Here is a 56,688-nt window from a genome sequence, read left to right on the forward strand (position 1 = left end):
TGGGGTCGTCGATGATCGACTGAATGGCAGCCTGCACCGCGGGGGTCAGCGGCGAATCCTTCTTCAGCGCGACGGTCGCGGGCTTGGTGGCCACCAGAGGCTTGAGGACGTCGAACGTCTCGGGCTGCTGCGCGGCCGCCCACTCGAGCGAGATGAAGTCGTACATCACCGCGTCGATCCGCTTGGAGACCAGCTGGGTCAGAGCGTCGTTCACACTGGGCAGGCTCACCGACTTGATGGCCGGCTTGCTCTTGCTCGTACAGTCCTGCTTGGACAACTGGGGCAGCCACTGGAGCTCCGCGGTGCTGCCGGAGGGGACGGCGACGCGGTGCCCGCACAGCGTGTGGGTGCTCAGCTTCTGCGGGTTGCCGTAAGGGACGGACACCCCGGTCCCGGAGTTGACGTAGTCGACCATGTCGAGCACCTTCAGCCGGTCGCTGGTGGCGCCCATGGTGGAGGCGGTGAAGTCGTACCGATCGGCCTGCAGTCCGGTGATGATGGTGTCGAACTTGACGTTGTTGATCCGGAGTTTCAGGCCGAGCTTGGCGGCGATCAGCCGGGCCATGTCCGGGTTGAACCCGATCGGGGTCTTGTTGTCCGATGCCATGAACGTGGTGGGCGGGTACGACAGGTCCATGGCCACGGAGAGCGTGTCCTTGGCCTTCACCGCCGCGGGCAGCAGCTTCACCGCGTTCCGGTCCGGCTTCACGCCCACCGAGATGTCGTCGGTGTGCTCGGCCGACGAGCCGGCTCCCCCGCCCTGCGCCGTGCCCTTCGCCCCCGCGTTCTGCGCGGTGCCGGTCGCCCCGCACGCGGCGAGCGTGAGGGCCAGGGCGGTGGTCACGATCGGGATGCTCAGGTGTCTGTTGACCTGCATCGCGGCGCCAACGGCGCCTGCGGTGCGGAGTACGTTTCTGCGGCCTGTCCGGTTGGTTTCCATGGCGGTGCCTCCTGGGGATACGGGGAATCCGTGATGCGGGGACGACGTGCTGATCGGAGGGGGGCGGGTGCGCGCCGCGCGTCAGATGCCCAGCATCTGGTTGAGCTCGTCCAGGGACTTGACGGTCACGTAGTCGTAGCCGTGGGTGACCGGGTCGCAGCCGCGGTCCAGCAGGACGAGGTTGCGGAAGCCCATGTCGTGCATCGGCATCAGGTCGTAGCGGGTGTGCGAGGAGACGTGGACGAAGTCCTCGGGGGACGCGTCGAGCTGGTCGAGCATGTACTCGAACGCGGCGTAGCGGGGCTTGTAGTAGCCGGCCTGCTCCGCGGTGAAGACCGCGTGGAAGTCCGCCCCGAGCCGGGGCACGCTCTCGGCGAGGAAGGAGTCGTCGGCGTTGGAGAGGATCACCAGCTTGTGGTTCTCGCCCATCTTCTTCAGGGGTTCCGGCACGTCGGCGTGCGGGCCCCAGCTGCGCACGCCGTCGGCGAGCCGCTTGCCCGCGTCCGGGGCCGCCTTGATGCCCCACTTGCGGCAGACCCGCTCGAAGGCGGCCTGCAGCGTCTGCTCATAGGGGTAGTACTTGTCGAGGACCGAGTCGTAGCGGTAGCCGCGGAACTCCTTGACGAACTGGTCCCAGTGCTCGGCCGGGATCTGGTCGCCGACGAGTTCACGCGTGATGGGGGTCATCGGCCACTCGATCAACGTGCCGTAGCAGTCGAACGAGACGTACTTCGGGCGGAACTGGAACGAGGGAATGGGCATGGAGGTGCTCACTTTCTTGCGTCGGGGGCCGGTCAGGGCCGGCGCGGACTCTCTTGGACATGCCCATGACAGAGCTGTCGGGAGTGGGGAGCAGGGGGCGATGACGTCGACCATCGCCGGGGATCAGGCGGCGCCGACTCCTGCCGCAGCAAGGAAGTCGACAGGGTGCTCCGTGGTGCCGTCGAGCGCCAGGTCGGCGGCGATCTCTCCCATCGCGGGCGAGAACTTGAAACCGCTGCCGGAGAACCCGGCCATGACGACGATGTCGTCCTCGCCGGGGAGATGGCCGACGATCGGGTTTCCGGACTCCGTGTAGCCCTCCATGTAGGCCGACGTCCTGATGGGGTCGGGGTTCAGGTCGGGCATGAGTTCACCGATGAGCTCGCGGAAGACACCGAGCTCTTCGGGGCGGACGGTACGGTCGAGCCGATCGGGCTCGGGCACCGGCGCATGGTATTTGAAGGAGAGACCGAGCTTGACGGAGATGCCGTCGGGCGACGGGATCCCGAAGCAGTCGTGGGGTGCGGCGCGCACGAAGGGAGGGGCACCGCCCGCGAACCAGTCGTGGCGGGTGGGCAGGTGCCAGGAGCAGACCACCCGGCGGACGTCGACGGTCCGGGGGAGGTACGGGAGCAGGGTGTTGATCCAGGGGCCCACGGTCACCACGGCGGCGTCCACGTGGTCCGTGCCCAGGTCGGTGACGACCCGTACCCCGCCGCCCGCCGCGGGGACGACCTCGCGCACCGTGGTGTAGCGGTGCAGCCGGGCGCCCAGGTGCTCGGCACGGGCGGCGGCGGCCTGGATCGACGCCTCCGGCCTGATGACGGCGCCCAACCGGTCGAGGACGGCGGTGTGTCCGTCCGGGAGCCGGTACTGCGGATAGCGGCGGGCAAGTTCCTCCCGGTCCAGGACCTCGTGATCCAGCCCGTGCGCGGCGCTGGTGGACAGGAGGAGGCGCATGGACGGTGAGGAGGCCTCCCCCATCACCAGGCTGCCGCTGCGACGTCGCAGCGACCGGCCGGTCTCCGCCTGGAGCTGCTCCCACATCCGGTCCGCCAGCCGCAGCAGCGGAATGTACGCGGGCTCACCAAGGTGGGCGGCTCGATAGATGCGGCTCTCGCCCCCGGCCGCGCCTCGGTCGTGACCCGGTGCGTAGCGGTCGTAGCCGATGACCTCGGCTCCGCGGGCGGCCAGTCGCCACATGGCCTGGCTGCCCATGCTGCCGGCACCGATCACGGCGACGCGCTTCGGAATGCGCATGAGATCGCTCCACTCGATGGTGTGGTCTGGGTGGAAGTGGCCCCAGCACGCTGCGGATACCGCGCGGACCTTCGCAGTCGGGATCCTGCTGGGGATGGCGTTCACTTTCCGCCCCGCGGAACCAGCAGGTCAACCCACACTGTGTTCCGCTTCGGGGCCTTCTCGAGACGGTCTGTCACTGCGGACGACCGGACTGCCGAAATGACGGCCCGCCTCTTGTCACGATGAGTGGCCGGTGCGAAGGTGAGCCCGATTGCCTCGGACGAAAGACCCACTATGCCGCCCAGACACCATGCAACCGGGCACTTCCCCACCCTTGGGGAGGTATTGGGCCTCCCCGTGCTCGCCGAAGGAATGCCGCGCGTGCTGGCCGGCGAGTCGCAACTGGACAGCCCGGTGCGCTGGGTGCATGTCACCGAGCTGCTCAACCCCGCAGACTTCCTGGAGGGCGGCGAGCTGATCCTGACGACCGGCGTGCCGCATCCAGAGGACGCCTCCGAGCTGCGCGGATACGTCGACCAGCTCGCGGACGTCGGCGCGGCCGGCCTGATCGTGGAGCTCGGTTACCGGTACCAGAAGGTGCCCCCGGAGCTGGTGGCGGCGTGCCGCGCTCGTGACGTGCCGCTGGTCGAGCTGGCCCGGGGCGTCCGGTTCGTCGACGTCACGCAGACGGTGCACGCGCTCATCCTGGACGCCCAGGGGGCCCTCCTGCGCCGCGGACGGGACATCCAGGACATCTTCACCGCTCTGACGCTGCGGGGCGCGGACCCCGAGGAACTGGTGCACACCACCGCGGAGCTCACCGGAGCCCCCGTGGTGCTTGAGGATCTCACCCACCGGGTCCTGATGTGCGAGCTGCTCGGCCGGCCGTACGAGCCGGTGGTGTCGGCTTGGTCGCGGCGTTCCCGGGCCGCCCCGACGCCGCAGAGGATCACGCCGAGCGGCCCGGAGGGGTGGCTGATCGCGCCGGTGCAGGACCACCACGGCCCGTGGGGGCGGCTGGTCCTGCTGGAGGACCGGCTGAGCGCCGAGCCTGACCCGGAGCACGTCCTGGTGCTGGAGCGCGCGGCGGTCGCGCTGACCATGGCGCGTCTGGCGGGGCAGGCCTGGTGGGAGCGCCGGGCCCACCGCTCCGTGCTGCGGGACCTGTCCGAACGGCGTTTCCGCTCCCCCGCGGACGCCCGCGCCCGCGCCGAGGCACTGGGACTGCCCACCCTCGGGCACCGCCTCTTCGCCGTGGTCATCCGCCACCCGTACACCGGCGCCGAGGGGGAGCACCTCGACGAACGGATCGCGAAGGCGCTGACGCACACCGGTGTCCGCGCCCTGGTCGGCGAGACGGCCCCGGGCCGCATCGGTGTCCTCATGGCTCTGGCACAGGCGAGCGCCTGGCAGCCGGTCGCCGAGCGGATCGGCCGCCTGACCCGGGAAGAGCTCGGACCGCGGGCAGTCGTCGCCGTCGGCCCCGGGGTGACCGACCTCGGCGGGATCGCCCGCTCGTGGCAGGAGGCGGAGCAGACGGCCGAGGCCATCACACCGGCCTCCCCGGAGCGGTGGTTCTACGTCCCCGCCGACGTCCGGCTGCCGGAGTTGCTGGGCGTCCTGCGGGAGGACACCCGTCTTCAGCGGTACGCGGAACGGCAACTGACCCGCCTCATCGAGCACGACGACCGCAACGGCGGCGATCTGCTCCCGGCACTGCGCGCCTATCTGGCGGCGGCCGGGAACAAGTCGGTCGCGGCGAAACGCGCCGGCATGTCCCGGCAGGCGTACTACCAGCGCCTGCACACCATCGAGCGGATCCTCGGCTGCGACCTGGAATCAGGTCTGGAGCGCACGTCCCTGCACGTCGCGGTGCTGGTTCTGGACGCGGGAGAAGCAGTTGTTCCCGGCGTGTGAGAAGAACGCAGACCGCAACCCGCGTCGCCCTGCGGCGACCGGTGTCCGGGGAGACGGTCGTGCACCGGGGCGGCTCAGCAAGGGCGGAGGGCGCGCGGTAGTCGACCGGTGGGCGGCGCGTCGTCCCTGCCGCCCACCGGGGAAGAACACGGCTCAGAGGAGCTCGATCAGCCTGTCGGTGAACTCGGCGGTGGTCGCGGATCCGCCCAGGTCGCGGGTGCGGGTGTCGGTCTTGGCCAGCACCGAGGCGATCGCGTCCGTGATGTCCCTGGCCGCGGCTGCATGGCCGAGGTGGTCGAGCATCATGGCCGCGGACCAGATCGCACCCAGCGGGTTGGCGATGCCCTGGCCCGCGATGTCGGGCGCGGAGCCGTGTACCGGCTCGAACATCGAGGGGAACTCACCCTCGGGGTTGAGATTGGCCGCCGGGGCGACGCCGATCGATCCGGCGACCGCGGCCGCGAGGTCGCTGAGAATGTCGCCGAAGAGGTTGGAGGCGACGACGACGTCGAAGCGGGCGGGGTCCAGGACGAACTTGGCCGCCAGCGCATCGATGTGCTCCTGGTCCCAGGTGACGCCGGGGTGTTCGGCGGCCCGCTCGGCGATCAGCTCGTCCCAGAACGGCATGGTGTGAATGATGCCGTTGGACTTGGTGGCGGAGGTGAGCTTCCCTCGGCGGCGGGCGGCGAGCGAGAACGCGTAGTCGGCGACACGGGTGACCCCGGCCCGGGTGAACACCGATTCCTGGACGGCCAGCTCCTCGGCCGTGCCCTGGTTCAGCCGTCCGCCGATCTCGCTGTACTCGCCCTCGACGTTCTCCCGCACGACGACGAGATCGACCTCGCCCGGCTGCGCGCCGCGCACCGGACTGTCGATGCCCGCGAAGACACGGACGGGCCGGAGGTTGACGTACTGGCGGAAGCTGCGCCGTATCGGGATCAGCAACCCCCACAGCGAGACATGGTCCGGGACCCCCGGGTAGCCGACGGCGCCCAGCAGGATCGCGTCCTTGTCGCGCAGCTGGTCGATCCCGTCGGCGGGCATCATCGCGCCCTCCCGCAGGTACCGCTCGCACGACCAGTCGTACGACGTGTAGGACAGGCTGAAACCGTGGCGGCGGCCGAGAACATCGAGCACCCGCTGTGCTGGGGGCAGTACCTCGGCGCCGATGCCGTCGCCGGGGATCAGGGCAATGCGGTGGTTCGTCGTCATGCCGTCAATTGCAGCAAGGCGGTCCGCGGGGCGTCCAAGACGCAAAGCGGATATCCCTTATAAGCGGCGCCTATCAGCTGTCGGCGGCCGTGAGGAACGCGGCGGCTGCCGGCGACAGGCTGCCGCGTCGGCTGACGAGAGCGATGTCCAAGGTGGTCTCCGGCTCGATGTCCAGGACGCGGGCGCCCAGCCGCCGGGCGAGGTCCCGCCAGGAATCCATGACCACGGCGAGGCCGACACCGGCCAGTACCAGGGGCATGAGCGACACCCGGTGCTCGGTCTCGGCGGCGACGGTGAACTCGATGCCCTGGTCCCGCAGCGCGTCGACGTAGGCGCGCATCCCGGTACCCGGCTGCCCGACGATCAGCCGCCGTCCTGCGAGTTCCTGGCACTCCACCGCCGTCCGACCAGCGAACGGGCCGTCGGCCGGCACCATCAGAACGAAGCGCTGCCGCCCCAGCGCATGGGAGACGACCTCCTTGTCGGAGAGCGGCCCGGCGGACGCCAACAGGCCCAGTTCCACGGCACCCGTGCGCACCATGTCGATCACATCACGCGCGGTGAACGCCGCTTTGATGGCCACGGAGACGCCCGGATACCGGTGGCTGAAGGCGCTCACCAGACTCGTCAGCGGCTCCACCGCCTGCGACGGCACGGATGCCACGTCCAGGCGCCCCTCTCGAAGCTCGTGCACCGCCGCGACACTCGCCCGCGCCGTCTCCAGACTCCGCACGGCCTCCCGGGCAGGCTCGATCAGAGCCCTTCCGGCCTCCGTCAGCACTGCCCTACGCCCGATGCGATGGAACAACTCGGAACCGAGATCACGCTCCAGTGCCCGCACGGCCTGCGAAAGCGACGGCTGCGACACGTACAGAGCCGAGGCCGCACGGTTGAACCCCCCACGATCAACGATCGCAAGGAAGTACTCCAGCTGCCGAATGTCCATGACGCACCCTCTGCCCTCAACAAAGCAGCCGACGACTCGATGGTCCCGACCATGGTTGCGTGAAGGACAGCCTCGACGAAGCACGGACCCCCGATGCAGTGACCGTTTCTGTCCCGGGCCGCGACGGGTCCGCATGGGGGACGACGAGCACCTCAATCAGCTGTGACCGTGCTTCGGCGGCAGGCCGGTGCGGCTGGAAAGGACGGCGCCCCGGCCCGACCACGTCATCGCCGCGCCGCTCCCGACGTGCCGGCCTCCACCGCGGCCGCCCATGCCTGGAGTCCCTGGTCCACCGCCGTCTCGTCGATCACCAGGGCCGGGATCATCCGCACAACCTGGTTCCAGGCGCCGCACAGAAGCAGGAGCAGGCCCTGGTCGACAGCGGCACGCTGCACGCGGGCGGCAGTCTCGGGGTCCGGACCGCCGTCCTCGGTGACGAACTCGGTGGCGAGCATGAGCCCGAGGCCGCGTACGTCGCCGATGCCCGCGGTCCGGTCGGCCACCGCCTCCAGGCCCTGGCGAAGGCGCTTGCCCATCGCCTCGGCGTTCTCGACGAGCTTCTCGTCGCGGACGATGTCGAGGGTGGCGCAGGCCGCGGCGCAGGCGACGGCGTTGGCGCCGTAGGTACCGCCCTGCGATCCCGGCCACGCCTTGGCCATCAGCGCCTCGGAGGCGGCGATACCCGCCAGCGGGAAGCCGCTGGCCAGGCCCTTCGCGGTGACGAGGATGTCGGGTGTGACGCCGAAGTGCTCGTGTCCCCAGAACCGGCCGGTGCGGCCCACTCCGGTCTGCACCTCGTCGAGGACCAGCAGGAAGCCGTGCCGGTCGGCTCGTTCCCGCAGCCCCTCCAGGAAGGCGCGGGTCGCGGGCACGTACCCGCCCTCGCCGAGCACCGGCTCGACGATGACGGCGGCCGTGTCAGCAGGCGAGGAGATCGTCTGGAGTGTGTAGTCCAGCTCCTGCAGGGCGAATCGTGTCGCGGTCTCCTCGTCCCAGCCGTAGCGGAAGGCCGAAGGGAAGGGAGTGACGACGACACCGCTCATCAACGGGGAGAAGCCGGACCGGAAGCGGGTGCCGGAGGTCGTCATCGAGGCGGCGGCCACCGTACGGCCGTGGAAGCCACCGTGACAGACCAGGATGTTCGGCCGACCGGTGGCCTGCCGGGCCAGCCGCAGCGCCGCCTCCACCGCCTCGCTGCCGGAGTTGGTGAAGAACAGGCTGTCGAGTCCCTCGGGCAGGACCTCGCCCAGCTTGCCGACAAGGCGCTGCAGGGGCTGGTGCATGACTGTCGTGTACTGGCCGTGGACGAGGGTGCCCACCTGTTCCCGGGCTGCCGCCACGACCTCGGGGTGGCAGTGCCCGGTGCTGGTCACGCCGATACCGGCGGTGAAGTCGAGGTAGCGGCGGCCGTCATCACCGTAGAGGTGGACGCCCTCTCCCCGTACCGCCACCACGGGCGTGGCCTGGCGAAGGTGCGGCGACAGTGCAGTCATGTTCGTCTCCCGGCGGGTCGTCGGTCTGGCTCCGGTCCGGTCGAGCATCTCCACGTTCCTCGACGACGCCAACGCCCGATCTGTCCGACCGCGCCGCGGCATCTGGACGTTGTGTCAGCCGCACCGGGCACCATGCCCCGCTCATCCTGCTCACAGCGGCCCTTTCAGAGCTCTTGCGCAGGTCAGTGAGGCTTGTCAAGGTGACGGAGCACCAAGGGAGAGCCCCATGCGCGAGAAGCACCACACGGCCCATAGGCCCGTCACCGACGGTCTTGACACCTCCCTGGCAGGCCCGGACACGGCCACCGCCGGCCATCCGCTCACCGTGGCCGACGTTCTGACCCTTCCCGTCCTGTCCGCCGGGCAGCCGCAGGTCGTCACCGGAGCAGACCTGCTCGACCGCCCCGTCCGATGGGTTCACATGACCGAGCTGACCGATCCTGCCTCTTTCCTCAAGGGCGGCGAGCTCGTACTGACCACCGGTATGCCCCTGCCCGAGGAGCCGGCCGGTGTACGCCGCTATGTGAACGAACTCGCCGACGTCGGGGCGGCGGCCTTGGTCATCGAACTGGTCCGCCGTTACCACCGCCCGCCGGACGCCCTGGTTCATGCCTGCCAGGCCCGCGGGCTCCCCCTCGTGACCCTGGCCAAGGACGTCAACTTCCTTGAGGTCACACAGGTCGTCCACGCTCTCATCCTCGGCAACCAGGCCGAGGAGATGCGCCGGACCCAGCGCATTCACGAGGCGTTCACCGCCCTCACCCTGCGCGGCGCCGCGCCCGAGGAGGTCGTACGTGCCGCCGCCGAGATGAGCGGCCACACCGTCGTACTGGAGAACCTGGCCCACCAGGCACTGATCTGCGCGCCCTCCGCAGGCACGGTCGAGGCAGCGCTCAGCGACTGGGAAAAGCGCTCACGAGCGACACCTCCCGCCGGTCACGCATCCGTGTCCGGACCGGACGGCTGGCTCGTGACAACCGTGGAGTACCAGGGCGAAAGCTGGGGCCGGGTGGTCATGCTGCCCGCCCCGTCACGCGTGGTCATGCCGCCCGCCCCCTCACGCCCACCCACCTCGACATTCGACCCCACGGCTGTGACGGTCCTGGAGAGAGCTGCGATGGCCCTCACCATCGCCCGCGTCATCCAGCCCGTGCCCTGGGAACGCACCGCACACCGCAATCTCCTGCGCGACCTCGTCGGACGACGTCACCACTCTCCTACGGACGCCGATGCCCGGGTCGCCGCACTGGGTCTGTCCACCAAGGACTGCAGCTTCGCGGCCGTGCTCGCGGACCTCCCTCAGGAGACCGACGCGACGAAATGCGAGGCACTCCTCTGCGAAGAGCTGAGGAAGCAGGGGACACAGGCCCTCGTCGGCGCCCTCGGCCCCACGCGCCTCGGCATCCTGCTGCCCCTGCGCCCCGGCCGGCCCTGCCCACCCGTGGTCGAGCACCTGAGCCGCACCGTACTCGAGTTGGCGCCGGGGGCCACCGTCAGCGCAGGCAGCGAGGCGACGAACCTCTTCGATGTCGCCCGATCCTTCCGCGAGGCGACCCGCGTCACCGAGGCCACCGAGCCCGGCCAGCCGCTCCCGCCGGGACGCTCCTACCACAAGCCGTCCGACATCGGCCTGCGCCGCCTGCTCTTCGCGCTCCGGGAGGACACCCGGATCCAGGACTTCACCGAGCGCCGGCTCAGCCGGCTCCTCGACCATGACGCCCGCCACGGGACGGACTTGCTGACGACCTTGCGCCACTACCTTGACGCGGCAGGCAACAAGACCCTGGCAGCCCGCTCCGGCTGTCTGTCCCGCGAGACCGTCTACCAACGTCTGCGCAGCATCGAGCGGATACTCGACTGCGATCTCGAGTCCGGCGAACACCGCACCGAACTGCACGTGGCACTCACAGCGCTCGACGTCCTACGGGCCAGGTGAGCCGGAAGGCGAAGCGGTCCCCGCACATGACGCGTGGACCGCGGTCTCTTCGGTCGGCCTCAAGCGCCCTCGACAGGGTCGAGCGGACCGGTCCGCGACATCGCGCGCAAGGACATCGTTGCTGGTCCCGGGTCGGGCTGCCGTGGTGGCGACCCCGCGATCATGTCGGCACGACCCGCCCGCACCTTGGGAAATCAGAAGAGCAGCAAGTCAGGCACCCTTGCCCGCGGGCTCCAGGATCGCCACGCACTCCACGTGATGCGTCATCGCCAAGATGTCGGCTTGAACGGGTCTCGGAAAAGGCCAGGTCAGAGCACTTTTATCCGCTCGCTGTGCCGCCTGCGGGAGCCCAGAGCGGCAAGCGAGCGTCACGAGGTACAGCACGTCCCTCCTCTCCGGGACGGAACAGGCCGCCACGACCGACTGCCCCGGCACGACCCGTCGGCACGGCAGGCATGCCTCCGGTGAAGCCGTAACCCCTGCGCTCCGTCGAGAACGCCTGGGCCTCGGTTCTTCCAGGCCGACGGCTGCTTGCAGAGGGACGGTGAGCCCTTGTCGGTTCGTGAGGCCGGCCTACCGGTGGTCCGCAGACTCCGACGGCCGGTGGATCGGGCCGGTGATCTGGGTCAGTGGCCGACCCGTGCCGTGGTTGGACTGGGCGATGATCTCCGCGGTGATGGAGACGGCCGTCTCCTCGGGTGTGGAGGCTCCAAGATCGAGGCCGATGGGGGAACGCAGCCGGGTCAACTGGTCCTCCGTGACGCCCTGCTCGCGCAGGAGGCGCAGGCGCTCGTCGTGACTGCGTCGGGAGCCCATGGCCCCGACGTAGGCGACGGGCAGGTCGAGGGCCAGGCGAAGCAGCGGGATGTCGAACTTGGCGTCGTGGGTGAGGACGCATACGGCGGTGCGCTCGTCCACGCCGGTGCGTTCCAGGTAGCGGTGGGGCCAGTCGACGACCACTTCGTCCGCGTGCGGGAAGCGGGCGGGAGTGGCGAAGACGGGGCGGGCGTCGCAGACGGTGACGTGGTAGCCGAGGAAGCGGCCGGCCCGGCTGAGGGCTGCGGCGAAGTCGACGGCACCGAAGACCAGCAGGCGCGGCCGGGACGCATGGACGTGGACCAGGACGGACAGCCGTTCGGGGCATTCGTCTGCCTGCCCGCCGGTGTCGATGCGGACGGTGCGGCCCGCCCGCAGCAGGGCCCTGGCCCGGTCGGCCACAGCCCGGTCCGCCGGACCGCCGTCGACGCGCCCGTATGCGGCATGGCCGCCGCCGAGCACGCTCAGCGTGGAGCCGAGGAGGCGCTCCGGGCCGTCCACGACCTGTGCCACGGCGACCGGTCGCCCTTGAGCGATCTCGGAGAGGGCCGTGGACACGTGCGGCTGGGCTGCGGGATCGATGCGCTGGAGGAAGACGTCGAGTTCGCCGCCACAGGTCAGACCGACGGCGAAGGCGTCGTCGTCGGAGTAGCCGAACCGGGCCCGCTGCGGAGTGCCCCGGTCACGGAGCACCTGCCGACACAGCTCGTAGACCGCTCCCTCGACGCAGCCACCGGAGACGCTGCCCACGGCGTTGCCGTCCTCGTCCACCGCTACCGACGTACCGACCGGCAGAGGGGCGCTGCCGTGCACGCCGACGACGGTGGCCAGGGCGAAGGGGCGCGCCTCGCGGCACCAGCGGTGCAGTGTGTCCGCGATGTTCAGCATGGCAGTTCTCCATGGCGGGACCAGGATCGGAAGGTGAACGGGCCGCCGCCGCGACGCGGGGAAACGTCAGGCGGCGGCCCTGGGAAGTCCGGCAGCCGGACGGGGCAGGCTGCCGGACGAGCGGTGTGCAGCCCGCCGCAAGGCATGGATCAGAGCAATGCCTCGGCGGTGATGGGCAGTTCGCGGACGCGGCGACCGGTGGCGTTGAAGACCGCGTTGGCGATGGCGGGCGCCACGCCGATCATCACGAGCTCTCCGAGGCCCTTGACGCCGAGCGGGTCGGCCTCGCGATCCTCTCCGTCCAGGTAGATCGCCTTGAGGTCGGGGATGTCGGCGTTGACGGGGACGAGGTAGTCGGCGAGGTTGGCGTTGACGATCCGGCCGTCGCGGTGGTCGGTGACCGTGTGCTCCAGCAGGGCCGTTCCGATGCCGCCGACCATGCCGCCGAGGGCTTGGCTGTCGGCGAGCTTGGGGCTGATGATGCGGCCCGCGTCGTACACGCCGAGCACCCGCCGTACCCGCACCAGGCCCAGGGTGGCGTCGACGGCCACTTCGGCGAACGTCGCGTTGTAGCCGTAGAAGGAGTGCCGCTCCGGGCCCGACGGCGGGGCGAAGGAGCCGTCCGCTTCCAGGTGGGTGCGGTCGTTGCGGGCGAGCAGCCGCCGGTACGTCTCCCCGCGCGTGGGATCGTTCTTCACGTGCAGTCGGCCGTTGTGTACGACGACATCGTCCGCCCGTGTCCCGTACAGCGGTGATTCGCGGTCCTCGACGGCCAGTTCGATCGCCTGGCGACGGACCTTGTCGCAGGCGTCGAGGGTGGCGGAGCCGACGCTGGCCATGGTCATCGAGCCGCCGTGCGGTGGGGTCGGCGGGTAGAGGGAGTCCCCGAGCCGGAAGGTGACCGTGCGCACGGTCAGCCCGAGGGCGTCGGCGGCGACCTGGGTCTGGGAGGTGTACGTGCCCGGTCCCATGTCAGTCGCGGCGGCATCCACCACGGCGGTGCCGTCGGCGTCCAAGCGGGCTCGCGCCTGGGCGGGCATGCGCGCGGTGTCGTAGACGCCGGCGGCCATGCCCCTGCCGATCAGCCAGTCCCCCTCACGCGTCGAGCGGGGCCTGGGGTTGCGGCGGTGCCAGCCGAACTCCCGGGCACCGACGGTGTAGCACTCCCGCAGCCGGCGGGTGGAGAACGGCAACCCACTCGACTCGTCCTCGTTCGGCTCGTTGCGCCGACGCAACTCGATCGGATCGACGCCGAGTTTGTGGGCGAGCTCGTCCATGGCCGACTCGATGACGAAGGAGGCCGTCTGGAAGCCGGGCCCGCGCATGTACAGCGGCGTGGGCAGGTCCAGCGGCACCGTCCGGTACCTCTGGGTCACGTTGGGCATGCTGTAGAGCATCTGCCCGGCCGCCAGGATGGACTCGGTGAACGTCTCGTACGACGACGTCTCGGCGTCCAGCTCGTGCGCCGCGGCGGCCAGACGGCCACGCCGGTCGCTGCCCAGGCGCAGGCGGTACTCGTACGAGGGCCGGAAACCGGTCCCGAGGTACATCTGCTTGCGGCTGAGGACCAGCTTGACCGGGCGCTTCGTCACACGGGCGGCCAGCGCGGCGACAACCACGTGCGGCCAGCAGCGCAGCGCTGAGCCGAAACCGCCGCCGACGAACGGCGAGATGACGCGCACCGCGTCCATGTCCAGGCCGAACACCGCAGCAAGTTCGGTCTGCGTTCCCACCACCCACTGGGTCTTGTCCCACACGGTGAGTCTGTCGCCGTTCCAGCGGGCGATGGTGGCGTGCGGCTCCATCGGGTTGTGGTGGTTGCGGGCCGTGCGGTATGTCAGGTCCAGCCGTACGGCCGCCGAGCGCAGGGCCGCTTCGGCGTCGCCGCGCGCGTAGTCGGTCGGCTCGTCCGGTTCGGCCTCGGTCAGGTCGGTCGAGGATTGTTCGGCGTCGTAGCCGACCTTGACGAGGCTCGCGCCGTGCTGGGCGGCCTCCAGCGTGGTGGCGACCACGACGGCGACCGGCTGGCCGTGGAAGAGCACCCGGTCGTCCTGGAAGACCCGCAGCCTGCGTCCTGGCGGGTTGTTGGAGCCGGAGTTGTCGCGGTACGGCAGCTTCGGCGCGTTGCGGTGGTGGATCACCTTCAGTACGCCCGGAAGGGCTTCGGCGGCGCCGCTGTTGATCGACATGATGCGGCCGAGGCCGATGGCCGCGTCGACGATGACGGCGTGAACGGCCCCGTCGACATTGTGCTCGGCGGCGTACAGCGCCTGTCCGGTGACCTTGAGCCGACCGTCCACCCGGGACAGCGGCGCACCCACGGCTGCCTGCGGCTGGGGGCTCATTTGGTACCTCCTACGACACGCAGCTGACGTTCTACAGTGCGCTTGAGCAGCTCGACCTTGAACCGGTTGTGCTGAAGGGGACGGGCGCCGTCCGCCGCCTTGGCGGCAGCGGCCGACCAGAGGGCCCCCGAGGGGCGTTCACCGACGAGGTGCTGCTCGACGGCGGGCAGTTTCCAGGGCACGGTGCCCACTCCCCCGGCGGCGGCCTTGGCCCCGCGGATCACCCCACCGCGTACGTGCAGCGCGACGGCCGCCGACGTCAGGGCGAACTCGTAGGACTGCCGGTCACGCACCTTGAGGTAGCCGGACCTGAGCGGGCACGGAAGTGCGGGGATCTCGACAGCAGTGATCAACTCACCTTTACGCAGGGCCTGTTCGCGTTGAGGAGTGCTGCCTGGCCTCAGATGGAAGTCGGCGAAGGGGACTTGGCGTGCTCCGTCCGGGCCCAGCAGGTGCACTCGGGCCTCCAGGGCGGCGAAGGCCACGGCCGCGTCGGACGGGTGCGTGGCCACGCAGGCGTCGGAGGTCCCGAGGATCGCATGGGTGCGGTTGAAGCCGTGCAGTGCGGCGCAGCCCGAGCCGGGCTCACGCTTGTTGCAGGCGGCGGTCACGTCCCGGAAGTACGTGCAGCGGGTGCGCTGCATGATGTTGCCGCCGATGGTGGCCATGTTCCGCAGCTGGGCCGACGCGCTCAGCTCCAGCGCCTCGGAGATGACGGGGTACAGGGTGCGCACCTTGGGGTGGGCGGCGGCCTCGGACATAGTCACCAGAGCGCCGATACGCAGGCCCCCGCGCTCGGTGACGGTGACCTCACGCAGCGGCAGGCCGGTGATGTCGACCAGGGTCTCGGGGCGTTCGACGGTCTCACGCATGAGGTCGACGAGCGTGGTGCCGCCGGCGATGTAACGGCCGCCACGTCGGCCGGCGTTGAGCGCCTCACGGGTGTCGGACGCCTTGGCGAAGGCAAAGGGATACATCACGCCCTCACTTCCGGTCGGCGGTCTGCCCGACCGCGCGCACGATTTTGACGTAGCAGCCGCAGCGGCAGATGTTGCCGCTCATCCACTCGCGGATCTCCTCCGGCGAACCGGTATGACCTTCCTGGATGCAGCCGACGCCGGACACGATCTGTCCGGGGGTGCAGTAGCCGCACTGGAAGGCGTCCTGGTCGATGAACGCCTGCTGCAGTGGGTGGAGTTGATCGCCCTCGGCCAGGCCCTCGATCGTCGTGACCTCAGCGCCTTCCAGACGCACCGCGAGCGTCAGGCAGGCGTTGTGCCGCTGCCCGTCGACCAGGACGGTGCACGCCCCGCAGGCCCCGGCGTTGCAGCCCTTCTTCGAGCCTGTGAGGCCGAGGTGCTCACGGAGCAGGTCCAGCAGCGAGGTGCGGTTGTCGACCGTCACGGTCCGGCGGGTGCCGTTGACCGTCAGGGAGACGCGACTGGAGGGCGGCGCCTCGGCAGCGCTCACCTCCTGCGCGTCGGCGAAGATCGTCCCGCCGATCACACCGCCCGCGACCACGGCACCGCCGACCGCGGTGCCGGTGGCGATGAACGTGCGCCGACTGGGCGCCGGGGAGGACTCGTCGGCTCCGGTGGGGGGAGGAACGTCGAATTCAGGGAGTTCAGCAGACATACGCACGCCTTCGCATCACGGACGGATCCGTCGTGCACGACAGAGGGACAGCAGGCGGGATCGTCGCCACCACGGGCATCGGTGACCGCTCTCCTCGACAGGGGGCTGGTCTCGCGGGAAGTCTTGCACCACCGGCAACCCTCGTGGCAGGGAGACTTTCCTCCCCCTTTACGCTCCGTCAGGAGCGAGTGGCCCACGTCATCGCGGGCACTTGGGCGCGGGGCGAGGCGGACAGAACCGCGTCGCCTCCCCGCTTATGGGTGCGTCCGCGTCGCTCACCACGTCGTCGCGTGTGACGGGCTGATCGTCTGCTCCGAGCAGGTCGCCGACACGGCCCCTCCCCCAGGACACCGGACATCCGGTGTCGGCCCGGGGTGAGTGATCGAGGGGCGGGGTTACTGGTTGCGGGTGCGGAGGCCGTTGTACTGCTGGTCGGTGACCGGCTCGGCCCAAGCGGTCTCGGGGGTGTCGTCGCCCGTGCCCTCCCACAGGGCGATGTGCTCCATGAACCGGTCGGGGGCGGCGCCGTGCCAGTGTTCCTCCTTCGGCGGGCAGGCGACGGTCTCGCCGGGGTGGGCCTCGAAGACCGTGCCGTCCCGGGTGCCGATCAGGGCGATGCCGGAGACCACGTGCAGAGTCTGGCCCAAGGCATGGGAGTGCCAGTTCGTGCGGGCGCCCGGCGAGAAGCGGACCAGGTTGGCGCGCATCCGAGACGGGGCCTGGCCGGCCACGATGACGTCCCACCACACGTCGCCGGTGAACCAGTCCGCCGGGGCCTTGCTGCTGGGCTGCTGCTTGATGAATTCCATGGTGTCTCTCCGCTCTCTTTTCGCCGGTGGGCTTTCCCTAGCGGGCGACGTAGCCGCCGTCCACAGGAAGGGCGACGCCGACGACGAAGCCGGCTCCGGGGCTGCACAGCCACAGGACCGCCTGGGCGATCTCCTCGGCGGTGCCGAGCCGGTTGATGGGCTGGTTGGCCTCGGCCTCGGCACGGTCGAGTTCCCCCTTGGCGATCATGTCGCTGACCATGGGGGTGTCGATGGTGCCGGGGCAGATGGCGTTGATGCGGATGCCGCGCGGGGCGTATTCGATTGCCGCGCTGCTCGTCAGACCGATCACGCCGTGCTTGGAGGCGTGGTACGAGGCTCGGCCGGGGAGGCCGACCAAGCCGCCGAGGGAGGAGCAGTTGACGATGGCTCCGCTGCCCTGGGCGCGCATGTGCCGAAGTTCGTGCTTCATGCAGGCCCAGATGCCACGGAGGTTGATTCCGTTGACGCGGTCGAAGCGTTCGGCGGGTTCGTCGGCCGCGTCGCTCGGCGGGATCTGGATGCCCGCGTTGTTGTAGGCCATGTCGAGGCGCCCGAAGGTCTCGACGGTGCGGTCGACCGCGGCGGCGACCTGGTCCTCGTCGCTGACGTCGCAGGTGCGGGCGAGGACTTGGTGCCCGGCGTCGGCGAATTCCTTCGCGGCCGCGTTCAGGGCCGCTTCGTCGACGTCGGTGAGGGCGACGGCGGCCCCGGACTCGGCGAACGCGCGGGCGGTCGCCAGGCCCATGCCGGCGCCTGCCCCGGTGACGAGGGCGACCCGGCCGGTGAAGTCGTAGGTGGGATTCACGTCGTGGTCTCCGTTCAGCGCAGAGGTACGGGTGGCGCGAGTGACGTCGGGCTGCCCGGATGCGCTGCGGCAGCACGACGCCTGGCCATGAACCCCCGTCAGACGGTCTGGCCGCCGTCGACGACCAGGGCGTGGCCTGTGGTGAAGGAGGCGGCGTCCGAGCAGAGCCAGAGCACGGCGGCCGCGATCTCGTCCGGTGTGCCGAGGCGCCCGATGGGCTCATCCGCGATCAGGGCCTCCCGTCCTCCGGGTGTGCTTTCAGCGAAGCGCTGGATCATCTCGGTGTCGATGATGCCGGGGCAGACGGCGTTGACCCGGACGTTGGACGACGCGTAGTCGAGGGCGGTCGAACGGGTCAGGCCGATGACGCCGTGCTTGGCCGCGGCGTAGGCCGCCTGTCCCTTGAAACCCTTGACGCCGGCGCCCGACGAGGCGTTGACGATCGCGCCACCTCCCTGCTGGAGCAGCAGCGGGATCTGATGCTTCATGCACAGGAAGATCCCGGTCAGGCTGACGCCGATGACGCGGTCCCACTCGTCCTTCGCGATGTCCACGGCCGGCTTGACCGGCTGCTCGACGCCGGCGTTGTTGAAGGCGACGTCCAGGCGTCCGAACGCCTGAACGGTGTCGTCCAGCGCGGACCGCACGTCGTCTTCGCTGGTGACGTCACAGGTGAGGGCCAGAGCCTGCCCGCCCGCCTCCTCGATGAGCCGTGCGGTCTCCCGCAGGCCGTCCTCGGACCGGTCGGCGAGGGCGACGCAGGCACTCGCGCGGGCGAAGGCGACGGCGGTGGTTCGGCCGATGCCGGCGCCGGCTCCGGTCACGAAGGCCACCTTGCCGGTGAAGTTCGCGGTGTTCGCAGTCATGTGCAGATTCCTCTCGCATGCCGGTACGTCGTCGGGTTCGGATCGGCAGGACGCGGATCCGGGCTTGAGTCAGTGCTGCGACGACACCTGCGCGGGTTCGTCGTGTCGCGTCTGAGTGGGAGCGCTGCTCCGGGCCACGATGCGGCCCTTGCGAGAACTGCCGTGGACGGCGAGGGCGCTCAGGGGCAGCAGTGTGAGGGCGGCCATGACGGTGCCGACCAGGGACGGCCCGGTCAGGCCGAGGGAGGAGTCCAGGGCCGTACCGGCAATCGCCGAGCCCGCGGCGATACCGGTGTTGAAGGCGGAGGTGGTCAGCGCCGAGGTGAGGGTGGGGGCGTCGCCGGCGAAGCGCATGGCAAGCGCGGTGACGACCGGGTTGACCGTGAAGCCGGTCAGACCCATGAGGAAGACGAGCAGGGTGGCCGTCACCGGGTTGCCGGACAGCGGGATCATCAGGAGCAGGACCAGGGCGGTGGCCGCGGCGGCCGTGATGGTGGTGACCGTCGGACGTCGGTCGCCCAGGCGGCCTCCCGTGGTGGTGCCGCCCAGCGCGCCGACACCGAAGGCGATCAGGACGAGCGGTACGGCGCCTTCGGGGATACCCGCGCGGTCGGTCAGCAGCGGCGTGACATAGGTGTACGTCGCCAGCACACCGCCCATGATCAGCATCGCGGCGCCCAGCGCCAGCCACAGCCTGCCGTGCCGCAGAGCCTCGACCTCGGCCCGCATGGACACCTCGGCGCGCTCCTCCTGGGCCGGGATGAAGCGCCCGATGAACACGGCGGCGAGCCCGGACAGGACGGCCAGGGCCCAGAAGGGGCCGCGCCAGCCGGTGAACTGTCCGGCGAAGGAGCCGACCGGCACGCCGACGACGTTGGCCAAGGTCAGGCCGCCGATCATGACGCCCGTGGCCCGGATGGCGCTGCGCGGGCCCGCGGCGCTGGTGGCGACGACGAACCCGACTGACCAGAACGCACCGGTGGCAAGGGCCGTGACGACACGGGCCACGAGAACGATCGTGAAGGACGCGCTGAGGGCGGCGACCAGATGTCCGAGGCAGAACACGGACAGGGCCAGGACCAGCGTCCGGCGCTGAGGCAGGCGCAGGGTCGCCATGGCCATGGTGGGTGCGCCGATGATCATGCCGACGGCGAAGGCGGTGATCAGCAGGCCGGCGTGGGAGACGCTGACTCCGAGGTCACCGGCCAGCTCCGGCAGCAGTCCGGCGACGACGAACTCGGTGGTCCCCATCAGGAACGTGCCGGCGGCGAGCACCCAGACGACGAAGGGAAGCTTGCCGGGGGTGGTCCCGGATGCGGAAGGCATACGTGTGGTCTCTCCTTTCGTGGATTTCGCCGGATCGCGGGGCGGCTGAAGTCGTCACGGCGGATGGACGGACGGCGCAGCCAGGTTTTCGACGGTTCCATGGAACGGAACGGGCGAAAAGGGGAGGATCTTCTCTCTCTTTCTTTCGGCTGCTCTCCGTGACGGCGAGAGGTGGGGTGGGTCAGGGCGCCGCTTCGATGGTGATCTCGTCGGCGGTGGCGAGCTGCTCGGTGCCGCCGTCGGCCATGTGCCCGAGGGGGATCAGGCCGGCCGCGTAGGGGGCGCCGCGGTAGTAGGCGGCGAGCTGGTTCCAGGGCGCGTAATACGCCAGGTCACCGACCTCGGGGTCGGCGCCTTCCGGGGCGCCGGAGGTGGACAGCTTTCGCGGCAGGTCGGCGATCTTCTCGGCCTGGTTGAAGTCGCGCAGGGACAGGGTGAGGGGGAGCTGGGCGGCGAAGTCGCGGGCGGTGGGGCTGTCGTTCCAGGTGGCGGCGACGTGCTGGCCGTTGAGCGTGAGCCGGATGTTCATGGCGGTTGTCCTGCCGGGTGAGGTGGTGGCGGCCGCAGCTGTCGAAGCCTGCGGCGACGCGGGCTCGGAAGGAGAGGAGAAGGAAGAGGAGGATGAGGAGGATGAGGAGGAATCGTTGGTGCAGGCGGTCACGACCAGCAGCAGGGCGGCGGCCGGGACCACGCGCGCGAGAGCGCGAGGGGGCGCGGGGTTCACGAGGTCGTCCTGTGGCTAGTCGGGCAGGGGTTCGGAGTAGTGGCGGAAGCCGTCCCGCTGCTGGTGGATGTCGTACAGGCACCGGGCCAAGGCGTCGGGGCTGCTGTGCTCGGCGTCGGGCCGGATGGCTCCGGGGATGATCAGCTGGGCGGCGTGGATGTTCTCCGCGGCCAGCGTGTCGTGGAGCATGCGGGCGTAGGCGCTCTCGGCGGCGAAGGCGATCGAGGTGCCGGCGACCGTCGGGTTGGGGCGTACGGCGCTGGAGCCGTTGACGAACAGCAGGGTGCCGCGGCCGAGTTCGCGCATGCCGGGCAGAACGGCGTTCACGGCGGCGACGGGGCCGTTGAGGGAGAAGGCGAGCGGCGCGTCCAGGTCGTCGGCGCCGGTGTCGAGGACCGGCTTCATGAAGTCGGCGCGCGGCACCGGGCTGTACTGGAGGATCTCGATGGGGCCAAGGTCCTTGGAGGCCGCGTACAGGGCCGCGTCCAGTGACTCGATGTCGAGGACGTCGGCGGGGAAACCTCGCGCCTGAAAACCGTCACGGGCCAGCTCGGTGGTCATCTCCTCCAGACGCTCGGCGTTGCGGGCGATGAGGGCGACGGCGTGGCCGGCGCTTCCGAAGCGGCGAGCGGTGGCCAGCCCGAGTCCCGGGCCGGCGCCGATGAGAGCGAAGGTCGTCATGGGGTTCGTCGTTCCTTGTGTGAGGCGGTGGCTCCCGCCCGCATTCGCGCTACCGTGATGCGGGCCCGACGGTGTGGATGCTGGGCGGGAGGGAACCGAGGCAGGGACGATGTGCGCCCGGCGCCGTCCGGTGCGGCCGTACGCGAGGGCGGCGTGCGATCAGGCGAGGTTCTTGCTGAAGAACTCCTCCAGCTTGTCGAACGGGATCAGGTCCGTCCTGTCGTACAGATCGACGTGGCCGGCGTTCGGGACGGCGTAGAACTCCTTGGGCTCGGACGCGAGTTCGTAGGCGTCCTCGCTGAAGTACCGCGAGTGGGCGTTCTCGCCGACGACGAACAGGATGGGTCGCGGCGAAATCCACTCGATCTTCGACAGCAGCGGAAAGTTCATCAGCGACATGCTGCTCGTCAGCGTGAACTGGGTGATGGAGTTCGGGTGGTAGCCCCGGGGAGTGGAGTAGAACTCGCCGAACTCACGGCCGACCGGGTTGGTGTTCTCGTCGAATCCGATGGGCGCGCCGCGCGGGGTCAGGGCGGGGGCGTTGGCCTCGAAGTCCGCGTACCGCTGCTCGGCGATCGCGTCGAGCATTCCGCCTCGCTCCTCCGCGGTGAGAGAACCCTGCCAGCCCTCCGAGGCGATCCGGGCGATGTCGTACATGACGACCGTGGCGACCGCCTTGATGCGCCGGTCGACCTGGGCCGCGCCGAGCGCGAAGCCGCCGCTGCCGCACATGCCGACGACGCCGATACGGTCCCGGTCCACGAAGTCACGGGTGCCCAGGTAGTCGACGGCCGCATGGAAGTCCTCGGTGAAGACGTCGGCGGAGGAGACGTGTCGCGGGTCGCCGCCGCTGTAGCCGTTGTAGGAGGGGTCGAAGGCGAGGGCCACGAATCCGCGCCGGGCCAGGTTCTGGGCGTAGATGCCCGGGCCCTGCTCCTTCACGCCGCCGTACGGCGCGCCGACGATGATCGCGGGGTGTTCCTGCGAGGCGTCGAAGTCCTTCGGCTGGTAGAGGTCCGCGGAGATGGTGATCCCGTACCTGTTCTCGTACGACACCGGCTTGCGGGTGACGTTCTCGTCCAAGTCGAAGATGTAGTTGTCTACTGCAGGCATTCTTGTCTCACTTCTGTGGCGCTTGACAGGGGGCAGCCGGTCACGAGGGGGGCAGGGCTTGAGGAGCGCCTTGATGGCGCGGCGCTCGTCCATGGCCTTGTAGCCCTCGGCGACCTGGTCCAGGGGCAGGGTGAGGTCGAAGACCTTGCCCAGGTTGATCCGGCCGGACAGGACGCGGTCGATCAGGTCGGGCAGAGGTCCTTGACGCGGGCGATGCCTTCGTCGCCGCGTTCGCTGACGATGTCGGTGGCGCCGAACTCCAGGGCGAGCCGCTGGCGGGACTCGTGCCGGCTCATGGCGATGATCCGCTCGGCGCCGAGTTCCGTGGCGGCGATGACGCCGCACAGGCCGACCGCTCCGTCCCCGACGACCACGGCCATCGGGCCGGGCTTCACCTCGGCGGCGAGGGCGGCGTACCAGCCGGTGCCCAGCACGTCGAACACGGCGAGCAGGCTCGGCACGAACTCGGCGTCCGGGTGCTCGTCGGTGGCGACGAGGGTGCCGTGAGCGTTGGGGATGCGCACGTAGTCGGCCTGGCAGGTGCTCGTGAACTCGCGGTGCAGACAAGACGACTGCCAGCCGTTACGGCAGTTCACGCAGGTGTTGTCCGAGGTGGCGAAGGAGCCGACCACGAACTGGCCCGGCTTGACGTTGGCGAGCTCGCTGCCGACCTCCTCGACGATGCCCACGCACTCGGGTGCGGGTCGCCGATGGGTTCCGCGCCGCGCTAGGGCCGCAGGTCCGAGCCGCACACACAGGTGGCGGCCGTGCGAATGATCGCGTCTGCCGGGTTGAGGATCTTCGGGTCGTCGAGTTCTCGAAGCGGGCGTCGCCGGGGGCATAGATGACTGCTCCGCGCATGGGGGGCTTCCTTCGGTGCGAGGATCGGTGAGCGCACAGCCGGTGATCGCGATCGGCTGCTCGACATCGAGCCTCACACGCGAGGGCAAGCACGAAAAGCGGAGAAATTCATCCTGGGATGAGAACATCCTGGGAGTAAATTCTCCCCCCTTTCCCGGGTGGAATCGGTGTCATGCTGGGAAGCATGACCGCCAACGTCCCCCTCAATGAGCTGGGAGAATTCCTCAAGAAGCGCCGCTCCGAGCTGGGCCCCCGCGCGGTCGGACTGCCCGAAACCGGCAAGCCCCGCCGGGTTGCCGGGCTGCGCCGCGAGGAGGTCGCCCAGCTCGCCAGCATCAGCACCGACTACTACACCAGACTCGAACAGGGCCGCATGCAGGCATCGGCGCCCGTGCTGGATGTCCTCGCCCGGGTGCTCCATCTGGATGACGACGAGCGCGGCTACCTCTTCCAGCTCGCGGGCAAGACCACCACCCGCGCCCGGCGCCGAGGCCGGCAGAAGGTACAGCCGCAGCTCCAGCGTGTCCTGGACGACCTCACCGCCACCCCGGCCATCGTGCAGGGCCGGCGCGGCGACATCCTGGCCTGGAACGCGCTGGCCGCCGCGCTGGTCACCGACTTCTCCCGCGTCCCGGAAAAGCACCGCAACTATCCGCGGATCATCTTCACCACTCCCGCGATGCGCAACCTGTACGCCGACTGGGAGACCTCGGCGCAGATCGCCGTCGCCCAGCTGCGGATGGAAGCCGCGAAGTATCCCGAGGACCCCCGCCTGATCGAACTGGTCGGTGAACTATCCCTGCGCGACAAGGAGTTCGCCCGATGGTGGGGCGAACACCACGTCGCCGCCCGCACCGTCGGCACGAAGACCCTCAACCATCCGGTCGTCGGCGAACTCGTCCTGGACTGGGACACCCTCACCGCCAACACCGACCCCGACCAGCACCTCACCGTCTGGACCGCCGCCCCGGGCTCCCCCACCCACGAACGACTGCGCATCCTCGCCTCCTGGGCCGCCGACCAGGACCTGCCGGCCTCCTCCCCCCTCAGCTGACCGCGACCGGCCGCCGCCGTAGGAGCAGCTGGCGGATCGTGCCGCTCGCGTGGCACAGAGGGAGGCCCGTACCTGGTTGGTGCGGACGGTGCCCTCCGCAGCCGATGGACATCTCCGTCTCCTCGGTCGGCGCGCACCGAGATCACGGCCGATCGCAGAGCGCGGTATCAGCGGCAGGCGGAGAGCGTCCCGGCACCCGTAGGTGCGGCTGTCCAGACGCGGGACACGGGGAAAGAGTTCCGCTGCGATGTCTTCAGCACCTGATGCCGCTGATAGGCGTCAACAGCTGGTGGGACGGCGCGGCCAGCGACCGGCCCCGCCGAGCCGGCGGGACCGGGCAGTGGAAGCCGCTCGAGGATGCGTGGCCACTGCGGCGGTGCGGTGAAGCACGATCCGCTGACCCTCGGGCAGATGCTGGGCGGTGACCGCCAGGTCCGTCACACCGGCCACATCCAAGAACCTCACCCGGGACAGATCCACATGCAGCACATCCGTGCGACGCTCGACCAGCTGATTCCGCGCCTGCTGCCAAACGGACCGTGTGTTCATGCTGAGCTCCCCTATCGCCCCCAGCCCCGAACTGTCAGGCAACGGATCGACCTGCAGTACCGCGTCACGTGGCGGCACGGCGGGGGACCCGCTCACGCCAGGTACGACATCCACGCTCTTGCCCCCCGGTTCCCCGGGCTCGGCCGCACGACGGCTCCACCGATCACCTTGCACGATACCCGGTCAGACACCGCGGACGCCCGGTCCGGCCAAGCGAGGGAAGCGGGCCGGGCGCCTGGCCTGCACGGGTCCCGCTGTGGCGAGCTGGTGGAGCTCATGCGACCGAGTGGGTGTCCTCCGTAGTAGCCGCCCATGCTGACTCACGCCCCAGGGGGAGGGCGATCTCAGGGAGCGAGACTGAGTTCGGCCCAGACCGTTTTGCCGGGGTGGCGCGGGGTGACGCCCCAGCGGTGCGCGAGCCGTTCGAGGAGCTGCATGCCGAAGCCGCCGGGCTCGGTGTTCTTGGTGACACGCAGGCGCGGCCAGCGGTCGCTGTAGTCACTGACCGCGATACGTAGCAGCCGGCCATTCCAGGTGAGTCGGATCAGAGGCGGGCCGGCGCCGTGGCGGATGGCATTGGTGATCAGTTCCGAGACGAGTAGTTCAGCGGTCTGGATCATCCGGTGCTGGTGCAGCGGGCCGCAGAAACCTTCCACGCAGTCGCGGACCCAGTGCCGGCCGGCCGCGATGCTCGCCGTGACGGCGGGGAGACGCGACTCGCAGGATGGGATGGTCGGTTCGCTGTTCACGCGGTTCCTCCGGCCTGGGTGGCGGCCCTGGTCTGCCACCGGCTGGCGCTGCGTACAGCCGGTCACAGTCGTCTGTCGGGTTACCCCTGCCTGCCTGGTGAACCCTCTGTGTCCGTCGGGTGACGGGCTGATCCTGTGAAGGGTTGATCGCCGCTGTCGCCGGCACTGGTGGTGACGGGCGGGAGGCCGCTGGCAGAATCTTCCCGTCACACGACATGAGGTCACGCCGGCGGGATGCTGCCGGGGCCCGAGGGCGAGGGGAACCGGCATGGAACAGGTTTCGGATGTGGAGATTCCTCTGGACCGTGATGTGTTCCTGCGGACGTTGGTACGCGAGCTGGCGACGTCGCTGGAGTCGGTGGTCGGCCTGGAGGAGGCGTCCGGCTACGTCAGCCTGGTGGGGCAGGCCGTCGGCACGCAGATCGACGAGATGTACCTCAAGGCACTGGGAACCGACCGGCTCACGGGTGAGCAGGTCGCCGAGGCGCTCGTGGACCTCAAGCGCCGTATCAAGGGTGACTTCTACGTCACCGAGCACGACGAGACGAAGATCGTGCTGGGCAACCGGGTGTGCCCGTTCGCGGAGAAGGTGGTGGGCCGGGAGTCGATGTGCATGATGACGTCCAACGTCTTCGGCACCGTCGCCGCCCGCAATCTGGGCTACGCGCGGGTGGAGTTGGAGGAGACCATCGCCCGCGGCGACGCGGGCTGCCGTGTGGTGGTGCACCTGGTCCCCGACGTGGACGTCGAGACGGTGAACGGCCGTGAGTACTTCGGCGACCGGGCTGTGGCTCCATGACCCTTGGCCTCTTCCGGGCCATCACCAGACCGCTGCCCCATCCGGTGCTGCTCTGCGGGGCCGACGGCCGCGTCCTGGCCGCCAACCCCGCAGCCGTCCGCTGCGACGACCGGCTGCGCCCGGGCGCCAGCGTGTTCGACCTACGGCCGGACGACACCACGCAGTTGCGTCAGCAGTTGGCTGTGTGGCTACGGAGCGGAAGTCCCGTGCCCGGCGCGCTGGTCCTCAAGGACGCCGACGGCCGCATACGGCGGTTTCGCTGTCACGGGGCACGGGCCACCTGGTGGGACGGCCCACAGCCGGCTCTGCAACTGCATCTCGTCGAGGCCGGAGCGTCCGACGGGTTCGTCGTGCTCAGCCAGCAGGTGGAGGCGCTGAACCGGGAGGTGGCGTTCCGCCGGGCCACCGAGGTCGACCGGACGCGGCTGCTGGCCGCCGAACAGGCCGCCCGCGCCCAGTTGCAGCACCTGTACGACCTGACAGCCGCCCTGGCCGGAGCGATCACCCTCGCCCAGGTTTCCCACGCCGTCAGGGACGTGGCGCCGGCCGCCCTGGGGGCCACAGCGGCGGAGCTCTATCTGCACTCGGCGCGGCTGGTTCCGCCCCTGCAGCCGGAGGACAACGGCCTTCCGGCCGGCGCGGGCGGCTGGACCGACCTGGATCGGCCCTCTTCCTCGGACGGCCCGTTCCCCGATGAAGCCGCGGACGCGGTTCCCTTTGCCCTGTCCCTGGAGGCGGACGGCGTCCAACTGGGCATGCTGATCGTCTACGGCTCAGACGACTCGACCGCTCCCGAGCATGTGACAGCGGTGGCCCAGCAGATCGCCCAGGCTCTGCGCCGAGCCGGTCTGCACGAGCACGAGCACCGGGTCGCCGAACGCCTGCAACTCAGTTTGCTGCCCCAGTTGCCGCAGCTTCCCGGCCTGGAGACGGCCACCTGCTACGCCCCGGGCAGTGACCTGCTCTCGGTCGGCGGCGACTGGTACGACGTCTACGACGTGGACGCCGATCACATCGGCCTGAGCATCGGCGACGTCGCCGGCCACGGACTGCACGAAGCGACCGTCATGGCACAGGTCACCGCCGCCCTGCGCAACATCGTGCCCCGCTGCGGCACCAACCCTGCCGCCGTCCTGGACGAAGTCAACACCTTCCTCGGCCGCTATCACCCGCAGCGGATGGCCACCGCCTGCTACCTGGTCTTCGATCGCCGCACCCGCACCCTGACCTACGCCACCGCCGGCCACCCCCCACCGCTGCTCATCCACGCCGACGGCTCCAGCACCTACCTCGACCAGGCCACCTCCCCACCCCTCGGCCCCGTCCGGGGCATCCGCTACCGGCAGGCCGTCACCACCGTGGCCGAGAGCGACACGCTCCTGCTGTACACCGACGGGCTGATCGAGCGCCGCCGCGAAGACCTCGCCATCGGCATGCGGCGACTGACCGAGCTCGCCCACACCACCAGCAGCCTGGACATCGCCGACCTGTGCGACCGCTTCCTGCACCACCAGCCCGAGGCGGCATTCCCCGACGACCGGGCCCTGCTCGCCGTCCGCTTCCCCCCACCGTCCTGACATGCCCTGCGCGCAGCGACAGCATGAGCCCATTGGCGTCGACAGGTCGGCGCTTGGCAGAACCCGGACGCGCGCCCTCGTCGGCACAGCCCCTGGCCCCCCTGGGTCGCGACGCCGACCACTACCTGCCGGTCGCCTCCCCTCACCGGCTGACGGCGACGAGCCGCCCCCGGAGGCGGCCGGTGGATCCCGCCCGCGTCCTGTGGCAGGCGGAGCCACCCCCGACGAGGACAGGGTCGGCTGTCCCGACGCGGGACAGAGCAGTCGCAGGCGAGTAGGTCGGGCGAGCCACGACCAGCCAGACCAGCTGACCGCCCACCTGACGCTCCGTCGGAAGCAGCGTCAAATGAGCGTCGAGACGGTTTCCCGTTATGCCCTACAGAGTGTGGGGAACGCTTGCATCATCCCCCGAGACGCCCACGAAGTCGCAGGTCAAACCCACTCCCCTGAAGCAGGACACTTTCCACGTAGTGCATTCCTGAAAACAGGTCGGCCTACCCCGCACGCAACCAACAGGCACCAAAGAAGCGCAGGTCAGAAGCCTTTTTCTGTGGGTTCAAGAATTGCCAAGCACTCCACGTGCGACGTCATCGGGAACAGATCGAACGCCCGCAGCGTCCGCACCCGGTAGCCGCCCTCGCGGAAGTACGCCAGGTCTCGGGACAGGGCCGCCGGGTCGCAGGCGACGTAGGCGATCCTGCGGGCGCCGAGGGAGGCGAGGTGGGTCACCGTCGTGCGGCCCGCGCCGGCGCGGGGCGGGTCCAGGACGATGAGGTCGACGTCGGTGATGCCCGTGCGCGGGAGGACGGTCTCGACCTTGCCCTGTTCCACGCGGACGCGGGGGAAGTCGGCGAGGTTGTGGCGGGCGTCCTCGACCGCGCGCTTGCCGGACTCGATGCCGAGGACCGCGCCCGCCTCACCCAGGCGGTCGGCGAGGGCGCCGGCGAACAGGCCCACGCCGCAGTAGAGGTCGAGGGCCGTCTCGCCCTTGCGGGGCAGCAGGCCCTGCATGACCGCCGTCACCAGCGTGTCCGCCGCCTTCGGGTGCACCTGCCAGAAGCCGCCGCTGCCGACGCGGTGCGTCCGGCCGTCGGCGCGTTCGCGGACGAAGGGGCGGCCGTGGACGCGGTGGACGCCGCCGTCCTTCTCCCCGACGCGCATGACCGACACCGGCCGGTCCAGTTCGACGATCGGCAGACGTGCGCCCGGCCGGGGCGTCAGGATCACCTGGCGGTCCTGGGAACCCGTCGCCGCGATCGCCTCGACCGACTCCATGCCGGTCCACTCGCGCTTCTCGATGCCGAGCTCGTCCACGCCCGGCGCGGCGATCATGCAGTGGTCGATCCGCTCCACCTCGTGAGAGCGGTGCTTGCGCAGACCGGCGTGGCCCTCGGCGTCGACGGCGTACTGCACGCGCGTCCGCCACGCGGGCACCTCACCGGGCGGCAGCTTGTCGCCCTCGGCCGGCATCACGGTGCCGTCCCAGCCGGCCTCCTCGGGAGTGAGGCCGGCGAGCCGCTGGAGCTGCTCGGCGATGACCTCGCCCTTCATCCGGCGCTGTGCGCCCGGCTTGGCGTGCTGCCAGTCGCAGCCGCCGCAGCGGCCGGGGCCGGAGAACGGGCAGGGCGCCTCGACCCGGTCCTTGGACGCCTCCAGGATCCGCACGGCGTCCGCACGCAGGAAGCGGGCGCCCTCCTCACCCTCCGTCACCCGGGCCACGACCCGCTCACCGGGAAGGGTGTGCCGGACGAACAGCACCTGGCCCTCGTCGGTGCGGGCGATGCAGTGGCCGCCGTGGGCGACGGGGCCGATCTCGACCTCGTACTCGGTCCCCACCAGCGTCTTCTTCGGTTCTTCCTGCATGGCGGGGTGACTCCAGGGACGAGGGTGGACGAACGGCCGGACAACAGCCCACCAGTCTACGTGGGCGCCGTCCGGCCGTTGACCGGGGTGCTGTGCGCGGGGGCGGTCAGCTCTTGGTGTCGGACGACTCCTTCGCCCGCCCCGCGTCCGCCGGACCGCGCCGGACCGATCCCGGCGCGCTCCAGTCCTGCTGCCTGCGGGCCCGCTTCTTGGCCGCCTCGGAGGACTGCAGCTGGTACGGGACGGACGTGACCATGACGCCCGGCGTGAACAGCAGCCGGCCCTTGAGCCGCAGGGCGCTCTGGTTGTGCAGGAAGTGCTCGTACCAGTGGCCGACCACGTACTCGGGGATGATCACGGACACCGCGTCACGCGGCGACTCCCGGCGCAGGCTCTTGACGTACTCGATGACCGGCCGCGTGACCTCCCGGTACGGGGAGTCGAGGACCTTCAGCGGTACGTCGATGCCGCGCCGTTCCCATTCCTCGCGCAGCGCCTTCGTCTCGGCCGGGTCGACGTTGACGGTGAGCGCCTCCAGGGTGTCGGAGCGCATCAGCTTGGCGTAGGCGAGGGCGCGCAGCGTCGGACGGTGGATCTTGGAGATGAGCAGCACCGAGTGGACGCGGGAGGGGCGGACGCTGTCGTCGCTCGGGCCCTCGGGCGCGGCGAGTTCCGCGGAGACGCCGTCGTAGTGCCGGCGGATCGCGGTCATCGTGCCGTAGAAGATCACCATGCCGAGCAGGGCGACCCAGGCGCCGTGGGTGAACTTGGTGACGAGGACGACGACGAGGACCAGGCCGGTGAAGAAGGCGCCGAAGGTGTTGATCGCACGGGAGCGGATCATGTGGCGGCGCTTGTCGGGGTCGGTCTCGGTCGTCAGGTGGCGGTTCCAGTGCCGGACCATGCCGGTCTGGCTGAGGGTGAACGACACGAACACGCCGACGATGTACAGCTGGATCAGGCGGGTGGAGTCGGCGCCGTAGATGCAGATCAGCAGTACCGCCGCGCCGGCCAGCAGCACGATGCCGTTGGAGAAGGCGAGCCGGTCGCCGCGGGTGTGCAGCTGGCGGGGCAGGTAGCGGTCCTGGGCGAGGATCGAGCCGAGGACGGGGAAGCCGTTGTAGGCGGTGTTCGCCGCCAGGAACAGCACCAGGGCGGTGGCCGCCGCGAGCACGATGAAGAAGAAGCTGCCCTTGCCGAAGACCGCCTCGGCGACCTGCGTGATCACCGGGTTCTGCACGTAGTCGGCGCCGACCGCGACACCGTTCTTCAGCAGGTCGGCGGCCGGGTTCTCGGCCATGCGGACGTCGGTGACCAGGGCCAGGACGATGATGCCGCAGAACATGGTGACGGCCAGCAGGCCCATCGCCGCGAGCGTGGTCGCCGCGTTCTTCGACTTGGGCTTGCGGAACGCCGGGACGCCGTTGGAGATCGCCTCGACGCCGGTGAGTGCGGCGCAGCCGGAGGAGAAGGCGCGCAGCAGCAGGAAGACCAGCGCGAAGCCGGCGAGGCCCTGGTGTTCGGCCTTGACGGTGTACTGAGCCGTCGGCGCCCGCATCGTGTCGTCGAGGACGAGCCCGCGGAAGGCCCCCCAGGCGATCATGATGAAGACGCCGGCGACGAACACGTACGTGGGGATCGCGAAGAGCTTGCCGGACTCCTTGACGCCCCGCAGGTTCATCAGGGTCAGCAGCACGACGACGGCGACGGCGCAGATCACCTTGTGCTCGACGACGAAGGGGATCGCGGAGCCCAGGTTCTCGATGCCGGAGGAGATGGAGACGGCGACGGTCAGGACGTAGTCGACGAGCAGCGCGCTCGCGACGGTCAGGCCGGCCTTGGGGCCGAGGTTGGTGTTGGCCACCTCGTAGTCGCCGCCGCCGCTGGGGTAGGCGTGGACGTTCTGCCGGTAGGAGGCGACCACCGTGAACATCAGGACGACGACCGCGAGCGCGATCCACGGGCTGAAGTGGTAGGCCGACACGCCCGCGATGGACAGGACCAGCAGCACCTCGCCGGGGGCGTATGCCACGGAGGACAGCGGGTCGGAGGCGAAGACGGGCAGGGCGATGCGCTTCGGCAGGAGCGTTTCTCCGAGCCGATCACTGCGCAGTGCGCGCCCGATCAGGATCCGTTTGGGCACGTCGGTCAGTTTGGACACAACAGAGGATCGTAGGCCTTCGAACACGGGGCCGCCCACCCTCCCCCGGCCTCGGCCGGGTGATGCCGTGTCACGTCTGCCTCACGGGTGAAATCGGCCACGGCGCGACGGGGGATTCTGCAGGCACACCAATCGTCATGCCTATATGACAATCCACGCTCGCCGTAGCCCTTCGGAGGTTCCATGCACACGACCGCGGAGTTGATCGGTGCCGCCGGCAGCGTCGTCGGCCTCGGAATCCTCACCTTCCTCAGTGTCTGGAGCATCAGCCGTCGCTGACCGCGCGACGGTGGCCCGGGCCGTCGCCCGTCGCCCGACGGCGCGGCCCGCACTCGGAGTGCCCCGCGCGTGTGTAGCCCGGGCGGCGGTCTGAGACCCTGTGAGGGGGTCCTCGGACGCTCATCGTGCGCGGACCCTCCAAGCCACCCCAGCGATTTCTGACCTCGGAAGGACGGTCGTGCACATCGTCATCATGGGCTGCGGCAGAGTGGGTTCCGCTCTCGCCCAGACCCTGGAGCAGCAGGGGCACACGGTCGCCGTGATCGACCAGGACCCCACCGCCTTCCGACGTCTCGGCTCCTCGTTCGGCGGCCGCCGGGTCACCGGTGTCGGTTTCGACCAGGACACCCTGCGTGAGGCGGGCATCGAGGAGGCCGGCGCGTTCGCCGCCGTCTCCAGCGGCGACAACTCCAACATCATCGCCGCGCGTGTCGCCCGCGAGATGTTCGGCATCGAGAACGTCGCCGCGCGTATCTACGACCCTCGCCGCGCCGAGGTCTACCAGCGCCTGGGCATCCCGACCGTGGCCACCGTCCGCTGGACGGCCGACCAGATGCTGCGCCGGCTGCTGCCCTCGGGGTCGGAGCCGCTGTGGCGCGACCCCACCGGCGGCGTCCAGCTCGCCGAGGTGCACGCCTCCGCCGCCTGGGTCGGTCACAAGATCAGCAAGCTGCAGGAGGAGACGGGCGTGCGCGTGGCGTTCCTGACCCGCCTCGGCGAGGCCATCCTGCCCACCTCGCAGACCGTGCTGCAGGAGGGCGACCTGGTGCATGTGATGATGCGCAGCGACGAGGTCGAGAAGATCGAGGCGTCGTTCGCCGAGGGCCCGAAGGAAGGCGGTCACTGATGAGGGTCGCCATTGCCGGAGCCGGCGCCGTCGGCCGCTCGATCGCGGGCGAACTGCTGGAGAACGGCCACGAGGTCCTGCTCGTCGACAAGGCGCCGACCGCCATCTCGGTCGAGCGCGTCCCGCAGGCGGAGTGGCTGCTCGCCGACGCCTGTGAGATCACGTCCCTGGACGAGGCGGCCCTCCAGCGCTGCAACGTCGTGATCGCCGCGACGGGCGACGACAAGGTCAACCTGGTCGTCTCGCTGCTCGCCAAGACGGAGTACGGCGTCCCGCGCGTCGTCGCCCGCGTCAACAACCCCAAGAACGAGTGGCTCTTCAACGAGTCCTGGGGCGTGGACGTCGCCGTCTCCACCCCGCGTCTGATGTCGGCCCTCGTCGAGGAGGCGGTCAGCGTCGGCGACCTGGTCCGCCTGTTGCGCTTCAGCCACGGCGACGCCAACCTCGTGGAGCTGACCCTCCCCGAGGAGTCCGCCCTCGCCGGTACCCAGGTCGGCGATGTGGAGTGGCCCGAGGACACCTCGCTGGTCACCATCATCCGCGGCACCCGGGTGCTGACCCCGACCCGCGAGGACTCCCTGGAAGCGGGCGACGAGTTGCTCTTCGTCGCCGCTCAGGCCCGGGAGGAGCAGTTGGAGGACCTGCTGTCGGTCCGCCGCGAGGACACGGTGGGCTGAGCCGCGCCCGCCCACGGCGACGCCGAGTCGCCGAGCACACACGACGGGGGCGCCCGGAGATCTCCGGGCGCCCCCGTCGTGTGTGCTCGGCGACTGTGCTCGTCGTCCGGCCGGGCCGGCGACTACCCTTCGCGGCGGTGCCGCCCGCCGGCCTCGGAGGGCGCGGTCTCCGTGTCGGTCTCCGTCCGCGCGGCAGCGGCCTTCTCCTCCGCCTCCATCTCCGCGAAGACGTCGATCGGCGCCGGCGCCTTCGCCAGGAACACCCACGTCAGCCATACCGCCAGCAGGAACGGCGGGATCTTCAGCGCGACCAGCACCCAGCCCAGCTGCGTGGTGTCGGCCCACCAGTACAGCGGGAAGAGGATCGCGCACTTGCCGAGCAGGATCAGGCCCCAGGCGTAGCTGGCCTTGGCGTACGCCTTCTTGCGGCCGGGGTTGCGGGTCCGCCAGGAGAGGTTCTCCTTGAACACCGGCCCGAGGATCAGGCCGAGCAGCGGCACCCCGCACAGCGTCGTGATGATGTAGGCCAGCGCCAGGCCCAGCGTGTAGAGCATGCCGGGGAGGTAGAAGTCCTTGGCGTTGCCGGTCATCATCGCGAACACGACACCGAAGGCGACACCGAATACACCGCTGAAGGCGTGCTTCACGGTGTCCTTCTTGACGAGGCGCACCACGACCAGGACGAGCGACACCGCGAGCGCGGCGATCGCCGACATGTGCAGGTCTTTGTTGATCGTGTAGATCGTGACGAACAGCAGGCCGGGCAGCACCGTCTCGACCATGCCGCGCACCCCGCCGAACGCCTCGAACAGCGCGGCCTCGGTCACCGCCCGGGCGTCGTCCTGCTGAGTGTCTTCGGTCGGCTTGTCGAGCGACGTCACCGGCTACTCCCTACCGAGGGGTCTCAGTTCGTACTTGGGATTGAACAGCACCCGGCGGCCCCGGCTCATCGAGATCCGGCCCGATGCGATGAGTCTGCGCCCCGGCTCTATGCCGACTATCGAGCGCCGGCCCAGCCACACCACGTCCAGCGCGGCGGAACCGTCGAACAGCTCCGCCTCCAGGGCCGGGACTCCGGCGCGCGGTCGCAGGGTGACCGTGCGCAAGGTACCAGTAACCGTCACGATCTGGCGGTCCTGGCAGTCTCCGATCCGTGTGCAGCCGGCGGTCTGCGCGTCCTCCCGCAGCTCCTCGGACTCCAGGTCCTCCTGCGACGAGGAGAGCCGATCGAGCATGCGCCGGAACCGGCCCACCGGCTTCTCGGAACGAGGAAGAGCACTCATATCTGAAGCGTACCGGGGCCCGGCGCCCACCCCGCACCCGCGTGACGCGCCCGCGCCCGCGCCCACTTCCACGACCCTGGCGGCCCGCGGCTCACTTCTCGAACCGGTATCCCATCCCCGGCTCGGTGATGAAGTGCCGGGGATGCGACGGGTCCGCCTCCAGCTTTCTGCGCAGCTGGGCCATGTACACGCGCAGATAGTTGGTCTCCGTGCCGTACGACGGACCCCACACCTCCTGGAGCAGCTGTCTCTGGCTGACCAGCCGGCCGGTGTTGCGCACCAGCACCTCCAGAAGATGCCATTCGGTGGGCGTCAGCCGTACGTCCCTGCCGCCCCGGTCGACCTTCTTGGCGACGAGGTCGACGGTGAACGCGTCGGTCTCCACCAGGACGTCGTCCTCTCCGCCTCCGGCGGGTTCGGCACGGCGGACGGCGGCCCGCAGCCTGGCCAGGAGCTCGTCCACGCCGAAGGGCTTGGTGACGTAGTCGTCGGCGCCGGCGTCGAGCGCCTCGACCTTCTCGTCGGAGGAGTGCCGGGCGGACAGCACCAGGATCGGCACCCTGGTCCAGCCGCGCAGGCCCTTGATCACCTCGACGCCGTCCATGTCGGGCAGCCCCAGGTCGAGGACGACCACGTCCGGGTGGCGGGAGGCGGCGAGCTGGAGGGCGGTGGTCCCGTCGTGGGCCGCGTCCACCTCGTACTTGCGTGCTCTGAGGTTGATCACCAGGGCGCGCACGATCTGCGGCTCGTCGTCGATCACGAGCACCCGGGTCATGAGGCCCGCCTTTCCGGTCGTACGGGGACAGGTTCCGCTGGGACGCCGCCCGGGACGTCCGTGTCGATGGGTCCCGCGCGTGATCCTGCCGCACGCAGGGTGAGGACCATGGTGAGGCCGCCGCCCGGTGTGTCCTCGGCGGTCAGGGTGCCGCCCATGGCCTCGGCGAAGCCGCGCGCCACCGCCAGGCCGAGGCCCACGCCGGTGCCGCGCGGGGCGTCGCCGTAGCGCTGGAAGGGCGCGAAGATCCGCTCCTTGGCCTCGTCGGGCACTCCGCGCCCGCGGTCCACGACCCGTACCTCGACGCGCTCGGCCATGGCGCTCGCCGAGACGAGGGCCCGCTCGCCGTCCGGGCTGTACTTGACGGCGTTCTCCACCAGGTTGGCCACCGACCGCTCCAGCAGTCCGGCATCGACGGCCACCATGGGCAGCGTCTCGGGGATGTCGAGCTCCACGCTGTCCTCGGGGACCCCGCCGAGAGCCATCGGGACCACCTCGTCGAGGTCGATCTCCCTCACGATCGGCGTGACGGTGCCGGTCTGTAGGCGGGACATGTCGAGCAGGTTGCCGACCAGATGGTCCAGCCGGTCGGCGCCCTGCTCGATCGACTCCAGCAGCTCCGCTTCGTCCTCCTCGGACCACTCCACGTCGTCCGAGCGCAGCGAGGAGACCGCCGCCTTGATCCCGGCCAGCGGGGTACGCAGGTCATGGCTGACGGCGGCCAGCAGGGCGGTGCGGATCCGGTTGCCCTCGGCGAGCGTGCGGGCCCGGTCGGCCTCCTCCTGAAGCCGCCGCCGGTCCAGGACCACCACGGCCTGCGCCGCGAACGCGGCCAGCACCCGGCGGTCCTCGGCCGGCAGCACCCGCCCCGTGAGCGCCAGCGCCATGCGGTCACCGACCGGGACGTCCACGTCGGCCTCCTCCGGCCGTTCCACCGGCTTCCCGGCGCCGGCCCGGCCCGCGCACGTCCAGGGCGCGACGTCGCTCTCCCGCTCCAGCAGGGCCGCCGAGTCCATGCCGAAGGTCTCCCGGACCCGCTCGAGGAGCCCCTCCAGGCTGGTCTCGCCGCGCAGGACGTCGCCCGCGAGGAAGGAGAGGATCTCGGACTCGGCGCGCAGCCGGGCCGCCTGCTGGGTGCGTCTGGCCGCGAGGTCCACCACGGAGGCCACCGACACACCGACCCCCACGAAGATCACTATGGCGACGATGTTCTTCGGGTCGGCGATTCTCCAGTGGTGCAGGGGCGGTGTGTAGAAGTAGTTCAGCAGCAGGGAGCCCAGCGCCGCCGAGGCCAGGGCCGGCAGCAGCCCGCCGAGCAGCGCCGCCGCGACGGTCACCGTCAGGAACAGCAGCATGTCGTTGGCGAGACCGAGGTCGACGGTGGTCAGCAGCACCGTCAGCGTGACCGGGCCGGCGAGCCCGACCAGCCAGCCCCACAGGAGCCGGGCCCGCCCCAGCCGCGCTCCCCGGGCCACCGGCAGTCCCCGCCCCTTGGCGGCCTCCTCGTGCGTGACGATGTGCACGTCGAGGTCGGGACCCGACTCCCGGGCGACGGTGGCGCCGACGCCGGGGCCGAAGACGTACTGCCAGGCCTTGCGGCGGGAGGAGCCCAGGACGATCTGGGTGGCGTTCGCCCCGCGGGCGAAGTCGAGCAGCGCGGCCGGTATGTCGTCGCCGATGACGTGGTGGAAGGTGCCGCCCAGGTCCTCCACGAGCGTGCGCTGCACGGCGAGTTCCTTCGGGGAGGCTGCCGTCAGCCCGTCGCTTCGCGCTATGTAGACCGCCAGCACCTCGCCCCCGGCGCCCTTCTCCGCCAGCCGCACCGCCCGCCGGATCAGCGTCCGCCCCTCCGGGCCGCCCGTGAGCCCCACGACGATCCGCTCCCGCGATCCCCAGATCGCCGACACCCGGTGCTCGCTCCGGTACTCCTGCAGATACTCGTCGACCCGGTCGGCCACCCACAGCAACGCCAGCTCGCGCAGGGCGGTGAGGTTGCCGGGGCGGAAGTAGTTCGACAGGGCCGCGTCGACCTTGTCGGGCTTGTAGACGTTGCCGTGCGCCATCCGCCTGCGCAGGGCCTCGGGGGACATGTCGACCAGCTCGATCTGGTCGGTGCGCCGCACGAACTCGTCAGGGACCGTCTCCTGCTGCCGCACCCCCGTGATCGACTCCACGACGTCGCCCAGGGACTCCAGGTGCTGGATGTTCACCGTGGAGACGACGTCCACGCCGGCGGCGAGCAGTTCCTCGACGTCCTGCCAGCGCTTGGCGTTGCGCGAGCCGGGGACGTTGGTGTGGGCGAGTTCGTCCACCAGGGCGACCTGGGGACGCCGGGCCAGCACTGCGTCCACGTCCATCTCCGTGAAGAGGGCGTCCCGGTAGCTCAACTCCCGGCGCGGTACCTGCTCCAGGCCGTGCAGCATCACTTCGGTGCGCGGCCTGTCGTGGTGCTCGACGAACGCCACGACGCAGTCCGTGCCCCGCTCCAGACGACGGTGCGCCTCCGACAGCATGGCGTAGGTCTTGCCCACGCCCGGGGCGGCACCGAGGTAGATCCGAAGCTTGCCGCGTCCCATGGCCCCATTGTCTTCCCGTAACCACTGCCTACGCAGCGTCGACCTTACGGCCAAGGACTCGGACAATGGGGACGAGAAGCAGGCCACTGAACGCCTTTTACGCAACCCTGACGCGCTGGGCGCCCTCCTGGTCGACACGATCATGACCCGTTCCCCCTCACCGCTCCGCTCTCCGGCCTTCACCGCTTCATCGGATGAGGCCCCCCGATCGGTTCACGCCGACGGAAGCCGACCTGGATCGGGTGCGGAGGTCGGGCCACGGCGACGGCGCGCCGGCACAGACAGGCAGACCGACAAGCAGGCAAGCGGTCCGCCAGCCGGCCGGCCAGAACAGCGAAAGGGCCGCACCCCTTCCGGGATGCGGCCCCAATTGCTCTGGATCGGCTCGCGCCGCGCCCTAGCGGACCTCGGTGATCTCCGGCCCGCGCTGCAGCTGGCCCATTCCGCCGGAGAACCGGGAGCCGGCCTCTTCCTGCTGGACTCCCTCGGGCACCATCTGGGCGTCGTTCGGCAGCTTCAGGACGATCGGGTCCCGGGGGGCCATCGGACCCTCGCCGCGGACCACGACCGTGTCGCGGAAGATCTGCTCGAGCAGGCCGGCGGCCTGCGGCTGCACCGCGCCCTGTCCCGAGATGACGCCGCGCAGGAACCAGCGGGGCCCGTCGACGCCGACGAACCGCACGACGTGGAACCCGCCCGTGCCGTCGGGCAGCTGCACCGGCACCTGGGCGCGCAGCTCCCAGCCCAGCGGTCCCTCGACCTCGTCGATGATGCCGCCCTGCTGGGTGATGCCGGAGCCGATCTCCTCGCGGACCTCGCCCCAGATGCCCTCCCGCTTGGGCGCGGCGAAGGCCTGCAACTGGATGGCGCTGTCGCGCAGTACGACGGTGGCCGCGACGATCGCGTCGCCCGCGACCTCGACCCGCAGCTCCATGCCGTCGACGCCGGGCACGAAGATGCCGCCCAGATCCACGCGCCCCTCGCCGGGGTCGCGCACCTCGGAGCTGTCCCAGGGCCCGTCGGGCCGCGGTTCGGGCTCGAGCCGCACTCGCTCGCGCTCGCCCTCTACCTCGTCCGCCTCAGTGTCGACACTGTCGACGACCTGCTCGGCCTCGCCGGCCGCGTCCTCGGCGGCACCCTTCTTGTTGCGACGTCCGAACACGTCACTGTCCTTCCCGGTCGGATACGACCGAAGCGTATCGATTCCCACCCGTCGGACCGCCTGCGGCGGCCTGACCACTTGTGCCGCTTCCGCCGTCCACGGCGGCGTGACCACCGGTGGACCCGAAGCCCCCCTCGGCCCGCGCCGAGTCGGGAAGTTCCGCCACCTCGTGGAAGCGGACCCTCTCGACCTGCTGGACGACCAGTTGGGCAATCCGGTCGAAGCGCTCGAACCGCACGGACTCGCGCGGGTCGAGATTCACCACGATCACCTTGATCTCCCCACGGTACCCGGCATCAACCGTCCCCGGGGCATTCACGAGGGCGACGCCGCACCGGGCGGCGAGCCCTGAACGAGGGTGCACGAAAGCCGCGTACCCCTCGGGCAGCGCGATGGACACCCCCGTCGGCAGTACGGCCCGCTCCCCCGGCGCGAGTTCACGGGCCTCGGTGGTCCGCAGATCGGCGCCCGCGTCACCGGGGTGCGCGTACGTCGGAAGCGGTACGTCGGGGTCGACGCGCCGAAGGAGGACCTGCACGGGAGAGTGGCTCACGGGTTCACCTCGAAGGCGCGGGTGCGCCGGACCTGGTCCGGGTCGCTCATGGCGGCCTGGATCTCCTCCTCGCGGCCGTGGTCGACGAAGTGGTCGACCTTGACCTCGATGAACAGGGCGTCGGCGCGGACGGCGACGGGGCCCTCGGGGTCGCCGATCCGCCCGGTGGCGGTCGAGTAGATCTTCCGGCCGGCCACCGCCGTCACCTCGGCCTCCAGGTGCAGCGTGGCGCCGACCGGCACGGGACGGACGAAGTCGGTCTCCAGCCGTCCGGTGACCGCGATGGTGCGCAGCAGCCAGTTCAGCGAGCCGAGCGTCTCGTCGAGCGCGGAGGCCAGGACACCGCCGTGGGCCAGCCCCGGCGCCCCCTGATGGGCGGGCTGGACGGTGAACTCGGCGGTGACGGTGACGCCTTCGCCGGCCCGCGCCTCCAGGTGCAGCCCGTGGGGCTGCCCCCCGCCGCATCCGAAACACTGTTCGTAGTGGGCACCGAGAAGCTCCCCGGGCACGGGGGCATCGGGGTGCCGAACGGGTTTCACCGCGTCGGCCGGAGGTTGAAGAACCGGGGAAGTACCACTCACAGCCGCAGACCTTACCCGCGCGTCGGAGAGATGCGGACACCGTGCCAAGCTTGGCTTCATGCAGCTCTCCGCCACCCCGTACGAAGAACGCCTCACCGCCCCCCGTTCGTGGTGGTTCGTCTCGTTCCTCGTCGGAGTTTCCTTCGCACTGATCCTGCTGCCGTTCGGCACCCTGCCGCTGCTCGGCGGTCTGGTCGGCGGGACCGCGGCGGCGGCGGTCGTGGCGAGCTCGTACGGGTCCGTCCGGATCCGGATCGTGGGCGACTCGCTCGTCGCGGGCGACGCCAAGATCCCGGTGTCGGCGCTGGGCGAGGCAGAGGTCCTCGACCCCGAGGAGGCACGCGCCTGGCGCACGTACAAGGCGGACACCCGCGCCTTCCTCCTGCTGCGCGCCTACATCCCCACCGCCCTGCGTGTGGAGGTCACCGACCCGGACGATCCGACGCCCTACCTGTACCTGTCGACGCGCGAGCCGGAGCGGCTGGCGGAGGCGCTGCGGGCGGCACGGAAGACGGCGGCCTAGAGCGCGGCGACGGCCCCGGAGGCGCTGCGCCAGGGCTCGGCGATCAGTCGGCACCGGACGGTGCGGTGTCGGAGGCGGCGGTCCCCGTCCCCACGCCCAGCGCCCCCCGGCTGAGGGCGCGGGGCGGCCGCGAAGCGGCGAGCGGCTGCCCCTGACACGTGGCGCCGGGCTGCCTCAGGCCGCAGGCAGGCGGCGAGGGCAAAGGTTTCGCCCGTGCCGCGCGAAGACCTGGCGGCCTCTGCTCGGGTGCCGCTCCACCGGCCCGCCGGCCCACGGGGGCTCAGGGCTTCCCGGGCTCTTCCCCCGGCCCGCGCAGAAGCTCCCTGGGGTCGCCTGTGAGGGGCAGCGGACGCTCCGGTGTCTCCAGGGGCGGCAGTTCGGGCAGCGCGTCCCAGGGCACCTGGCGCTTGCGCAGGTCGGCGCGGATCTTGGCCGCCAGCCTCTTGGTGTCCCGCCGGTTCATCATCGCGCCCACGGCCGCGCCCACCAGGAAGGGCATCAGGTTGGGCAGGTCGCGGACCATGCGCTTCATGATCTGCTGCCGCAGCTCGCGCTTCATCTGACCGCCGAGGGCGGAGTTGAGGGAGCTGGGCTTGAGCGGGTCCACCCCGCGCTCGCCCGACCACACGCGCAGGTACGTGGTGCTGCGGTCCTTGAGGTTCCCGGGCGGTCGTACGCCGTACACCTCGTGCAGTTCGGCGATCAGCTTGAGCTCGATCGCGGCGACGCCCGTGATCTCCGCGGCGATCTCGGCCGGCATCGCGGGCGGCACGGGGAGCATCGCGGCCGCGCCCACGCCCGCGCCGACGGTGGACGTGGCCTTCGCCGCGCCCGAGACGAGTTTGTCTGCGAGCTGCTCCGGGCCGAGGCCGGGGAAGTGCCCGCGCAGTGTCCGCAGGTCCCGTACGGGAACCCGCGGCGCGATGTCGATGATCCGGTCGGCGAGATGGGCCAGGCCGGCCCGGGCACGGCTGCCGCTCTTGCGGACGCCGTCCTTGGCCAGGTCCACGGCCTTGTCCCGGATCGCCGCCGCCCGTCGTCTGGCGACGGGCGCGGCGTCCCGAGCGGCGGCCGGGAGGTCACCCCGGTCGTCCGCCGATGCGAGCGAGGCCGATCCCGCGGGAAGCACTCCCGCGCCGGATGAGCCTCGCTCGTCGTCACGCACGCCGTGAGGGCCGTCGGACGGCCCCTTGTCCGCTCCCGGGCGAAGGAAGCGGCGCTTCCGAGGAGGGGTCGAGCCAGTCACGGCCGACCCGCCCTCAGTCGCAGTCGCGGCAGATCGGCTGACCGTTCTTCTCCCGGGCCAGCTGGCTGCGGTGGTGCACCAGGAAGCAGCTCATGCAGGTGAACTCGTCCTGCTGCTTGGGCAGCACCCGGACGGCCAGCTCCTCATTGGAGAGGTCCGCGCCGGGCAGTTCCAGTCCCTCCGCGGCCTCGAATTCATCGACGTCCACGGCGGAAGCGGACTTGTCGTTCCGTCGTGCCTTCAGCTCTTCAAGGCTGTCGGAGTCGACATCGTCATCGGTCTTGCGTGGGGTGTCGTAATCGGTTGCCATTTCGCCTCTCCCCCTCTGGGTGTCTGCGGTGTCTCCAGCGCACGTAACGCGTGAGAGGCCGGACTTGTGCCCGCCTCGAGGCGGAGATTTTGCCTCACATCAAGGTCTGTTACTCAATCGACACCCAACCGGACTCCTCACGGGTGATCGGGTTGGATGGCGATCGGGACCGTACACGGTCCGAATGTCGCACCTCAAAGGCGCCTCACCGTGTACTTCCCGTGATCAGGACCCCCGAAAACCCGGAGTTTCCGGGCTTTCCGAAGGCATTCATGATCACGGAGAGTAGATGGCCAGAAAATCGCCCTTGTGATCGATCACACACGGCGGGCCCGGATCGCGACCTTGAAAATTCCGCGCAAAGCGAACATCCCCGCGTGTGTCGGCGACATGATCTCAGACGGGAAGGGTGACTCGCATCATGAGCCCTCCTCCCTCGCGTGGTTGCGCGGCGATATGACCGCCGTGCGCACGGGCCACGGACCGCACGATGGACAGTCCGAGCCCGACTCCCTTGTCGCTTCCGGTGCGTTCCGTGCGCAGCCGCCGGAAGGGCTCGAAAAGATTGTCTATCTCGTACGCGGGAACGACCGGCCCCGTGTTCGACACCACGAGGACCGCCTGGCCGTGCTGGATCTCGGTGGTCACCTCGACCCAGCCGTCCGCCGGGACGTTGTACCGCACGGCGTTCTGCACGAGGTTGAGCGCGATCCGCTCCAGCAGCACGCCGTTGCCCTGCACGACGGCCTTGTGGCGCTTGCCGCGGATCTCCACGCCCTTGGCCTCCGCCTCCGCGTGCACCTGGTCGATGGCCTGTCCTGCCACCTCGGCCAGGTCGACGGGCTTGCGCTCGACGATCTGGTTGTCGCTGCGGGCGAGCAGCAGCAGGCCCTCCACAAGCTGTTCGCTGCGCTCGTTCGTCGCCAGCAGGGTCTTGCCGAGCTGCTGGAGCTCCACGGGCGCGTGGGGGTCGGAAAGGTGCACCTCGAGCAGCGTGCGGTTGATCGCCAGCGGTGTCCTCAACTCGTGCGAGGCGTTGCCGACGAAGCGCTGCTGGGCGGTGAAGGCGCGCTGGAGCCGCTCCAGCATGTCGTCGAAGGTGTCGGCCAGCTCCTTGAGCTCGTCGTCCGGTCCGTCCAGCTCGATACGGCGGGACAGGTCGGAGCCGGCCACCGCGCGCGCGGTGCGCAGGATGCGCCCGAGCGGGGCCAGGACGCGGCCGGCCATGGCGTAGCCGAAGGCGAAGGCGATCACGGCGAGGCCGAGCAGGGCCAGCAGGGAGCGGCTGAGCAGGTCGTCCAGGGCGTGCCGACGCTGTTCGTTGACGCAGTCGTTCATCGCCTGGTTGAACACGTCGGGTGTGGCCGACCCGGGCAGGTCGCAGACCTGGCTGATGACCTTGCCCTGAGTGATCTTGAAGGGGAGTTCGCTGCCGACGTTCAGCGCCTGCGCGGCCAGCAGGTAGATGATCGACAGCAGCAGGATGCCGGCGATCAGGAACATGCCGCCGTACAGCAGGGTGAGCCTTATCCGGATGGTCGGGCGCAGCCAGGGGAAGGGCGCCTGCGGCCTTCTCGGGTCCCACGTGGGCTTCGGAGGCGCCTGGGGAGGCGCTGGTGTCGTGGCCATGGTGCGTCAGATCCGGTAGCCGGAGCCGGGCACGGTGACGATCACCGGGGGTTCGCCGAGCTTGCGGCGCAGGGTCATGACGGTCACGCGCACGACGTTGGTGAACGGGTCGGTGTTCTCGTCCCAGGCCTTCTCCAGGAGCTGCTCGGCGGAGACGACGGCGCCCTCGCTGCGCATCAGCACCTCCAGGACGGCGAACTCCTTGGGGGCGAGCTGGACCTCCTTGCCGTCGCGGAAGACCTCGCGGCGGTTGGGGTCGAGCTTGATGCCGGCGCGCTCCAGGACGGGCGGCAGCGGCACGCTGGTGCGCCGGCCGAGGGCACGCACGCGTGCGATCAGCTCGCTGAAGGCGAAGGGCTTGGGGAGGTAGTCGTCGGCGCCGATCTCCAACCCCTCGACGCGGTCGCTGACGTCGCCGGAGGCCGTGAGCATCAGCACGCGCGTGGCCATGCCGAGTTCGACGATCTTGCGGCAGACGTCGTCGCCGTGCACGAGCGGGAGGTCGCGGTCGAGGACGACCACGTCGTAGTCGTTGACGCCGATGCGCTCCAGGGCGGCCGCCCCGTCGTACACGACGTCGACGGCCATGGCCTCCCGGCGCAGACCGGTGGCCACCGCATCGGCGAGCAGTTGCTCGTCCTCGACGACGAGTACGCGCACGTCGCTTGTCCTTCCTGTGTCCACCCGCGCAGCGCTCAGTGGGCGCACGCGGGCAGGGGTCCTGGTGGGTGTGTGCTTCCATCCTGCCCTTTTGGTCCATAAGTCGGCGGTAAGGCGGGTGAGTGAGCCATGAAGGACCGGTGTGAAGCCGGGCAGTGCCGGATTTTCTCGTTCGGTTGAGGTTTCCGGCGGAGGGAGCGGGGGGAGGACGGCTTTACACCCCGCGATCACGCTCTGCATGTGCCGCAGCACCATGCGGCACTCCGCGGTCTGCTCCTCCGCAGAGCGGCGTGGGTGTCCGGCACCGTGGCCGCCCGGCAGGGCGTCGCCGGGCACTCACGGGAGACGTGATCGTCCCTTCCCATCCCCGGCACACCCCCGTGCCATCGACCCACGACCCAAGGACGAGGGGGCGCAGCATGGACGCATTCACCGCAGGACTTCTGCAGCGCATACAGGCGACCGAGTCCGATCTGACGCGGGCTCGCGACGAGGGCGACGACTTCCTCGTCGAGGTGGAGCTGGCCGAGCTCGACGACCTGCGCCGCCTCGCCGCCAACCACGGCGTGGAGGTCGCGACGAGCGTCTGAGCGGTTCGCGCGTGAGCACGACGGAGGGGCCCCGGCGAATCCAGCGCCGGGGCCCCTTCGCGTCGTCCGGCGGGAGCGGCCGACGACGGTTCAGTCGTGCCAGGCGCCGAAGTCCTCCAGGAGTCGCTGGAGCGGCTCGAAGACGGCCGGGGTGGCGGCGATCGCCAGTTCGTGCGAGGGGCGCTGTGAGGGGCGTCCAGAGGTCAGCGCGCCCGCCTCCCGGGCGATCAGGTCGCCCGCGGCGAGGTCCCAGGGGTGCAGGCCGCGCTCGTAGTAGCCGTCGAGGCGGCCGGCGGCCACGTCGCACAGGTCGATGGCGGCCGATCCGCCGCGGCGGATGTCGCGCACCAGGGGGATGAGCCGCCGGGCGACCTCGGCCTGGTGGGCGCGCACCTCGGTGACGTAGTTGAAGCCGGTGGAGACCAGGGCCTGGTCGAGGGGGGCCGCGGGACGGCAGGCGAGGACGCGCTCGCCCTCCCAGGCGCCGGTCGCCCGGGCCCCGGCGCCGCGCACCGCGTGGTACGTCTCGCCGCGCATCGGCACCGCGACGACGCCGACGACGGTCTCGCCGTCCTGTTCGGCCGCGATGGACACGGCCCAGGTGGGCAGCCCGTAGAGGTAGTTCACGGTGCCGTCGAGCGGGTCGATCACCCAGCGGACGCCGCTGCGGCCCTCGCTGGAGGAGCCCTCCTCGCCGAGGAAGCCGTCGTCGGGGCGGCGGTCGGCGATGAGGCCGGTGATCAGCTTCTCGGCCGCGATGTCCATCTCCGTGACGACGTCGATGGGGCTCGACTTGGTGGCGGCGACCGCGAGGTCGGCGGGGCGGCCGTCGCGCAGGAGTGCGCCGGCCTTGCGGGCGGCCTCCTGGGCCAGGTCGAGCAGTTCCGTGTGCAGGGGGTCGGTCACGGCGCTCCTCACGCGTAGGGGCTGTCGGCGCCCGCGGCGGCGGGCCGGGGGGCGCGGGCCGGGCAGCAGCCGACCGGGCAGAGGTCGTGGGAGGCGCCGAGCGATCCCAGGGCGCACGGGGTGGCGGCCTTGCCGTTCTCGGCCGCGGCGCGCTCCAGGACGAGCTCGCGGACGGCGGCGGCGAAGCGCGGGTCGGCGCCGACGGTGGCCGAGCGGCGGACGGGCAGGCCGAGCTCCCCGGCCTTGGCCTCGGCCTCGGTGTCGAGGTCGTAGAGGACCTCCATGTGGTCGGAGACGAAGCCGATGGGCGCCATCACGACGGCCGGGACGCCGGCGGCGTGCCGCTCCTCCAGGTGGTCGCAGATGTCGGGTTCCAGCCACGGGATGTGCGGGGCTCCGGAGCGGGACTGGTAGACGAGCTGCCAGGGGTGGTCGACGCCGGTGCGCTCGCGGACGGCGTCGGCGACGAGCCGTGCGACCTCCAGGTGCTGGGCGACGTAGGCCCCGCCGTCACCGTGGTCCTCGACGGGGCCGGAGGTGTCGGCGGCGGTGACGGGGATCGAATGGGTGGTGAACGCGAGGTGGGCGCCGTCGCGGACGTCTTCGGGGAGTTCGGCCAGGGACCGGACCACGCCGTCGATCATGGGCTCGAGGAAGCCGGGGTGGTTGAAGTAGTGCCGCAGCTTGTCGATCTTCGGCAGGGGCAGGCCCTCGGCCTTCAGAGCGGCCAGCGAGTCGGCGAGGTTCTCGCGGTACTGGCGGCAGCCGGAGTAGGAGGCGTAGGCGCTGGTGGCGAGGACCAGGATGCGGCGGCGGCCGTCGGCGACCATCTCGCGCAGGGTGTCGGTCAGGTACGGGGCCCAGTTGCGGTTGCCCCAGTAGACCGGCAGGTCGAGGCCGTGGCCGGCGAAGTCCTTGCGCAAAGCGTCCAGCAGGGCGCGGTTCTGGTCGTTGATGGGGCTGACGCCGCCGAACAGGAAGTAGTGCTGCCCCACCTCCTTGAGGCGTTCCTTGGGGATGCCGCGCCCGCGGGTCACGTTCTCCAGGAACGGGACCACGTCGTCCGGGCCTTCGGGGCCGCCGAAGGAGAGCAGGAGCAGGGCGTCGTACGGGGTGGCATCGAGCGCGTCTGGCATGTCTTCGATCCTGCCACCCGCGACTGACAGCGCGGAAACGGCGGGTGCCGGTCGGCCGCGCGGACCGCGGCCGGGGGCGGGTGCGCCCTTGCCGGAAAGCCGGTCCGGAAGCTGACCGGGAACAGACGTGCGAGGCGTGCGTTAGGGTTGCCTAACTTCGTAAGCTGTATGAGCGGAATTCGCGCCTTACGGCCCCTGTCGCGCTCTTCACCGGAGACCCCCGTGCCCAGCCCCTACCGCGCCCTGTTCGCCGCCCCCGGCTCCAAGGGCTTCTGCGCCGCGGGGTTCGTCGGCCGGATGCCCCTGTCGATGATGGGCATCGGCGTCGTCACGATGATCTCGCAGCTCACCGGGCGCTACGGTCTCGCGGGCGCGCTGTCGGCGACCATCGCGCTGTCGGCCGCCGCCCTCGGGCCGCAGATCTCGCGCCTGGTGGACCGGCACGGCCAGCGCAAGGTGCTGCGCCCGGCGACACTGCTGGCGCTCGCCGCGGCGGCCGGGCTGCTGCTGGCCGCGCACTTCGACGGGCCGGAATGGCTGCTGTTCGTGTGCTCCGCCGGGATCGGCGCCGTACCGAGTCTCGGCGCGATGATCCGGGCCCGCTGGGCGGCCCTTTACCGGGGGACTCCGCAGCTGCACACCGCGTACTCCTTCGAGTCCGTGGTGGACGAGGTGTGCTTCATCTTCGGGCCGATCGTCTCCATCGGGCTGTCCACGACCTGGTTCCCGGAGGCGGGGCCGCTGCTGGCGGCCTGCTTCCTCGCCGTCGGCGTCTTCTGGCTGACCGCGCAGCGGGCCACCGAGCCGGCGCCGCACCCGCGCGCGCGGCGCGGCGGCGGTTCGGCGCTGCGCTCGCCGGGACTGCAGATCCTGGTGGCCACCTTCGTGGCGACCGGAGCGATCTTCGGTGCGGTCGACGTGGTCACCGTCGCCTTCGCCGAGGAGGAGGGCCACAAGAGGGCCGCCAGCGTCGTCCTGGCGCTCTACGCGGCGGGTTCCTGCGTCGCCGGGCTGGTCTTCGGCCTGCTGCGGCCGCAGGGGCCGCCCGAGCGCCGCTGGCTGTTGGGCGTGTTCATGATGGCCGTGAGTATGATCCCCCTCCTACTGGTCGGAAACTTGCCGTTTCTGGCCGTGGCGCTGTTCGTAGCGGGTCTGGCCATCGCTCCCACGATGATCACCACCATGTCCCTCATCGAAGAGCACGTACCACGCGCGCAACTGACCGAGGGCATGACCTGGGTGAGCACCGGGCTCGCGGTCGGGGTCGCGCTCGGCTCCTCCATCGCCGGCTGGGTCATCGACGCGGCCGGCGCGCGGGCCGGGTACGGGGTCCCTGCGGTGTCCGGGGCCGTCGCGGTCGCGGTCGGTTTCCTGGGGTACCGCCGGCTCAGCAGGCCGGCGCCGGGTCGGGGAGGCACCGTTGAGCAGCACAGCGAGCGCGAAGAACGGAACGTGGCGTAACTGGGGCGGCAACGTCGTCGCCCGGCCCGCGCGGGAGGTCACGCCCGCCTCCGTCGACGAGCTGGCCGCCGCCGTGCGCCGCGCCGCGCAGGACGGGCTGAAGGTCAAGGCGGTCGGCACCGGCCACTCCTTCACGTCGATCGCGGCGACCGACGGCGTGCTGATCCACCCTCAGCTGCTGACCGGCATCCGCGACATCGACCGGGCGGCCATGACCGTCACGGTCGAGGCCGGCACGCCCCTCAAGAGGCTCAACATGGCCCTCGCGCGCGAGGGGCTCTCGCTCACCAACATGGGCGACATCATGGAGCAGACCGTCTCGGGCGCCACCAGCACCGGCACCCACGGCACGGGCCGCGAGTCGGCCTCGATCGCCGCGCAGATCAAGGGGCTCGAGCTGGTCACGGCGGACGGCTCGGTGCTCGTCTGCTCCGAGAAGGAGAATCCGGAGGTCTTCGCGGCGGCCCGGATCGGCCTGGGAGCCCTCGGCGTCGTCACCGCCATCACCTTCGCGGTGGAGCCGATCTTCCTGCTCACCGCGCGCGAGGAGCCGATGCCCTTCGACAGGGTGCTCGCCGAGTTCGACCAGCTGTGGGCCGAGAACGAGCACTTCGAGTTCTACTGGTTCCCGCACACCGGCAGCACCAACACCAAGCGCAACAACCGCAGCGCCGGTCCGCGTCGGCCGGTGAGCCAGGTCTCGGGGTGGATCGAGGACGAGCTCCTGTCCAACGGCGTCTTCCAGGTGGCCCAGTGGGTCGGCCGCGCGGCGCCCGCGACGATCCCGTCGATCGCCCGCATCTCCAGCAAGGCCCTGTCGGCCCGCACCTACACCGACATCCCGTACAAGGTGTTCACCTCCCCGCGCCGGGTGCGGTTCGTGGAGATGGAGTACGCCGTCCCGCGCGAGGCGGTGACCGAGACGCTGCGGGAGCTGAAGGCGATGGTCGACCGCTCGGGCCTGCGCGTCAGCTTCCCGGTGGAGGTGCGCACGGCCCCCGCCGACGACATCGCCCTGTCCACCGCCTCCGGCCGCGACAGCGCGTACATCGCCGTCCACATGGTCAAGGGCACGCCGTACCAGGGGTACTTCACCACCGCCGAACGGATCTTCACCGCGCACGAGGGCCGGCCGCACTGGGGCAAGGTGCACACGCGCGACGCGGAGTACTTCGCCTCGGTCTATCCGCGCTTCGCGGAGTTCACCGCGCTGAGGGACCGGCTCGATCCCGAACGCCGTTTCCAGAACGACTACTTGCGGAGGGTTCTGGGGGCGTAACGGCCACGGTGGGCGCCTGGTCCCGTTTCCGTCGTTCGCGTGAAACGCACCACGTTCAAGATCGCGGAAATCGGGCATCAGGGAGTCAAGTCCCGTCCGCCGTCAGAAGTTGCGCGGCGCGCCGATCCACGCAGGTGGCCCGAATGGAGTACTGTTGCGAGCCCTGGGTCCGGTCTCCCGCCAGGGCGTCCGGGGCCTCGCCGGACCGCCAGGAGGGGGGGCAGGTTGCACAGGGTGACGGAGTTGGTCACTTAGCGTGGCGAAAAGGTAACCGTGCCATAACGGCGCGTCAGGGCGCGTGCCCGACACGCCGGGCAACTCGGCAAGGTTGTGGCAGGCTGCACCCGGGCAGGCCACACTCGACTAGCGGAAGCAGCGACGCACGTGACGTCGGCAGGCACCACCCGGGAGGTCCCCATGCCCGAACTGCGTGTCGTGGCCGTCTCGAATGACGGCACACGGCTGGTGCTGAAGGCTGCGGACAGCACGGAGTACACGCTTCCCATCGACGAGCGTCTGCGCGCCGCAGTCCGCGGCGACCGTCCCCGCCTCGGCCAGATCGAGATCGAGGTGGAGAGCCATCTCCGCCCCCGTGACATCCAGGCGCGTATACGAGCCGGTGCGACCGCGGAAGAGGTCGCCCAGATGGCGGGCATCCCCGTCGACCGCGTACGCCGCTTCGAGGGGCCCGTGCTGGCCGAGCGCGCCTTCATGGCCGAGCGGGCCCGCAAGACGCCCGTGCGCCGGCCCGGCGAGAACGCCGGCCCCCAGCTCGGCGAGGCCGTGCAGGAACGGCTGCTGCTGCGCGGCGCCGACAAGGACACCGTCCAGTGGGACTCCTGGCGCCGCGACGACGGCACCTGGGAGGTCATGCTGGTCTACCGGGTCGCGGGCGAACCGCACTCGGCGAGCTGGACCTACGACCCGCCGCGGCGGCTCGTCCAGGCCGTCGACGACGAGGCGCGCTCGCTGATCGGCGAGTCCGACGACCTCGCCGCGCCGGAGCCCAGCTTTCCGTTCGTCCCGCGTATCGCGCGGCTGCCGCGCGAGCGGACGATGGACCGCGCCCTGGAGCGGCCGAGCCTGCCCGCGCCGGCCCCCGAGCCGCCCGAGGAGAGCAGCGCCGAACGGGAGCGCGACTCGCTGACCAGCCTGCTGGAGGCGGTGCCGAGCTTCCGCGGCGACCTGATCGTCCCCGACCTCCCGTCGGAGGAGCCGGACGAACCGGTCGAGGAAGAGGACGTCGAGGAGCCTCCGGCGACCGCCGCGTCCGCCGGCTCCGCCTACGCGGACGTCCTGATGCCGCGTTCGGTCAGCAGTCACCGGGACCGGCTCGTCGGCGCCACCGACCGCCAGGCCGAGGCGGACGGCGTCCGCCCTGGCCGCCGCGCGGCGGTGCCGAGCTGGGACGAGATCGTGTTCGGCACCCGGCGCAAGAAGCAGGAGTAAGGCGTCCTCATCACCGGCGCCGGGCGGCGACCCGCCCTGGGAGCGCCTGTTCGGCGGCTTGACGCGCCGTCGGCCGGCTTCGGGTCGCACCGGTCATGCCTCAGGGAGGGCCGCACCTGTTCGGTGCGACCCTCACCCATGCGCCCGTAGGGCAGGGCTCACTGAGGGTCGGGGCCCACCGCGACCGGGCGGGACGGGTCGGAGGACCACTCCGACCAGGAGCCGACGTACAGGGCCGCCGGAACGCCCGCCACGGCCAGTGCCAGGACCTCGTGCGCGCCGGAGACGCCCGAGCCGCAGTACACGCCCACGCGCGTGCCCTCGGCGGCTCCCAGCGCCTTGAAACGGTCCCTGAGGTCCCCGGCGGGCAGGAAGCGGCCGTCCGGTCCGACGTTGTCGGTGGTGGGCGCGGAGAGCGCGCCCGGGATGTGCCCGCCCACCCTGTCGATCGGCTCCACCTCGCCCCGGTACCGCTCCCCCGCGCGCGCGTCGAGCAGCACACCGGAGCGGGCCAGCGCGGCGGCCCCGTCCGCGTCGAGGAGCTCTCCGGCGACCGGCGCCGGCTCGAAGTCGCCCTCGGCCGGCACGGGCACGTCGGTCTGCAACTCGCCCTGCCAGGACGGCAGACCGCCGTCGAGGACCCTCACGTCCGGATGCCCCGTCCAGCGCAGCAGCCACCACGCGCGTGCCGCCGCCCAGCCCTGCCCGCCGTCGTACACGACGACCGGGCGGGCCGCCGACACGCCCGCCCGGCGCATGGCGGCGCCGAACTCCGCCAAGTCCGGCAGGGGATGGCGGCCGCGCGGGCCGGGTGTCCCGGCCAGCTCGCGGTCCAGGTCGACATAGACGGCGCCGGGCACATGTCCCGAGGCGTACGCGGCCCGGCCGTCGAAGGCCGGCTCGCCCGCCGCCTTCGCCAGGGTGAGCTGCCAGCGGACGTCGAGAACGACCGGAGGGGTGTCGCCCGCCAGGCCGTCGGCGAGTTCGGATGCGGAGATGATGGCGTTCATGGCCACCATCCTTGCGCACAGGGTGGTCCCTTCGTCCCCGTCCGGCTACTGTGCTCGGCCGAGCGACCCCGGTCACGGGGCGTACGGCACCGGGCACGTGGTGTAGAACCGGCCGTGGTCCGGCGGGTGCCGCGCGGGGCCGGGAAGGGGTGGCGATGACCGAGGGGCGTGCACCCGGAGGACCTGCCGCTCCGAGCGGCGTGGCGTCCGCCCGGCCGGCTCTCGGCACTCCCTGCTGGGTGAGTCTGACGGCGCACGGGCCGACCGCCGCCCAGGAGTTCTACGGCGAGCTGTTCGGCTGGGAGTTCCGGGCCGGTCCGCGGCAACTCGGCCCCTATGTGCGGGCGCTGCTGGACGGCCGAGAGGTGGCCGGCATCGGACGGCTCCCTGCGGACCGGCACCTCACCGTCGCCTGGACGCCCTACCTCGCCTCCGACCGTGTGGACGCCACGGCAGACACGGTGCGCCTGTGCGGCGGCACGGTCGGGGTCGGCCCGCTCGACGCCGGTGACGCCGGGCGCCTGGCCATCGGCTCAGACCCCTCCGGCGCGGTCTTCGGCGTCTGGCAGGCGGCGGCCCACCTCGGCACCGCCGTCACCGGCGTGCACGGCACGCCCGCGTGGCATGAACTGGTGACCTACGAGGCCGCCGGCGTCGCCACGTTCTACGAGACGGTGTTCGGCTACGGGCGGCAGGCGGCGAAGCCGGCCGACACGGATCACGTGCCCCTGCTCGTCGACGGCCGGCCGGTGGCGGGCGTGCGGGGCTTGGGCGCGTTGCCCCGGGACCGGGGGCCGCACTGGGTGACGTACTTCGAGGTGGACGACGCGGACGAGGCGCTCGCACGGATCGTCGGCCGGGGCGGGCGTGTCCTGCATCCGGTGCGCGACGTTGCGCACGGGCGTGTGGCGGACGTGGCCGACCCGGAGGGGGCCCGCTTCGCGCTGATCCAGCGCTCCTGCTGAGCCGGCTCCCCGGCCGGTCCGTCAGACCTGCTGCACCGGGAGCACGTCCGGCGACAGCGCCGCCGCCCGGGCCGTGGCCGCCGTCATACGACGCCGGTGGTGCCGGCGGCACAGGACCTCGTAGCCGATGGTGTTCGCCTGGTTGACGTCGCCGATGACGACCTGGGCGCCCTCGACGACCATCACGCCGCCGACGGTGCGGGCGTTGTGCGTGGCCCGGGCGCCGCACCAGCACAGGGCCTCGACCTGGAGCACCTCCACGCGGTCGGCGAGTTCGACGAGCCGCTGGGAACCGGGGAACAGCTTGGAGCGGAAGTCGGTGGTGATGCCGAAGGCGTAGACGTCGATGCCGAGGTCGTCGACCACACGCGCGAGCTGGTCGATCTGCTCCTCGGCGAGGAACTGCGCCTCGTCCGCGATCACGTAGTCGGCGCGGCCGCCCTGCGAGAGGTGGTCGACCAGGTAGGCGTACAGGTCGCGGCCGTCCTCGACCTCGACCGCGTCGGTGACCAGGCCGAGACGGGAGGACAGCTTGCCCTCGCCCGCGCGGTCGTCGCGGGTGAAGATCATGCCCTGGAGCCCGCGCGCGGAGCGGTTGTGCTCGATCTGGAGAGCCAGCGTCGACTTCCCGCAGTCCATGGTTCCGGAGAAGAACACCAGCTCGGGCATGGGGGGTTGCGCACCTTTCGGCGGGGTCGATGGCGTGTCGATGACGGGAGGGCCGTGGCCGTCAGGAGCGTACTTCGAGGAGCGGGACGAGTTGTTCGGCGGGGGTCATGGAGCCGTGGTTGCCGACCATCGCCGACTCCTTCGGCTCCCGCTCGGAGGCGATGATCAGGACGTCGTCCCGGGCGGCCGCGATCACGTCGCCGAGGCGGGCGTGGACGCGTTCGTCGATGTGCGGGCCGAACCAGCCCGCCGCGACGGCCTCTTCGCGCGAGGCCACCCAGAACTGCTCACCCAGGACCTCGCGCCAGCAGGTCAGGACGTCGCCCTCGGCGCCCGGTACGGCGTAGACGTGACGGGCACGGCCCTCGCCGCCCAGCAGGGCGACTCCGGCGCTCAGCTCCCAGTCCTCGTCGAAGTCGATGCGGTGCTGTTCGTCGAAGGGCACGTCGAGCATGCCGTGGTCGGCGGTCACGTAGAGCGCGCTGCGCGGCGGGAGTTGCTCGGCCAGGCGCTGGACGAGCCGGTCGACGTACATCAGCTGGCCGCGCCAGGTGTCGGAGGCGACGCCGTAGCGGTGCCCCGCGCCGTCGAGTTCGGCGTAGTACGTGTACACCAGGGAGCGGTCGCCGGCGGCGAGTTGCTCCGCCGCGAAGTCCACGCGCTCCTCGCCGGTGAGGCGGCCGTGGAACCTGCCGCCGCTGAGCGCCACCCTGGTCAGCGGGGTGGTCTCGAAGTGGGGCGAGGACACCTGCGCGGCGTGCACCCCGGCCGCGTCGGCGAGCTGGAAGACCGTGGGGTACGGCTGCCAGGTGTGCGGCGGCGTCCACGGCTGCCAGCGGAGCTGGTTCATCAGCTCGCCGGTGCCCGGGTCGCGCACGGTGTAGCCGGGCAGGCCGTGCGCTCCGGGCGGGAGGCCGGTGCCGACGGAGGCGAGGGAGGTCGCGGTGGTGGCGGGGAAGCCGGCAGTGATCGGGCGTCCGGTGCCGCCGCGCGAGCTGCCGAGGAGGGCGTGGAGGTAGGGCGCCTCGTCCGGGTGGGACCGGATCTGCTCCCAGCCGAGGCCGTCGATGAGGAAGACGCAGTTGCGGTCGGCCGGGGTGAGTTCCGTGATCGACGCGGTCATGCCGGGGACGCCCATGCCGGCGGCCAGGGTGGGCAGCAGGTCGGCGAGGGAGCCGGAGCCGTACTCGGGGACGGGCGCGGAGGAGACGGCGAGGGGCTCCGGGTCGTCCCAGGCGGCGGGCGCGGCCATCAGCGGGTGACGTCCGCGGTCGCCTCGGAGAGGGACTGCGCGAAGGCGAGCGCCTGGCGTACCGTCTCCGGGCCGTCGCCGGCCTCGCTGACACGCAGGCTGAGGTCGTCCGCCGTGGAGTTGCCGGTGTAGCCGTGGTCGGCGTCGCAGTTGGGGTCGCCGCAGGCGGCGGGTTCCAGGTCGATGCGGGAGACTGCGCCCCAGCCGATGGTCAGGACGACCTCGCGCGGGACGCTGCCCGCGGTGTACGACTCCGGGTTGGCGACCACACGGCTGACGACGACCGACGAGATCCGGCCGATCTTCACGGACTCCGTGGACGTCGTGGCGTAGGGCGTCGGGGAGGTGCTGTCGGCGGCCTGCTCGTCGGTGTGGCTGACGATGAAGCGGTTGCCGGTGAGGACCAGCACGGTCACATGCCGGCGGACCTCGTTCTGGTCGAAGGTGGTCTCCTGGTGGACCAGGTACGACCGGATGGGCTCGCCGCCCACGGCGGCCTCCACCGCCTCGGCCACGAGGGCCGGGTAGTAGCCGCTGCGCTCGATCGCCGCACGCAGCCCCTGGGTCGTCGTACTGGTCTTGGCCATGCGGTCCATCCTACGGGGACCCGCTGACTGCGCGGGAACGCTCGCGTTCAGTAGACCGGGAGGGTGCGCGGGCCGAGGTCGTCGCGGGCGGGCGGGGGCGCGAGGCGGACGGAGGCGCCGAGGACGCTGAGGCCGTGCGGGGCGACGACGACCGGTTCCAGGGTGACCGCGACGACCTCGGGATGGTCGTCGACCAGCCGGGAGACCCGCAGCA

At 70.9% G+C, this 56,688-nt stretch carries 51 protein-coding genes and 1 pseudogene (2 of these 52 running past the window's edge); 13 read left to right on the plus strand and 39 right to left on the minus strand.

Annotation, left to right across the window (positions count from 1 at the left end):
• From EV567_RS09160 to solA, 3 genes are all read right to left on the minus strand, one after another.
• Window positions 1-844, minus strand: partial view of an ABC transporter substrate-binding protein gene (locus tag EV567_RS09160; RefSeq protein ID WP_242620727.1) — the 5' portion only. It extends 80 nt beyond the left edge of the window; only the first 844 of its 924 coding nucleotides appear in the window; its start codon is at window positions 842-844; its stop codon lies off the left edge, out of view.
• A gap of 177 nt (window positions 845-1,021) precedes the next feature.
• Window positions 1,022-1,702 carry a haloacid dehalogenase type II gene (locus tag EV567_RS09165; RefSeq protein ID WP_130438149.1) on the minus strand — a complete coding sequence of 227 codons (681 nt, stop codon included), beginning with the start codon at window positions 1,700-1,702 and terminating at the stop codon, window positions 1,022-1,024.
• A 123-nt stretch (window positions 1,703-1,825) separates the two neighbouring features.
• Entirely contained in the window at window positions 1,826-2,962 is a 1,137-nt protein-coding gene (gene solA, locus EV567_RS09170; protein ID WP_130438150.1) for an N-methyl-L-tryptophan oxidase, read from the minus strand.
• A 276-nt stretch (window positions 2,963-3,238) separates the two neighbouring features.
• Between solA and EV567_RS09175 the strand changes: the two genes are divergently transcribed.
• Entirely contained in the window at window positions 3,239-4,861 is a 1,623-nt protein-coding gene (locus EV567_RS09175; RefSeq protein ID WP_130438151.1) for a PucR family transcriptional regulator, read from the plus strand.
• Between the two features lie 153 nt (window positions 4,862-5,014).
• Here EV567_RS09175 and EV567_RS09180 read toward each other — a convergent pair whose 3' ends face one another.
• The 3 genes from EV567_RS09180 to EV567_RS09190 form a co-directional block, all read right to left on the minus strand.
• Entirely contained in the window at window positions 5,015-6,073 is a 1,059-nt protein-coding gene (locus EV567_RS09180) for a tartrate dehydrogenase (RefSeq protein WP_130438152.1), read from the minus strand.
• Window positions 6,074-6,146: 73 nt separating this feature from the next.
• Window positions 6,147-7,019 carry a LysR family transcriptional regulator gene (locus EV567_RS09185; RefSeq protein WP_130438153.1) on the minus strand — a complete coding sequence of 291 codons (873 nt, stop codon included), beginning with the start codon at window positions 7,017-7,019 and terminating at the stop codon, window positions 6,147-6,149.
• A gap of 224 nt (window positions 7,020-7,243) precedes the next feature.
• Window positions 7,244-8,512 carry an aspartate aminotransferase family protein gene (locus EV567_RS09190; protein WP_130438154.1) on the minus strand — a complete coding sequence of 423 codons (1,269 nt, stop codon included), beginning with the start codon at window positions 8,510-8,512 and terminating at the stop codon, window positions 7,244-7,246.
• 226 nt (window positions 8,513-8,738) lie between these two features.
• On the opposite strand from EV567_RS09190, the gene EV567_RS09195 reads away from it, so the two are divergent.
• Window positions 8,739-10,448 (plus strand): PucR family transcriptional regulator, encoded by a 1,710-nt coding sequence (locus EV567_RS09195; RefSeq protein ID WP_130438155.1) that lies wholly within the window; start codon window positions 8,739-8,741, stop codon window positions 10,446-10,448.
• Between the two features lie 573 nt (window positions 10,449-11,021).
• Here the strand turns inward: EV567_RS09195 and EV567_RS09200 are convergent.
• From EV567_RS09200 to EV567_RS09255, 12 genes and pseudogenes are all read right to left on the minus strand, one after another.
• Entirely contained in the window at window positions 11,022-12,152 is a 1,131-nt protein-coding gene (locus tag EV567_RS09200) for an XdhC/CoxI family protein (RefSeq protein WP_130438156.1), read from the minus strand.
• Between the two features lie 149 nt (window positions 12,153-12,301).
• Window positions 12,302-14,497 carry a xanthine dehydrogenase family protein molybdopterin-binding subunit gene (locus EV567_RS09205; protein WP_130438157.1) on the minus strand — a complete coding sequence of 732 codons (2,196 nt, stop codon included), beginning with the start codon at window positions 14,495-14,497 and terminating at the stop codon, window positions 12,302-12,304.
• Window positions 14,494-15,474, minus strand: coding sequence for a xanthine dehydrogenase family protein subunit M (locus tag EV567_RS09210; RefSeq protein ID WP_130438158.1), 981 nt, complete (start codon window positions 15,472-15,474; stop codon window positions 14,494-14,496). Before EV567_RS09210 ends, EV567_RS09205 begins: the two co-directional genes overlap by 4 nt.
• A gap of 7 nt (window positions 15,475-15,481) precedes the next feature.
• Window positions 15,482-16,132 carry a (2Fe-2S)-binding protein gene (locus tag EV567_RS09215; protein ID WP_130438159.1) on the minus strand — a complete coding sequence of 217 codons (651 nt, stop codon included), beginning with the start codon at window positions 16,130-16,132 and terminating at the stop codon, window positions 15,482-15,484.
• Window positions 16,133-16,527: 395 nt separating this feature from the next.
• Complete coding sequence (locus tag EV567_RS09220) at window positions 16,528-16,941, minus strand: cupin domain-containing protein (RefSeq protein WP_130438160.1); 414 nt, start codon at window positions 16,939-16,941, stop codon at window positions 16,528-16,530.
• 37 nt (window positions 16,942-16,978) lie between these two features.
• Window positions 16,979-17,746: an SDR family NAD(P)-dependent oxidoreductase gene (locus tag EV567_RS09225; protein WP_130438161.1), complete on the minus strand. Its 768-nt coding sequence runs from the start codon at window positions 17,744-17,746 to the stop codon at window positions 16,979-16,981.
• Between the two features lie 98 nt (window positions 17,747-17,844).
• Window positions 17,845-18,612 carry an SDR family oxidoreductase gene (locus EV567_RS09230; protein WP_130438162.1) on the minus strand — a complete coding sequence of 256 codons (768 nt, stop codon included), beginning with the start codon at window positions 18,610-18,612 and terminating at the stop codon, window positions 17,845-17,847.
• 69 nt (window positions 18,613-18,681) lie between these two features.
• A complete protein-coding gene (locus EV567_RS09235) occupies window positions 18,682-19,938 on the minus strand; it encodes an MFS transporter (RefSeq protein WP_130438163.1) in 1,257 nt (418 codons plus the stop codon).
• Between the two features lie 181 nt (window positions 19,939-20,119).
• On the minus strand, window positions 20,120-20,467 hold the full coding sequence (locus EV567_RS28075; protein WP_165430333.1) for a cyclophilin-like fold protein: 348 nt from the start codon (window positions 20,465-20,467) through the stop codon (window positions 20,120-20,122).
• A 210-nt stretch (window positions 20,468-20,677) separates the two neighbouring features.
• A complete protein-coding gene (locus EV567_RS09245) occupies window positions 20,678-21,343 on the minus strand; it encodes an SDR family NAD(P)-dependent oxidoreductase (RefSeq protein WP_130438165.1) in 666 nt (221 codons plus the stop codon).
• Window positions 21,344-21,502: 159 nt separating this feature from the next.
• Window positions 21,503-22,456 carry an alpha/beta hydrolase gene (locus tag EV567_RS09250; protein ID WP_130438336.1) on the minus strand — a complete coding sequence of 318 codons (954 nt, stop codon included), beginning with the start codon at window positions 22,454-22,456 and terminating at the stop codon, window positions 21,503-21,505.
• A gap of 54 nt (window positions 22,457-22,510) precedes the next feature.
• A pseudogene (locus EV567_RS09255) lies at window positions 22,511-23,317 on the minus strand (alcohol dehydrogenase catalytic domain-containing protein); the annotation flags it as partial.
• 172 nt (window positions 23,318-23,489) lie between these two features.
• Here EV567_RS09255 and EV567_RS09260 point away from each other — a divergent pair.
• Window positions 23,490-24,371, plus strand: a complete 882-nt coding sequence (locus EV567_RS09260) for a helix-turn-helix domain-containing protein (RefSeq protein ID WP_130438166.1) — start codon at window positions 23,490-23,492, stop codon at window positions 24,369-24,371.
• A gap of 893 nt (window positions 24,372-25,264) precedes the next feature.
• On the opposite strand, the gene EV567_RS09270 is transcribed toward EV567_RS09260, so the two are convergent.
• Entirely contained in the window at window positions 25,265-25,669 is a 405-nt protein-coding gene (locus EV567_RS09270) for an ATP-binding protein (protein ID WP_130438167.1), read from the minus strand.
• Between the two features lie 268 nt (window positions 25,670-25,937).
• Between EV567_RS09270 and EV567_RS09275 the strand changes: the two genes are divergently transcribed.
• Together EV567_RS09275 and EV567_RS09280 are read left to right on the plus strand one after the other, a co-directional pair.
• Complete coding sequence (locus EV567_RS09275; protein WP_130438168.1) at window positions 25,938-26,468, plus strand: methanogen output domain 1-containing protein; 531 nt, start codon at window positions 25,938-25,940, stop codon at window positions 26,466-26,468.
• The gene (locus EV567_RS09280; RefSeq protein WP_130438169.1) at window positions 26,465-28,045 is read left to right on the plus strand and encodes a SpoIIE family protein phosphatase; all 1,581 of its coding nucleotides are present in this window, start codon (window positions 26,465-26,467) and stop codon (window positions 28,043-28,045) included. The genes EV567_RS09275 and EV567_RS09280 overlap by 4 nt, the downstream gene beginning before the upstream one ends.
• A 534-nt stretch (window positions 28,046-28,579) precedes the next feature.
• Here the strand turns inward: EV567_RS09280 and EV567_RS09285 are convergent.
• Window positions 28,580-29,908 carry a class I SAM-dependent RNA methyltransferase gene (locus EV567_RS09285; protein WP_130438170.1) on the minus strand — a complete coding sequence of 443 codons (1,329 nt, stop codon included), beginning with the start codon at window positions 29,906-29,908 and terminating at the stop codon, window positions 28,580-28,582.
• Between the two features lie 106 nt (window positions 29,909-30,014).
• A complete protein-coding gene (locus EV567_RS09290) occupies window positions 30,015-32,069 on the minus strand; it encodes an APC family permease (protein ID WP_130438171.1) in 2,055 nt (684 codons plus the stop codon).
• 457 nt (window positions 32,070-32,526) lie between these two features.
• On the opposite strand from EV567_RS09290, the gene EV567_RS09295 reads away from it, so the two are divergent.
• Both EV567_RS09295 and EV567_RS09300 read left to right on the plus strand, forming a co-directional pair.
• Window positions 32,527-33,195, plus strand: a complete 669-nt coding sequence (locus EV567_RS09295; RefSeq protein WP_130438172.1) for a TrkA family potassium uptake protein — start codon at window positions 32,527-32,529, stop codon at window positions 33,193-33,195.
• The gene (locus EV567_RS09300) at window positions 33,195-33,872 is read left to right on the plus strand and encodes a TrkA family potassium uptake protein (protein ID WP_130438173.1); all 678 of its coding nucleotides are present in this window, start codon (window positions 33,195-33,197) and stop codon (window positions 33,870-33,872) included. The genes EV567_RS09295 and EV567_RS09300 overlap by 1 nt, the downstream gene beginning before the upstream one ends.
• Before the next feature lie 122 nt (window positions 33,873-33,994).
• Here the strand turns inward: EV567_RS09300 and EV567_RS09305 are convergent, their stop codons facing one another.
• From EV567_RS09305 to EV567_RS09335, 7 genes are all read right to left on the minus strand, one after another.
• Entirely contained in the window at window positions 33,995-34,753 is a 759-nt protein-coding gene (locus EV567_RS09305; protein ID WP_130438174.1) for a DUF3159 domain-containing protein, read from the minus strand.
• 3 nt (window positions 34,754-34,756) lie between these two features.
• Window positions 34,757-35,155, minus strand: a complete 399-nt coding sequence (locus EV567_RS09310; RefSeq protein WP_130438175.1) for an OB-fold nucleic acid binding domain-containing protein — start codon at window positions 35,153-35,155, stop codon at window positions 34,757-34,759.
• Window positions 35,156-35,246: 91 nt separating this feature from the next.
• Window positions 35,247-35,930 carry a response regulator gene (locus EV567_RS09315; protein WP_130438176.1) on the minus strand — a complete coding sequence of 228 codons (684 nt, stop codon included), beginning with the start codon at window positions 35,928-35,930 and terminating at the stop codon, window positions 35,247-35,249.
• On the minus strand, window positions 35,927-38,506 hold the full coding sequence (locus EV567_RS09320) for an ATP-binding protein (RefSeq protein ID WP_242620729.1): 2,580 nt from the start codon (window positions 38,504-38,506) through the stop codon (window positions 35,927-35,929). The genes EV567_RS09315 and EV567_RS09320 overlap by 4 nt, the downstream gene beginning before the upstream one ends.
• A 397-nt stretch (window positions 38,507-38,903) precedes the next feature.
• A complete protein-coding gene (locus EV567_RS09325) occupies window positions 38,904-39,668 on the minus strand; it encodes a DUF3710 domain-containing protein (RefSeq protein ID WP_130438177.1) in 765 nt (254 codons plus the stop codon).
• Between the two features lies 1 nt (window position 39,669).
• On the minus strand, window positions 39,670-40,221 hold the full coding sequence (dut, locus tag EV567_RS09330; protein WP_130438178.1) for a dUTP diphosphatase: 552 nt from the start codon (window positions 40,219-40,221) through the stop codon (window positions 39,670-39,672).
• Entirely contained in the window at window positions 40,218-40,802 is a 585-nt protein-coding gene (locus EV567_RS09335; RefSeq protein ID WP_130438179.1) for a PaaI family thioesterase, read from the minus strand. Before EV567_RS09335 ends, dut begins: the two co-directional genes overlap by 4 nt.
• Window positions 40,803-40,860: 58 nt before the next feature.
• Here EV567_RS09335 and EV567_RS09340 point away from each other — a divergent pair, with 58 nt between their 5' ends.
• Window positions 40,861-41,325, plus strand: coding sequence for a DUF3093 domain-containing protein (locus EV567_RS09340; RefSeq protein WP_130438180.1), 465 nt, complete (start codon window positions 40,861-40,863; stop codon window positions 41,323-41,325).
• Window positions 41,326-41,605: 280 nt separating this feature from the next.
• Here EV567_RS09340 and EV567_RS09345 read toward each other — a convergent pair whose 3' ends face one another.
• From EV567_RS09345 to EV567_RS09360, 4 genes are all read right to left on the minus strand, one after another.
• Window positions 41,606-42,571, minus strand: a complete 966-nt coding sequence (locus EV567_RS09345) for a hypothetical protein (protein WP_130438181.1) — start codon at window positions 42,569-42,571, stop codon at window positions 41,606-41,608.
• A gap of 13 nt (window positions 42,572-42,584) precedes the next feature.
• Window positions 42,585-42,881 carry a DUF4193 domain-containing protein gene (locus EV567_RS09350; RefSeq protein ID WP_003993510.1) on the minus strand — a complete coding sequence of 99 codons (297 nt, stop codon included), beginning with the start codon at window positions 42,879-42,881 and terminating at the stop codon, window positions 42,585-42,587.
• A 396-nt stretch (window positions 42,882-43,277) separates the two neighbouring features.
• Window positions 43,278-44,510, minus strand: a complete 1,233-nt coding sequence (locus tag EV567_RS09355; protein WP_130438182.1) for a HAMP domain-containing sensor histidine kinase — start codon at window positions 44,508-44,510, stop codon at window positions 43,278-43,280.
• A 6-nt stretch (window positions 44,511-44,516) separates the two neighbouring features.
• Entirely contained in the window at window positions 44,517-45,170 is a 654-nt protein-coding gene (locus tag EV567_RS09360) for a response regulator transcription factor (RefSeq protein WP_130438183.1), read from the minus strand.
• Window positions 45,171-45,589: 419 nt separating this feature from the next.
• On the opposite strand from EV567_RS09360, the gene EV567_RS27790 reads away from it, so the two are divergent.
• Window positions 45,590-45,760: a hypothetical protein gene (locus EV567_RS27790; RefSeq protein ID WP_165430334.1), complete on the plus strand. Its 171-nt coding sequence runs from the start codon at window positions 45,590-45,592 to the stop codon at window positions 45,758-45,760.
• Window positions 45,761-45,850: 90 nt separating this feature from the next.
• On the opposite strand, the gene EV567_RS09365 is transcribed toward EV567_RS27790, so the two are convergent.
• Window positions 45,851-46,666, minus strand: coding sequence for an inositol monophosphatase family protein (locus EV567_RS09365; RefSeq protein ID WP_130438184.1), 816 nt, complete (start codon window positions 46,664-46,666; stop codon window positions 45,851-45,853).
• A gap of 8 nt (window positions 46,667-46,674) precedes the next feature.
• Window positions 46,675-47,802, minus strand: a complete 1,128-nt coding sequence (locus EV567_RS09370) for a ferrochelatase (RefSeq protein WP_130438185.1) — start codon at window positions 47,800-47,802, stop codon at window positions 46,675-46,677.
• Between the two features lie 222 nt (window positions 47,803-48,024).
• Between EV567_RS09370 and EV567_RS09375 the strand changes: the two genes are divergently transcribed.
• The 3 genes from EV567_RS09375 to sepH all read left to right on the plus strand — a co-directional run bounded on the left by EV567_RS09375 (window position 48,025) and on the right by sepH (window position 51,991).
• Window positions 48,025-49,263 (plus strand): MFS transporter, encoded by a 1,239-nt coding sequence (locus EV567_RS09375; protein WP_130438186.1) that lies wholly within the window; start codon window positions 48,025-48,027, stop codon window positions 49,261-49,263.
• The gene (locus EV567_RS09380; RefSeq protein WP_130438187.1) at window positions 49,223-50,542 is read left to right on the plus strand and encodes a D-arabinono-1,4-lactone oxidase; all 1,320 of its coding nucleotides are present in this window, start codon (window positions 49,223-49,225) and stop codon (window positions 50,540-50,542) included. The genes EV567_RS09375 and EV567_RS09380 overlap by 41 nt, the downstream gene beginning before the upstream one ends.
• 417 nt (window positions 50,543-50,959) lie before the next feature.
• The gene (sepH, locus tag EV567_RS09385) at window positions 50,960-51,991 is read left to right on the plus strand and encodes a septation protein SepH (protein ID WP_130438188.1); all 1,032 of its coding nucleotides are present in this window, start codon (window positions 50,960-50,962) and stop codon (window positions 51,989-51,991) included.
• 158 nt (window positions 51,992-52,149) lie between these two features.
• Here the strand turns inward: sepH and EV567_RS09390 are convergent, their stop codons facing one another.
• Window positions 52,150-53,001: a sulfurtransferase gene (locus EV567_RS09390; protein WP_130438189.1), complete on the minus strand. Its 852-nt coding sequence runs from the start codon at window positions 52,999-53,001 to the stop codon at window positions 52,150-52,152.
• Window positions 53,002-53,156: 155 nt separating this feature from the next.
• Between EV567_RS09390 and EV567_RS09395 the strand changes: the two genes are divergently transcribed.
• On the plus strand, window positions 53,157-53,966 hold the full coding sequence (locus EV567_RS09395; RefSeq protein ID WP_130438190.1) for a VOC family protein: 810 nt from the start codon (window positions 53,157-53,159) through the stop codon (window positions 53,964-53,966).
• Between the two features lie 21 nt (window positions 53,967-53,987).
• Here the strand turns inward: EV567_RS09395 and EV567_RS09400 are convergent, their stop codons facing one another.
• From EV567_RS09400 to EV567_RS09415, 4 genes are all read right to left on the minus strand, one after another.
• Window positions 53,988-54,635: a thymidine kinase gene (locus tag EV567_RS09400; RefSeq protein ID WP_130438191.1), complete on the minus strand. Its 648-nt coding sequence runs from the start codon at window positions 54,633-54,635 to the stop codon at window positions 53,988-53,990.
• Between the two features lie 61 nt (window positions 54,636-54,696).
• On the minus strand, window positions 54,697-55,887 hold the full coding sequence (locus tag EV567_RS09405; RefSeq protein WP_130438192.1) for an alkaline phosphatase family protein: 1,191 nt from the start codon (window positions 55,885-55,887) through the stop codon (window positions 54,697-54,699).
• The gene (locus EV567_RS09410; protein WP_130438193.1) at window positions 55,887-56,483 is read right to left on the minus strand and encodes a DUF5998 family protein; all 597 of its coding nucleotides are present in this window, start codon (window positions 56,481-56,483) and stop codon (window positions 55,887-55,889) included. Before EV567_RS09410 ends, EV567_RS09405 begins: the two co-directional genes overlap by 1 nt.
• A gap of 38 nt (window positions 56,484-56,521) precedes the next feature.
• Window positions 56,522-56,688, minus strand: the end of a protein-coding gene (locus tag EV567_RS09415; RefSeq protein WP_130438194.1) for a bifunctional GNAT family N-acetyltransferase/acetate--CoA ligase family protein. It continues 2,719 nt past the right edge of the window; 167 of the gene's 2,886 nt are visible here — the last part of the coding sequence; the start codon falls outside the window, past its right edge; the stop codon is at window positions 56,522-56,524.

This window comes from Streptomyces sp. BK239 (genome assembly GCF_004217285.1).
Classification (GTDB): Bacteria; Actinomycetota; Actinomycetes; order Streptomycetales; family Streptomycetaceae; genus Streptomyces.

Excerpts from the sequence above, each read along its gene's own strand:
- EV567_RS09165 (WP_130438149.1), bottom strand. The coding sequence starts at position 1,702 with ATGCCCATTCCCTCGTTCCAGTTCCGCCCGAAGTACGTCTCGTTCGAC.
- solA (WP_130438150.1), bottom strand. The coding sequence starts at position 2,962 with ATGCGCATTCCGAAGCGCGTCGCCGTGATCGGTGCCGGCAGCATGGGC.
- EV567_RS09175 (WP_130438151.1), top strand. The coding sequence starts at position 3,239 with ATGCCGCCCAGACACCATGCAACCGGGCACTTCCCCACCCTTGGGGAG.
- EV567_RS09180 (WP_130438152.1), bottom strand. The coding sequence starts at position 6,073 with ATGACGACGAACCACCGCATTGCCCTGATCCCCGGCGACGGCATCGGC.
- EV567_RS09185 (WP_130438153.1), bottom strand. The coding sequence starts at position 7,019 with ATGGACATTCGGCAGCTGGAGTACTTCCTTGCGATCGTTGATCGTGGG.
- EV567_RS09190 (WP_130438154.1), bottom strand. The coding sequence starts at position 8,512 with ATGACTGCACTGTCGCCGCACCTTCGCCAGGCCACGCCCGTGGTGGCG.
- EV567_RS09195 (WP_130438155.1), top strand. The coding sequence starts at position 8,739 with ATGCGCGAGAAGCACCACACGGCCCATAGGCCCGTCACCGACGGTCTT.
- EV567_RS09200 (WP_130438156.1), bottom strand. The coding sequence starts at position 12,152 with ATGCTGAACATCGCGGACACACTGCACCGCTGGTGCCGCGAGGCGCGC.
- EV567_RS09205 (WP_130438157.1), bottom strand. The coding sequence starts at position 14,497 with ATGAGCCCCCAGCCGCAGGCAGCCGTGGGTGCGCCGCTGTCCCGGGTG.
- EV567_RS09210 (WP_130438158.1), bottom strand. The coding sequence starts at position 15,474 with ATGTATCCCTTTGCCTTCGCCAAGGCGTCCGACACCCGTGAGGCGCTC.
- EV567_RS09215 (WP_130438159.1), bottom strand. The coding sequence starts at position 16,132 with ATGTCTGCTGAACTCCCTGAATTCGACGTTCCTCCCCCCACCGGAGCC.
- EV567_RS09220 (WP_130438160.1), bottom strand. The coding sequence starts at position 16,941 with ATGGAATTCATCAAGCAGCAGCCCAGCAGCAAGGCCCCGGCGGACTGG.
- EV567_RS09230 (WP_130438162.1), bottom strand. The coding sequence starts at position 18,612 with ATGACTGCGAACACCGCGAACTTCACCGGCAAGGTGGCCTTCGTGACC.
- EV567_RS09235 (WP_130438163.1), bottom strand. The coding sequence starts at position 19,938 with ATGCCTTCCGCATCCGGGACCACCCCCGGCAAGCTTCCCTTCGTCGTC.
- EV567_RS28075 (WP_165430333.1), bottom strand. The coding sequence starts at position 20,467 with ATGAACATCCGGCTCACGCTCAACGGCCAGCACGTCGCCGCCACCTGG.
- EV567_RS09245 (WP_130438165.1), bottom strand. The coding sequence starts at position 21,343 with ATGACGACCTTCGCTCTCATCGGCGCCGGCCCGGGACTCGGGCTGGCC.
- EV567_RS09250 (WP_130438336.1), bottom strand. The coding sequence starts at position 22,456 with ATGCCTGCAGTAGACAACTACATCTTCGACTTGGACGAGAACGTCACC.
- EV567_RS09260 (WP_130438166.1), top strand. The coding sequence starts at position 23,490 with ATGCTGGGAAGCATGACCGCCAACGTCCCCCTCAATGAGCTGGGAGAA.
- EV567_RS09275 (WP_130438168.1), top strand. The coding sequence starts at position 25,938 with ATGGAACAGGTTTCGGATGTGGAGATTCCTCTGGACCGTGATGTGTTC.
- EV567_RS09280 (WP_130438169.1), top strand. The coding sequence starts at position 26,465 with ATGACCCTTGGCCTCTTCCGGGCCATCACCAGACCGCTGCCCCATCCG.
- EV567_RS09285 (WP_130438170.1), bottom strand. The coding sequence starts at position 29,908 with ATGCAGGAAGAACCGAAGAAGACGCTGGTGGGGACCGAGTACGAGGTC.
- EV567_RS09300 (WP_130438173.1), top strand. The coding sequence starts at position 33,195 with ATGAGGGTCGCCATTGCCGGAGCCGGCGCCGTCGGCCGCTCGATCGCG.
- EV567_RS09310 (WP_130438175.1), bottom strand. The coding sequence starts at position 35,155 with ATGAGTGCTCTTCCTCGTTCCGAGAAGCCGGTGGGCCGGTTCCGGCGC.
- EV567_RS09315 (WP_130438176.1), bottom strand. The coding sequence starts at position 35,930 with ATGACCCGGGTGCTCGTGATCGACGACGAGCCGCAGATCGTGCGCGCC.
- EV567_RS09320 (WP_242620729.1), bottom strand. The coding sequence starts at position 38,506 with ATGGGACGCGGCAAGCTTCGGATCTACCTCGGTGCCGCCCCGGGCGTG.
- EV567_RS09340 (WP_130438180.1), top strand. The coding sequence starts at position 40,861 with ATGCAGCTCTCCGCCACCCCGTACGAAGAACGCCTCACCGCCCCCCGT.
- EV567_RS09350 (WP_003993510.1), bottom strand. The coding sequence starts at position 42,881 with ATGGCAACCGATTACGACACCCCACGCAAGACCGATGACGATGTCGAC.
- EV567_RS09355 (WP_130438182.1), bottom strand. The coding sequence starts at position 44,510 with ATGGCCACGACACCAGCGCCTCCCCAGGCGCCTCCGAAGCCCACGTGG.
- EV567_RS27790 (WP_165430334.1), top strand. The coding sequence starts at position 45,590 with ATGGACGCATTCACCGCAGGACTTCTGCAGCGCATACAGGCGACCGAG.
- EV567_RS09370 (WP_130438185.1), bottom strand. The coding sequence starts at position 47,802 with ATGCCAGACGCGCTCGATGCCACCCCGTACGACGCCCTGCTCCTGCTC.
- sepH (WP_130438188.1), top strand. The coding sequence starts at position 50,960 with ATGCCCGAACTGCGTGTCGTGGCCGTCTCGAATGACGGCACACGGCTG.
- EV567_RS09390 (WP_130438189.1), bottom strand. The coding sequence starts at position 53,001 with ATGAACGCCATCATCTCCGCATCCGAACTCGCCGACGGCCTGGCGGGC.
- EV567_RS09395 (WP_130438190.1), top strand. The coding sequence starts at position 53,157 with ATGACCGAGGGGCGTGCACCCGGAGGACCTGCCGCTCCGAGCGGCGTG.
- EV567_RS09400 (WP_130438191.1), bottom strand. The coding sequence starts at position 54,635 with ATGCCCGAGCTGGTGTTCTTCTCCGGAACCATGGACTGCGGGAAGTCG.
- EV567_RS09405 (WP_130438192.1), bottom strand. The coding sequence starts at position 55,887 with ATGGCCGCGCCCGCCGCCTGGGACGACCCGGAGCCCCTCGCCGTCTCC.
- EV567_RS09410 (WP_130438193.1), bottom strand. The coding sequence starts at position 56,483 with ATGGACCGCATGGCCAAGACCAGTACGACGACCCAGGGGCTGCGTGCG.